The 57,671-nt window shown below is 61.2% G+C and carries 50 protein-coding genes (1 of these 50 cut by a window edge); 40 read left to right on the forward strand and 10 right to left on the reverse strand.

All coding sequences use genetic code 11. The features are described 5' to 3' along the window. From G9X64_RS19275 to G9X64_RS19305, 7 genes are all read left to right on the forward strand, one after another. Nucleotides 1–435 carry the 3' portion of an ABC transporter permease gene (locus G9X64_RS19275; protein WP_171377214.1) on the forward strand. The gene continues 546 nt to the left of window position 1, outside the view, so 435 of the gene's 981 nt are visible here — the last part of the coding sequence; the start codon falls outside the window, past its left edge; the stop codon is at nt 433–435. Continuing rightward, nucleotides 435–1,358 (forward strand): ABC transporter permease, encoded by a 924-nt coding sequence (locus G9X64_RS19280; RefSeq protein WP_168311976.1) that lies wholly within the window; start codon nt 435–437, stop codon nt 1,356–1,358. The genes G9X64_RS19275 and G9X64_RS19280 overlap by 1 nt, the downstream gene beginning before the upstream one ends. Next, a complete protein-coding gene (locus G9X64_RS19285; protein ID WP_171377215.1) occupies nt 1,355–3,178 on the forward strand; it encodes an ABC transporter ATP-binding protein in 1,824 nt (607 codons plus the stop codon). The genes G9X64_RS19280 and G9X64_RS19285 overlap by 4 nt, the downstream gene beginning before the upstream one ends. 114 nt (nt 3,179–3,292) lie before the next feature. Next, nucleotides 3,293–4,057 carry a DeoR/GlpR family DNA-binding transcription regulator gene (locus tag G9X64_RS19290; RefSeq protein ID WP_171377216.1) on the forward strand — a complete coding sequence of 255 codons (765 nt, stop codon included), beginning with the start codon at nt 3,293–3,295 and terminating at the stop codon, nt 4,055–4,057. Beyond that, a complete protein-coding gene (locus G9X64_RS19295; RefSeq protein ID WP_168311978.1) occupies nt 4,050–5,336 on the forward strand; it encodes a Zn-dependent hydrolase in 1,287 nt (428 codons plus the stop codon). Before G9X64_RS19290 ends, G9X64_RS19295 begins: the two co-directional genes overlap by 8 nt. Before the next feature lie 12 nt (nt 5,337–5,348). Continuing rightward, nucleotides 5,349–6,317, forward strand: a complete 969-nt coding sequence (locus tag G9X64_RS19300; RefSeq protein WP_168311979.1) for a phosphotransferase — start codon at nt 5,349–5,351, stop codon at nt 6,315–6,317. An 11-nt stretch (nt 6,318–6,328) separates the two neighbouring features. Continuing rightward, entirely contained in the window at nt 6,329–7,267 is a 939-nt protein-coding gene (locus G9X64_RS19305) for a choline/ethanolamine kinase family protein (protein ID WP_171377217.1), read from the forward strand. A gap of 481 nt (nt 7,268–7,748) precedes the next feature. On the opposite strand, the gene G9X64_RS19310 is transcribed toward G9X64_RS19305, so the two are convergent. Continuing rightward, a complete protein-coding gene (locus G9X64_RS19310) occupies nt 7,749–8,657 on the reverse strand; it encodes a LysR family transcriptional regulator (RefSeq protein ID WP_171377218.1) in 909 nt (302 codons plus the stop codon). A 250-nt stretch (nt 8,658–8,907) separates the two neighbouring features. On the opposite strand from G9X64_RS19310, the gene G9X64_RS19315 reads away from it, so the two are divergent. From G9X64_RS19315 to G9X64_RS19335, 5 genes are read left to right on the forward strand one after another with little or no spacing between them, the layout of a single operon-like run. Continuing rightward, nucleotides 8,908–9,684, forward strand: coding sequence for a 5-oxoprolinase subunit PxpA (locus G9X64_RS19315; protein ID WP_168311981.1), 777 nt, complete (start codon nt 8,908–8,910; stop codon nt 9,682–9,684). Between the two features lie 19 nt (nt 9,685–9,703). Further along, nucleotides 9,704–9,946: an acetyl-CoA carboxylase gene (locus G9X64_RS19320; protein WP_168311982.1), complete on the forward strand. Its 243-nt coding sequence runs from the start codon at nt 9,704–9,706 to the stop codon at nt 9,944–9,946. Continuing rightward, nucleotides 9,943–11,328, forward strand: a complete 1,386-nt coding sequence (locus tag G9X64_RS19325) for an acetyl-CoA carboxylase biotin carboxylase subunit (RefSeq protein WP_168311983.1) — start codon at nt 9,943–9,945, stop codon at nt 11,326–11,328. Before G9X64_RS19320 ends, G9X64_RS19325 begins: the two co-directional genes overlap by 4 nt. Then, nucleotides 11,328–12,203 (forward strand): 5-oxoprolinase subunit B family protein, encoded by an 876-nt coding sequence (locus G9X64_RS19330; RefSeq protein ID WP_168311984.1) that lies wholly within the window; start codon nt 11,328–11,330, stop codon nt 12,201–12,203. The genes G9X64_RS19325 and G9X64_RS19330 overlap by 1 nt, the downstream gene beginning before the upstream one ends. Continuing rightward, on the forward strand, nt 12,193–13,164 hold the full coding sequence (locus tag G9X64_RS19335) for a 5-oxoprolinase subunit C family protein (RefSeq protein ID WP_171377219.1): 972 nt from the start codon (nt 12,193–12,195) through the stop codon (nt 13,162–13,164). Before G9X64_RS19330 ends, G9X64_RS19335 begins: the two co-directional genes overlap by 11 nt. 21 nt (nt 13,165–13,185) lie before the next feature. Here the strand turns inward: G9X64_RS19335 and G9X64_RS19340 are convergent, their stop codons facing one another. Beyond that, a complete protein-coding gene (locus G9X64_RS19340) occupies nt 13,186–14,205 on the reverse strand; it encodes a GntR family transcriptional regulator (RefSeq protein WP_003550283.1) in 1,020 nt (339 codons plus the stop codon). 571 nt (nt 14,206–14,776) lie between these two features. Here G9X64_RS19340 and G9X64_RS19345 point away from each other — a divergent pair. From G9X64_RS19345 to G9X64_RS19475, 27 genes are all read left to right on the forward strand, one after another. Beyond that, nucleotides 14,777–15,853, forward strand: a complete 1,077-nt coding sequence (locus G9X64_RS19345) for an ABC transporter ATP-binding protein (protein WP_246270990.1) — start codon at nt 14,777–14,779, stop codon at nt 15,851–15,853. Between the two features lie 37 nt (nt 15,854–15,890). After that, nucleotides 15,891–16,790, forward strand: a complete 900-nt coding sequence (locus G9X64_RS19350; RefSeq protein ID WP_168311987.1) for an ABC transporter permease — start codon at nt 15,891–15,893, stop codon at nt 16,788–16,790. A gap of 1 nt (nt 16,791) precedes the next feature. Further along, entirely contained in the window at nt 16,792–17,637 is an 846-nt protein-coding gene (locus G9X64_RS19355) for an ABC transporter permease (RefSeq protein ID WP_011648937.1), read from the forward strand. Then, complete coding sequence (locus G9X64_RS19360; RefSeq protein ID WP_171377221.1) at nt 17,637–18,374, forward strand: SDR family NAD(P)-dependent oxidoreductase; 738 nt, start codon at nt 17,637–17,639, stop codon at nt 18,372–18,374. Before G9X64_RS19355 ends, G9X64_RS19360 begins: the two co-directional genes overlap by 1 nt. 13 nt (nt 18,375–18,387) lie before the next feature. Beyond that, the gene (locus G9X64_RS19365) at nt 18,388–19,161 is read left to right on the forward strand and encodes an SDR family NAD(P)-dependent oxidoreductase (protein ID WP_171377222.1); all 774 of its coding nucleotides are present in this window, start codon (nt 18,388–18,390) and stop codon (nt 19,159–19,161) included. A gap of 103 nt (nt 19,162–19,264) precedes the next feature. Then, the gene (locus G9X64_RS19370; protein WP_168311990.1) at nt 19,265–20,500 is read left to right on the forward strand and encodes an ABC transporter substrate-binding protein; all 1,236 of its coding nucleotides are present in this window, start codon (nt 19,265–19,267) and stop codon (nt 20,498–20,500) included. A 107-nt stretch (nt 20,501–20,607) separates the two neighbouring features. Beyond that, a complete protein-coding gene (locus G9X64_RS19375; protein ID WP_171377239.1) occupies nt 20,608–21,717 on the forward strand; it encodes an ABC transporter ATP-binding protein in 1,110 nt (369 codons plus the stop codon). A 53-nt stretch (nt 21,718–21,770) separates the two neighbouring features. Next, nucleotides 21,771–22,652 (forward strand): polysaccharide deacetylase family protein, encoded by an 882-nt coding sequence (locus G9X64_RS19380; RefSeq protein WP_029875724.1) that lies wholly within the window; start codon nt 21,771–21,773, stop codon nt 22,650–22,652. Nucleotides 22,653–22,664: 12 nt separating this feature from the next. After that, nucleotides 22,665–22,997 (forward strand): hypothetical protein, encoded by a 333-nt coding sequence (locus G9X64_RS19385; protein WP_171377223.1) that lies wholly within the window; start codon nt 22,665–22,667, stop codon nt 22,995–22,997. Further along, on the forward strand, nt 22,990–24,039 hold the full coding sequence (locus G9X64_RS19390) for a CobW family GTP-binding protein (RefSeq protein WP_168311992.1): 1,050 nt from the start codon (nt 22,990–22,992) through the stop codon (nt 24,037–24,039). Before G9X64_RS19385 ends, G9X64_RS19390 begins: the two co-directional genes overlap by 8 nt. Continuing rightward, nucleotides 24,036–25,250, forward strand: a complete 1,215-nt coding sequence (locus tag G9X64_RS19395) for an ABC transporter substrate-binding protein (protein WP_171377224.1) — start codon at nt 24,036–24,038, stop codon at nt 25,248–25,250. Before G9X64_RS19390 ends, G9X64_RS19395 begins: the two co-directional genes overlap by 4 nt. A 19-nt stretch (nt 25,251–25,269) precedes the next feature. After that, on the forward strand, nt 25,270–26,643 hold the full coding sequence (locus G9X64_RS19400; RefSeq protein WP_171377225.1) for an amidase: 1,374 nt from the start codon (nt 25,270–25,272) through the stop codon (nt 26,641–26,643). A gap of 39 nt (nt 26,644–26,682) precedes the next feature. After that, nucleotides 26,683–27,651 (forward strand): cyclase family protein, encoded by a 969-nt coding sequence (locus G9X64_RS19405; protein ID WP_168311995.1) that lies wholly within the window; start codon nt 26,683–26,685, stop codon nt 27,649–27,651. Between the two features lie 569 nt (nt 27,652–28,220). Beyond that, entirely contained in the window at nt 28,221–29,231 is a 1,011-nt protein-coding gene (locus G9X64_RS19410; RefSeq protein WP_168311996.1) for a GlxA family transcriptional regulator, read from the forward strand. A 185-nt stretch (nt 29,232–29,416) separates the two neighbouring features. Continuing rightward, nucleotides 29,417–31,096 (forward strand): ABC transporter substrate-binding protein, encoded by a 1,680-nt coding sequence (locus G9X64_RS19415; protein WP_205917558.1) that lies wholly within the window; start codon nt 29,417–29,419, stop codon nt 31,094–31,096. A 70-nt stretch (nt 31,097–31,166) separates the two neighbouring features. Then, complete coding sequence (locus G9X64_RS19420) at nt 31,167–32,180, forward strand: ABC transporter permease (RefSeq protein WP_168311998.1); 1,014 nt, start codon at nt 31,167–31,169, stop codon at nt 32,178–32,180. A 3-nt stretch (nt 32,181–32,183) separates the two neighbouring features. Further along, nucleotides 32,184–33,059, forward strand: a complete 876-nt coding sequence (locus G9X64_RS19425) for an ABC transporter permease (RefSeq protein WP_168311999.1) — start codon at nt 32,184–32,186, stop codon at nt 33,057–33,059. A 32-nt stretch (nt 33,060–33,091) separates the two neighbouring features. Beyond that, nucleotides 33,092–35,146, forward strand: coding sequence for a dipeptide ABC transporter ATP-binding protein (locus G9X64_RS19430; RefSeq protein ID WP_246270991.1), 2,055 nt, complete (start codon nt 33,092–33,094; stop codon nt 35,144–35,146). Beyond that, entirely contained in the window at nt 35,146–36,405 is a 1,260-nt protein-coding gene (locus G9X64_RS19435) for an MFS transporter (protein ID WP_171377226.1), read from the forward strand. Before G9X64_RS19430 ends, G9X64_RS19435 begins: the two co-directional genes overlap by 1 nt. Further along, nucleotides 36,402–37,835: a dihydropyrimidinase gene (hydA, locus tag G9X64_RS19440; RefSeq protein WP_171377227.1), complete on the forward strand. Its 1,434-nt coding sequence runs from the start codon at nt 36,402–36,404 to the stop codon at nt 37,833–37,835. Before G9X64_RS19435 ends, hydA begins: the two co-directional genes overlap by 4 nt. Continuing rightward, complete coding sequence (locus tag G9X64_RS19445) at nt 37,832–38,593, forward strand: SDR family NAD(P)-dependent oxidoreductase (protein ID WP_168312003.1); 762 nt, start codon at nt 37,832–37,834, stop codon at nt 38,591–38,593. Before hydA ends, G9X64_RS19445 begins: the two co-directional genes overlap by 4 nt. Before the next feature lie 33 nt (nt 38,594–38,626). After that, nucleotides 38,627–39,664, forward strand: a complete 1,038-nt coding sequence (locus tag G9X64_RS19450; protein WP_168312004.1) for an NAD-dependent epimerase/dehydratase family protein — start codon at nt 38,627–38,629, stop codon at nt 39,662–39,664. Beyond that, nucleotides 39,664–40,572: an allantoinase PuuE gene (locus tag G9X64_RS19455; protein WP_168316416.1), complete on the forward strand. Its 909-nt coding sequence runs from the start codon at nt 39,664–39,666 to the stop codon at nt 40,570–40,572. The genes G9X64_RS19450 and G9X64_RS19455 overlap by 1 nt, the downstream gene beginning before the upstream one ends. Next, on the forward strand, nt 40,565–42,250 hold the full coding sequence (locus tag G9X64_RS19460; RefSeq protein WP_171377228.1) for a thiamine pyrophosphate-requiring protein: 1,686 nt from the start codon (nt 40,565–40,567) through the stop codon (nt 42,248–42,250). Before G9X64_RS19455 ends, G9X64_RS19460 begins: the two co-directional genes overlap by 8 nt. Nucleotides 42,251–42,266: 16 nt before the next feature. Further along, nucleotides 42,267–43,601 (forward strand): dihydroorotase, encoded by a 1,335-nt coding sequence (locus G9X64_RS19465; RefSeq protein ID WP_171377229.1) that lies wholly within the window; start codon nt 42,267–42,269, stop codon nt 43,599–43,601. Nucleotides 43,602–43,611: 10 nt separating this feature from the next. Continuing rightward, nucleotides 43,612–44,385 carry an SDR family NAD(P)-dependent oxidoreductase gene (locus G9X64_RS19470; protein ID WP_171377230.1) on the forward strand — a complete coding sequence of 258 codons (774 nt, stop codon included), beginning with the start codon at nt 43,612–43,614 and terminating at the stop codon, nt 44,383–44,385. A gap of 45 nt (nt 44,386–44,430) precedes the next feature. Beyond that, nucleotides 44,431–45,216: an SDR family oxidoreductase gene (locus G9X64_RS19475; RefSeq protein WP_168312009.1), complete on the forward strand. Its 786-nt coding sequence runs from the start codon at nt 44,431–44,433 to the stop codon at nt 45,214–45,216. 324 nt (nt 45,217–45,540) lie between these two features. On the opposite strand, the gene G9X64_RS19480 is transcribed toward G9X64_RS19475, so the two are convergent. From G9X64_RS19480 to G9X64_RS19515, 8 genes are all read right to left on the reverse strand, one after another. Next, the gene (locus G9X64_RS19480; protein ID WP_168312010.1) at nt 45,541–46,470 is read right to left on the reverse strand and encodes an aldo/keto reductase; all 930 of its coding nucleotides are present in this window, start codon (nt 46,468–46,470) and stop codon (nt 45,541–45,543) included. Between the two features lie 412 nt (nt 46,471–46,882). Continuing rightward, nucleotides 46,883–49,126: a glycoside hydrolase family 95 protein gene (locus tag G9X64_RS19485; protein ID WP_171377231.1), complete on the reverse strand. Its 2,244-nt coding sequence runs from the start codon at nt 49,124–49,126 to the stop codon at nt 46,883–46,885. A 2-nt stretch (nt 49,127–49,128) separates the two neighbouring features. Then, nucleotides 49,129–50,226, reverse strand: coding sequence for an ABC transporter ATP-binding protein (locus G9X64_RS19490; RefSeq protein ID WP_168312012.1), 1,098 nt, complete (start codon nt 50,224–50,226; stop codon nt 49,129–49,131). Between the two features lie 37 nt (nt 50,227–50,263). Further along, a complete protein-coding gene (locus tag G9X64_RS19495) occupies nt 50,264–51,298 on the reverse strand; it encodes a LacI family DNA-binding transcriptional regulator (RefSeq protein WP_171377240.1) in 1,035 nt (344 codons plus the stop codon). Between the two features lie 140 nt (nt 51,299–51,438). Further along, a complete protein-coding gene (locus tag G9X64_RS19500; RefSeq protein WP_171377232.1) occupies nt 51,439–53,490 on the reverse strand; it encodes an alpha-amylase family protein in 2,052 nt (683 codons plus the stop codon). A 4-nt stretch (nt 53,491–53,494) separates the two neighbouring features. Further along, on the reverse strand, nt 53,495–54,316 hold the full coding sequence (locus tag G9X64_RS19505; RefSeq protein WP_168312014.1) for a carbohydrate ABC transporter permease: 822 nt from the start codon (nt 54,314–54,316) through the stop codon (nt 53,495–53,497). Beyond that, nucleotides 54,313–55,272, reverse strand: coding sequence for a carbohydrate ABC transporter permease (locus tag G9X64_RS19510; RefSeq protein ID WP_168312015.1), 960 nt, complete (start codon nt 55,270–55,272; stop codon nt 54,313–54,315). Before G9X64_RS19510 ends, G9X64_RS19505 begins: the two co-directional genes overlap by 4 nt. Continuing rightward, nucleotides 55,272–56,579 carry an ABC transporter substrate-binding protein gene (locus G9X64_RS19515; protein ID WP_168316409.1) on the reverse strand — a complete coding sequence of 436 codons (1,308 nt, stop codon included), beginning with the start codon at nt 56,577–56,579 and terminating at the stop codon, nt 55,272–55,274. Before G9X64_RS19515 ends, G9X64_RS19510 begins: the two co-directional genes overlap by 1 nt. A 154-nt stretch (nt 56,580–56,733) precedes the next feature. Here G9X64_RS19515 and G9X64_RS19520 point away from each other — a divergent pair, with 154 nt between their 5' ends. Next, entirely contained in the window at nt 56,734–57,573 is an 840-nt protein-coding gene (locus G9X64_RS19520; protein ID WP_171377233.1) for an SDR family NAD(P)-dependent oxidoreductase, read from the forward strand. Nucleotides 57,574–57,671: the final 98 nt, after the last annotated feature.

The raw sequence follows: 57,671 nt of genomic DNA on the forward strand, positions 1-57,671 counted from the left end.
CTGCCCGCGATCGGCTACTCCGGCTTTGCCTATACCATCCTGCCGGCGATCGTTCTGGCCGTCGAACTGGCGCCGGTGCTGATCCGGACGCTGACCGGATCGGTGGCCACCGTGATGATGGAGCCTTTCATCGCGGTCGGCAATGTCCGCGGCCTTAGCCGCAGCCGCATCATCGTCGCCCATGCGCTGCGTAATGCCTCCGTTCCGCTGCTCAACCTGATCGGCATCCAGATCAGCGGCCTGCTGGGCGGCGTCCTCGCCGTCGAATTCATCTTCGACTATCCGGGCCTCGGACTTTTGACCATCAACGCCGTGCTGCAGCGAGATTTCCCGCTGATCCAGGGGATCGCCATCGTCACCAGCGCGATCTTCGTCTTCATCAACATCGCAGTCGACCTGATTGCCACCATGATCGATCCAAGGTTGGAATATTGATGAGCGTGACCGAGACAGACATCCCGGCAAACCCGGTTCCGGCAAGGCAACGCGGCGCTTCGGTGGCGCGGCGTATCTGGCGGATTGCCCTTGCCTCCAACGAATTCCGTGTCGGCGCTGTCATTTTCATCGTGCTGGTTCTGGCGGCCCTGCTTTATCCGCAACTGAGCGGCATCGACCCCACCAAGATGAGCGTCACCACGCGCCTGCATGCGCCGCCGTTCATGGGCGAAAAGTGGAGCTGGACGGCGCCGCTCGGCACTGACCAGATCGGCCGCGACATGCTGGTGCGCAGCCTCGTCGGCCTGCGTTACTCGTTGCTGATCGGGCTTTCCACCGTTCTCGTCATGCTGATTATCGGCTGTTCGCTCGGCACGATCGCCGGCTACTATGGCGGCCGCGTCGACATGGCGATCATGCGCCTGACCGATGCCCAGCTGTCGATCCCGATGATCATCCTGGCGATCACCGTGCTTGGCGTCTCGCGTCCGACGATCCCGGCGATCATCCTCGTCCTCGGCCTGTCGAGCTGGCCAGTCTATGCCCGCGTCACCCGCAGCGTCGTGATGACCGAGCGCAAGCGGGAATATGTGCGCGCCGCCGAAATCTACGGCGCGTCCGATTTCCGCATCATGGTGCGCCTGCTGGCGCCGCTGGTGCTGCCGCCGATCATCTTCGTCTCGGTGCTCGATGTCGCCCGGATGATGATCTTCGAATCCATCCTCGGCTTCATCGGGCTGGGTGTTCAGCCGCCGACGCCGACCTTCGGCAACATCATCGCCGATGGCCGCAAGTATCTGCTCAATGCCTGGTGGATCGCCACCATGCCGGGCGTGTTCCTGTGCCTGTGCCTGACCAGCATCAACCTGATGGGCGCATCGCTCGAACGGGCTCGCAATCGTATCTATGGAGGCAAATCGTGACTGGCACACCGCTTCTGAAGGTTCGCGATCTGAGCGTTGGCCTGGAAACGGGCGGCGGCATGCGTCCGATCATTTCCGACATCGGCTTCGATCTGGCCCCACGCGAAATTCTCGGCATCATCGGGGCGAGCGGCGCCGGCAAGACCGTGCTCTCGCGGGCGCTCGTCAACTGGATCGATCCGCCACTGAAGGTTACGTCTGGATCGGTGGTCTACAAATCCCAAAACATCCTCGATTTGCCGGCACAAAAGCTGCGCATGCTGCGCCGCGAGATCGCCTATGTCGGCGCCAATCCGGCCGGGGCTCTCGATCCGACCCTGCCGGTCGGCCAGCAGATCGTCGAGAAACTGCGCGCGGTCGCACCGGAGATTGCGCATGAGGAAGCCAGGAAGCGAGTCATCGATCTGCTTGGCGCTGTTCGCATCCCCTCGCCGCAGATGCGCTACCACGAATATCCATCGCAATTCAGCGGCGGCATGATGCAGCGCGCCCTGATCGTCGATGCGCTGGTCAGCAATCCGGCTTTCCTCGTCGCCGATAATGTCACCCAGCCGCTTGATGTTACGGTCGCTGCCCAGGTGCTGCGCCTGATGCGGGAGTTGACGACGCGTTTCGACACGGCGATCGTCTTCATATCCTCGTCGTTACCGCTGGTGAGTGACGCTGCCGATCAGATTCTGGTTCTGGCCGAAGGCTGGGTCGTGGAGCGGCAGGCAACGAAGGCACTCGTCGACAGGCCGGAGCATCCCTATACCCGAGAGCTGATCAGCCAGATCCCGAAGATCTGGACAGGCGAAGCGGTCGCAATCGACCTGCCGGCCGAGTCTCGCGAGCCGATCATCAGCATTCGTGATGCCACCCGTTCCTACCGGGTGCGCAAGCGCGGCACCTTTGCCAGCTACAGCACCGTGCGCGCCGTGCGCAACGTCACCTTCGACGTCTTTCCGGGCGAGAACTTTGGCATCGTCGGCGAATCCGGCTGCGGCAAGTCCACGCTCATGCGCCTGCTCAGCCGGCTGGAACGGCCAGATAGCGGCCAGGTCCTCTGCGACCGGCAGGATATCACCAGGCTTTCCGGCAAGGGACTTTTGAAGTTCCGGCGCGATTTTCAGCTGGTGCTGCAGGATCCCTTCAATTCGCTGCCGCCACGCACCGCCATCGGCGCCATCATCGAGGAGCCGCTGAAGACGCACGGCATCGCCAGGGGCGCGGAGCTGCGTGACCGCGTGCTCTCGGTGATGCGCGAGGTCGGTTTGCCCGCCACGCTCTACGATGAGCTTCCGCTGGGTTTGAGTGCCGGCCAGCGCCAGCGCGTCAACGTCGCCCGCGCCATGGTGCTGGAGCCGAAGGTGCTGATCATGGACGAGACGCTGTCGTCGCTCGACCAGACCGAGCAGTTCAAATTGCTGAAGCTGTTCGAGCAGTTGCAGGCCCAGCACGGCCTGACCTATGTCTACATTTCTCACGATCTGGCGATGGTACGGCGTGTCTGCAATCGCGTTGCGGTCATGTATCTCGGCGAAGTCGTCGAGATCGCCGACAACAGCCGGCTGTTCTTCGATCCAGGCCATCCTTACACCAAGGCCTTGCTCAGCGCCGTGCCGACGCTGGAGGAGCGCCGCTACAAGCCGGAAGACTGTCTGCTGGAAGGAGAGCCGCCAAGCCCGATCGACCTGCCGCCCGGTTGCAGTTTCGCCAGCCGCTGCCCGAACGCATTCGGCCGCTGTCACAAACAAAGCCCGGTCCTGACCGCTCGCGGCAACAAGGACCTGGCTGCTTGCTTTTTGGTGGAAAACACGCTTTCCCATGCCGCAGCTTGAAACCCCAAATTGCATCGAAACCCGGGAGGATCGGATGATAAAAAAAACAAAAACCGCGGCGGGACACGCTGGTTCGGCAGACTTGCCGACGGGCAACTAACCGGGAAAAACCGCATGACCGATCATCCTCAGGCTCGTCTGCAACACATTCTCGAAGAGCTGGCCAAGCATGGCCGGGTTACGGTCAAGGAACTGGCGACGGAATTCTCCGTCAGCCCGGAAACCGTGCGCCGGGACCTGAAGCAGCTGGAAATGGAAGGGCACCTGCGCTGCATCTATGGCGGCGGCGTGACGCCGCGTCGGGATGCCGACCAGCCGATCTCGCAACGTATGCGCGTCAATGCCCGTGAAAAGGCAAAAATCGCAACCCTCGCTGCCAGGGAGCTGCGCGACCGTACCAAGATCTTCCTCGATAGCGGCACGACGATGCTGGCGCTGTCGCGTTATCTTGTCGATCGGCCGCTGATCAATATCTACACCAACTCGCTGGATATCATCCAGACCTTGTCGGGGGTGGAATCCAATAACGTGGTCGCGGTCGGCGGCGTTCTACGGCCGAGCTACCGGGCGTTTCTCGGCACCGATACGCTCAACGTGATCCGCGAACATCTCTTCGATATCGCCTTCGTCAGCGCGGTGACGGTCGATGTCAATCTCGGTTTCATGGATCTCGGCGAGGACGAGGCGCTGGTGCGCCGGGCGTTGCGCCGCCATGCCAAGCAGGTCGTGATGCTCGCCGACAGCAGCAAGTTCGGCCGCCAGGGCAATTTCTGCACCTATAATTTTCGTGACGTTGATCTGCTCATCACTGATGCGCCTCCGCGAGCAGATTTTCTTGAAAAGTTGGAAGAGGCGCAAGTGAAGGTGATTTATGCTTGAAACCCGTAGTGAGCCGGCATCCCTGCCTGAGGTCGATGCCGAAGCCCTGCACCGGATGATGGAGGAAGTCTCCGTCTTCGGCGGCGGGCCGGGTGGTGCGATGACGCGGCTGACCTTGTCACGGGAAGACAAGGCGGCACGTGACTGGCTGGCGAACTGGCTGAAGAATTCGGGCCTGCGCCTGGAGATCGACCCGATGGGCAACATGTACGGCTTTCTCGATTGGGCCGGGCCGGATGCACCTCTGGTCATGAGCGGGTCGCACCTCGACAGTCAGCCGAACGGCGGCCGTTTCGATGGCGCCTACGGCGTGATTGCCGCCTGCGCGGCCATCGATGCCATCCGAAAGCACGTTGCGAGGACCGGCATCGCCCCAAAGGTCAATTTCTGCATCGTCAACTGGACCAACGAGGAGGGCGCCCGCTTCCAGCCGAGCCTTCTCGGCAGCGGCGTCAATGCCGGCGAACTGACGCTTGATTTCGCGCTCGCCCGCAAGGATGGTGACGGCATTTCCGTCAATCAGGCTCTTGATGACATCGGTTATGCTGGTACCTTCGGCCCCGTTATTCCCGATGCCCTGATCGAGCTTCATATCGAGGGTTCCGCCGAGCTGGAAAAGAAAGGGATGCGCTTTGCCGTCTTCAACCGTTTCTGGGGCAACGTCAAATACCGTCTCGCCTTCATCGGCCGCCAAGCGCATACCGGCCCGACGCCGATGGCCGAGCGCCATGACGCGCTCCTGGCCGCGGCTTACCTGATCGCCGAGCTGAAGGGCTTTGCCGATCAGGCCGGGATCGACCTGCACACGTCCTGCGGCCGTCTCGAGGTCTATCCGAACTCCCCCAACGTTGTGCCCGGCGAGGCGGTGATGTTCATCGAACTGCGCTCCGCCAAGCCAGCTGTGCTTGCCCGAGCGGAAGCACAGCTTAACGAGAAGGCTGACCTCTGCGCCAAGAAAGCGGATGTCGGCTACGAGGTCCGCTCGATCGACCGCCGCCGCGCCGGGAACATGGATGAAGGGCTGGTTGCCCTGGCCCAGGATACTGCTGCCGGCTTCGGCCTTGAAACCTTGTTGCTCGACACCATTGGCGGACATGACGCGGTCAGCATGACGGCTATCTCCCCGGCCGTTGTCATCGCCGTGCCGAGCGTCGGCGGCGTCATCCACCACCCGACGGAGTTCACCACGCCGGAAGACCGGTTGCTGGGCGCAGAAATCCTCAGCGCCATGCTGTGGAAATTCTGCCTCAACGGCAACATCCTGAAAACCATGGACTGAAGGATTGTGAGCATGAAGGCACTCGGGCAAGCAACCACAGTGGATGAGAAGGCGGCTGAAGCCGCCATCCGCGCCGTTCCGGACTGGGCAAACGCTGATATGCGTTATGCTCCGGGCGTCGCAGGCGTCGCCTCGCCGACGCACCGCGCCGTCGATAGCCAGAACTGGTTCGTTGCCAAAGCAGATGCACCCGCCACCTATTTCCTGAAAATTCTCCATACGGACCAGTCGGATTTCATCGATCTGGAGAGGTCCGTTAGCGCCGCGCGTCAGGCTTCAACCCTGGGCCTGACGCCGGCGCCCCTTTGGCACAGCCCGAAAATGTCAGCGGTCGTTTTCGACCGCCTGCCGGAAGCCTGGCATACCGCCAGAATGGACGACCTGCGCAAGCGCGATGTTCTGGAAAGTGTCATCGCCGCCAAGAGCGCCCTGCATGGCAGCAGGCCGCTTGGCGAAACGTGGACAGTGTTCGACCGCATCCGCGTCGTCGAAAAGGCGCTTGCCGATGCAGGCATCGCAGAGGTCGCCGCAGACGGATGGTGGATGCGCGAATGCGTCGGCGATATCGAAGTGGCGATCATCGCCAGCGGCTTCGATGAAAAACCAGCCCATGCCGACGGCCTTGCCTCCAACATCATGATCGCGCCGGATGGTAGAGTGCAACTGGTCGATTTCGACGAGGCCCGCAATGTCGATCCGTTCTACGACATCGGCATCCTGCTCAACGAGGCCTTCCAGTTCGACAGCGAAATGCAGCCGGCGCTCGAAATCTTCGAGGGACAATTTCGCCAGACGTCGCTTAGCCGCTGCCGCCTTTACGCCATTGCTGACGATCTCTTCTGGGGCATGTGGGGCATGCTGATGGACAGGGTTTCGCCGCGCGGCGGTATCGAATTCCTGAAATATGCGCAATGGCGCCTGTTGCGCTGCCGGATGGCGCTTCGCAACCCGCGTTTCGAATTCATGCTCCGCACACTCTGAGAGATCAAGCCATGGAAAAACGATTGGGAGAAGCGGCAAACGAGGCGGAAGCGGAGATCGAATCCCTGCTGCGTGAGATTGAGCCGTGGTCGGGACGCGAACTCCACTACGGTCCGGTGCACGGCGGTATCAGCAATTCGAACTGGCGAGTCAGGGTCGCAGGCGAACCGGGCGGTTTCTTCGTAAAGGTTCCTGGCCGCGGGACCGAGATGTTCATTGACCGCAAGGCGGCGCTCGACGCCAGCCGCCGGGCACAGGACCTCGGCATCGGCCCGAAAATTTACGAGTATCTCGCTGACAGGGGTGTCGAGATCGCCGATTACATCGAAGGTCGGCGTGCGTGCACGAACCGCGATTTCCAGGATCCGGCCGTGCGCAAAGCCGTCGTCGGGCTCTACCGCACCTTCAACGATTCAGGCAGACTGCCGCTGACCAAGACGGTCTTCGACATGATCGACGAGCATATCGAGCAGGTGCGCGAACTGGGCGGCGCCTTTCCGATCGATTTTGCCTGGATTTACAATCAATACCGGCTGGCGCGCGCAGCTCTCGAAGCCTCCGGCATCGATCTCGTTGCTTGCTTCAACGATCCCATGGCGGGTAATTTCATGGTCGCCGACGACAAGTCGCTGATGCTCATCGACTACGAATATGCCTCCAATAACGACCGTTGCTACGATATCGGCATCTGGTGCGGCGAGATGTTCTTCTCCGATGCCGTGGAAGCAGAAGTGATCGAGGAATATTTCGGCCATTTCGATCCGCGAATGAAGGCCCGTCTTGCGGTGCACCGAGCGCTTGCCGATATAAAATGGTCGACTTGGGCCATGGTCCAGAATGTCGTCTCGGCGCTCGATTTTGATTTCTACAAATATGGCGCCTGGAAACATATGCGCGCTCGCGCGGCTATGCAGGATCCGCGCTGGGTGGAGTATCTCAAGGCCGTCTGATCCGGTGGATTTTTCAGATGATCTGCGGAAAGCCTGACTCGAATACCGAGTGCATTTCCCAGGTGCGCGATAATCGCATGAGCATGCCACTCTGGCACCCCTATGGAACAGGCGAGCGAACTTGAGCCATGGTCGGAGCAGGATTTTGCAGACGCCCCTGTGACTCTTACTATCGCCGGCACAACACAACTCGAGAGGCGGGGTGGAAACCCAGCACCTCTTTTAGTGTGGCTCGTCAATCACGGCATCACGTCACGCGGCGGAATCTTAGCTGGCAGCTCCATTACCACGGGCTCCTATAGCCGTCAGTGAAGGCGATCGACGAACCGAAACGGGATAGCGAGCAGTCTCGGCGACCGACAGTCAGCCTGCAAGTCGTCGTTGCCGCAAATCTCGGACGCCTTGGTGGTCTGGAGGATCATCGCGGATCGTGCGCGCGTATCGGCAGCCATTCCTGACCTGCCGAAGCTCGAAGACGACTTCATGCATTGGTGCCCGGCAGGCCGAACGCCTGCTGAAAATATCGCCGAAAGGCATGCATGGCGGGAGTGAAGTCAGTGTTTGCGCGCCAGGCGAGGCCGACATCCATCGGTGGCACCGGATCCTTGATGTTGATCGTCTCGATCCGTCGGCCTTCCAGCGACCAGGGGCGGTGCACCATATCGGACAGGATCGCGACGCCGAGGTTGTTGGCGACCATGGAGCGTACTGCTTCGATCGACGAGGTGCGCAGCATCACGCGGGGTTGATAGGGTGTCGTGCTCCAGTACTTCAGCGAGGAATACGCCGCCTCGTCCACCGTCAGCATGATGTAGGGCTCCTCGGCGATGTCCTGCAGGCCGACGTCTGCATGCTTCAGCAGCGGATGCTGCGCCGCCACCCAGAGCCTGCGGATGGAACGCAAAAGCGTCTCGGTGGTGAGCGCGTTATTCAGGATATTCGAGGTCAGCAGCACCGAAATGTCGTAACGATTGACCAGCAGGCCTTCCTCGATCGACTCGCGGTTCACCTCGTAAAGCTGGATGCGCAGCTTCGGATAAAGCCGCCGCATGCGCTCGATGTGGAGCGGCAGAAAGTAGCCGATAACGGTGTAAGTCGCCGCAACAGTCAGATCGCCCTCGATGTCGCTGCTGACATAGTTCAGATGCGTTGCCTCATCGACCTTGGCGAGGATCTCGTAGGCGTAGGAAAGAAACTGCCGGCCGGCGGCGGTCAGTTCCATGCCCTGCGGCATGCGGGTAAACAGTGCGACGCCGATTGATTTTTCCAGTTCCTTGATTGCGGTCGTCACTGCCGATTGAGAGATCGACAGTTGTGCAGCCGCATAGGAAATCTGACCCTGCTCCGCAGTTGCGACGAAATAGCGGAGCTGCCGGAAGCTAAGGCTCATGATTCTGTAATCCCATCGAATTATCTGAATTCAGCGTCAATAAATTCGATTGGCTGCTTTTGATTTATGCGCGAGGCTCGCGTATTCGAAGCGGAATCGAATTAAGTCATTGTCAATAAACGTGTATTTTTTGCCTTCGATTTGAGCGCAGATATCTCTTTTCTCGATAATGATGCCGCAAAAAATGAATTTTTCAAATCCTGTTTTGTCGCGTAGCGTTTTTGTCAGATGACAACGGCGGGAAGACAGTTTGAAAGATATCGTCGACATCAACTGCGATATGGGAGAGGCCTTCGGTCGCTGGCGGATCGGAGATACGCAGGATTCGTTGCTGATATCGCACATCAGCTCGGCCAATATTGCCACAGGCTTCCATGCCGGCGACCCGAACCTCATGGACGAGACCGTGGCACTTGCCGCGGCTCATGGGGTCGGGGTCGGCGCGCATCCTGGCTATAATGACCTTCAGGGCTTCGGCCGCCGCAAGATTCTCGGCAACAGCAAAGAGCTGGTCAACGACATCATCTATCAGGTGGGCGCGCTGCGCGAGTTCGCCCGCCGTCACAGCGTGCCGGTGCAGCACGTGAAGCCGCATGGCGCGCTCTATATGGAGATGGCGGTCAATTCGGATTTCGCACAGATCTTCGTCCAGTATCTGCGCACCGTCTCGCCCAACGCCTTCGTCTTCTGCATGGGCGGCTCGGCGACGCACCGGGCAGCGCTTGATGCCGGGCAGCCTGTCGTGCGCGAGTTCTACGCAGACCGAGACTACGACGACAGCGGCTCGATCGTCTTTACCCGCGAGGCCGGCCGCCCGGATCCGATGGTGCTGGCGCAGAAAGTGCTGCGCGCCTGCCAGGAAGGCAAGGTCCGCACGGTCACGGGCAACGATATCGACATCGAATTTGAATCCATCTGCTTTCATTCAGATACGCTCGGCGCGCTCGATATCGTTCTCAGCATGCGCGAGCTTCTGATCGGTGCGGGAATCCGGATCGCGCCGGTGTCGCAGATCCTTGGCCAATAGATTTAGCGGAGACCGACCAATGAGGAAGATTGAAATCCGTTCGCCCCTGCCAGGCACCTTCTACCGGGCTTCGGCGCCCGATGCTCCGCCCTTCAAGGCGGACGGTGATGATGTCACCGAGGCCGAGACGATCGGCGTGATCGAGGTGATGAAGACATTCCAGGAAGTTCCGGCCGGTGTTACCGGCAAGACGATCACCTTCCTCGTCGACAATGAGGAGCCTGTCATGGCCGGGCAGGTCATCGCGGAGGTCGAGGCATGACGATCGGCGCGGTGCTCGTCGCCAATCGCGGGGAAATCGCCGTTCGCGTCATCAAGGCGGCGAAGGCGCTCGGCATCCGCACCGTGCAAGTGCACAGTGCAGCAGACGCGGACATGCTGGCGGTGCGACTTGCCGACGAGGCAGTGAACATCGGCCCGCCGGCGCCGAAGAAATCCTATCTCAACATCGAGGCGGTGATCGCCGCCGCCAAGGCGGCCGGTGTCGATGCCGTGCATCCGGGCTACGGCTTTCTGTCCGAGAACGGCGATTTCGCCGATGCGGTGCGCGACGCCGGCATGATCTTCATCGGTCCCTCCGGCGATGCGATCCGCACGCTCGGCGACAAGGTGGCGGCGCGGCAGATGGCAAAACGCGCAGGCGTGCCGACGGTGCCCGGCAGCGACGGGCGTGTCGCCGGGCTCGACGCCGCGCGCTTGTTCGCAGGCGAGATCGGTTTTCCCGTGATGCTCAAGGCGGCGGCCGGCGGCGGCGGACGCGGCATCCGGATCGTCGACAGCATCGCCCAGCTCGAACAGCAGTTTCCGCTGGCTTCGGCCGAGGCGCTGGCCGCTTTCGGCGACGGCGGACTTTATCTGGAAAAGGTCATCGCCCGCGCCCGGCACGTCGAGGTGCAGATCTTCGGCGACGGACAGAATTTCGTGCACTTCTTTGAACGCGAATGCTCCTTGCAGCGGCGGCGCCAGAAGGTGTGGGAAGAGGCGCCCGCCTTCATGCTGCCTGCCGACATGCGCGAACGGCTTTGCATGAGTGCTGTGGCGCTTGCGCGCGAGGTCGGCTATCGCGGTGCCGGCACGGTCGAATATCTCTACGACGACGAGACGGGCGACTTCTACTTCATCGAAGTCAACACCCGCATCCAGGTCGAACATCCTGTGACCGAGATGATCACCGGGTTCGACCTGGTGCAGGAGATGTTCAAGGTCGCAGGCGGTGCAGCCCTTTCGGTCACTCAGCGCGACATCGCGGCCACCGGTCATGCGATCGAGTGCCGCATCAATGCCGAGGATCCGTTCAAGGCCTTCCAGCCATCGCCGGGTACGATCACCTCGCTGTCCGTCCCCGAAGGCGAGGGCATTCGGTTCGATACGATGCTGTACGAGGGCTACACGATCCCGCCCTTTTATGATTCCCTGCTCGGCAAGCTGATCGTGCACGCCGAAACACGCGAGACCTGCCTCGAAAAGCTTGCCGCGGCGCTGACGGCTCTCGCGATCGAAGGCGTGCCGACGACGGTGCCGCTGCATCTGGCACTCGCCCGCGATGCAAGTGTCGGTAAGGGCGCCTTCCATACACGCTTTCTCGAACAATGGCTGGTGCACGATTTTCCCGCTTTGGCCGGCCGGACCCAGGAGGTTGCCTGATGCCTGCGCGATATACGTTCGGAGGTGATGAACACCTCTTCGTCGAATGCAGCAGCGAGATGTCGCTCGAAGCCTTCTTCAAGAGCCTCTCCATGGCGACAGCGGTCCGCGAAAGCCAGATCAGGGGCGTCACCGAGATCTGCCCGGCCAATGCCTCATTCCAGGTGAAGTTCAATCCCGATCTCATCAAGCCGGACGAGATCCTGCGAGAGGTACAGGCGATTGAGGGCGTGGCGGAAAAATCCGAGCCGGTCCTGAAGACCCGCATCATCGAGATCCCGGTCTTCTATAATGATCCATGGACGCATGAGACGCTGATGCGCTTTCGCGAACGGCATCAGGAACCGGGCGGAACGGATCTCGATTATGCCGCCCGGATCAACGGCTACGGCGGCGTCGAGGATTTCGTCGCCGCACATGCGGGTTCACCCTGGTTCGTGTCGATGGTCGGTTTCGTGGCGGGGCTGCCGTTCATGTACCAGATGGTCGAGCGACAGCGGCAGATCGAAGTGCCGAAATATCTGAGACCGCGCACCGATACGCCCAAACTGACGGTCGGCCATGGCGGCTGCTTCGGCTGCATCTATTCGGTGCGCGGCGCCGGCGGCTACCAGATGTTCGGCGTCACGCCGATGCCGATCTTCGACCCGACGCAGCAGACGAGTTACCTGCGCGACTTCATGGTGTTCTTCCGTCCCGGTGATATCGTCAAGTTCAAGCCGGTCGATCGCGACGGCTACGACATGGCGGTCGAGGAAGTCGACAAGAGGCTCTTCAGCCCGCCGATCCGCGAGATCCGGTTCGATCTTCGCGAATTCAGCAAGGATATCGACGGTTACAACGCCGCGCTGGAGGGCGTTCTCCATGGCCATTAAGGTGCTGCACCCGGGACCATCGACCAGCGTCCAGGATCTCGGCCGTCCGGGCTATTTCCACCTCGGCATCCCGATCGGCGGAGCCATGGACCGCTACGCGATGCGCGCCGCCAATCTGCTCGTCGGCAACGACGAAGGGGCGGCGGGTCTCGAGGCGGTCTTCATGGGACCGAAGCTCGAATTCACCGAGGATGCTCTGGTGGCCGTCACCGGTGCCGACATGCCCGCCAAGGTCGACGGCGTGGCGCAGCCCGGCTGGACGGCTTTCAAGATCAAGGCCGGCCAGGTGCTGAGCTTCGACTTCCTGAGATCCGGCGCCCGCATCCTGATCGCGGTCTCGGGCGGCATCGATGTGCCGGAAGCACTCGGCAGTCGCTCCACCTATCCGATCGGCGCGCTCGGCGGCTACAGGGGCAGGGCGCTGGCAGCCGGCGACGAACTGCCTATCGGGAAGGCCAACCTTGCCGAAGAAGGAAAAAACGTCGCCGAAGAGCTGCGGCGCAAGCCTGGAACGCCGGCAGAGCTGCGCGTGCTGCCGGGGCTCTACTGGGACCGGCTGACGGATGCCGCCAAGGCGAGCTTCTTCGCCGACGAGTGGAAGGTGGCGCCTGAAGCCGACCGCATGGGCTACCGCTTCCGCGGCGGGCGCAGGCTCGAATTCCTGGACCGCAAGCAGCCCTTTGGCGCCGGTTCCGATCCGTCGAACATCGTCGACAGCTGCTATCCCTACGGTTCGATCCAGGTACCGGGCGGGACGGAGCCGATCATCCTCCATCGCGACGCGGTCTCCGGCGGCGGCTATTTCATGGTGGGCACAGTGATCTCGGCCGACATGGACCTCATCGGCCAGTTGCAGCCGCATACGCCGGCGCGATTCATCGAAGTGACGATGGAGGAGGCGCTGAAGGCGAGGGCCGATCGGGCAGCACTGCTCGACCGCCTCCGCCAAAGCCTGTCGTGAGTGACGACGATGGCCGGCCGATCATTCGACGTGCGTCAGGTAATCGGCGGTCACGCTCGGGCCGGGGATGATGGCAACGATCTTCATCTGGGCGATCATGCGCTTCATCGAGGCGTCGAGATGGGTCTCCAGCATCGCGGCGGCCGCATCGACGGCGCCGCGCATCAAAAGCTCGACGATCAGCCGCATCTCGGTAATCGCGGTCGGATCGTCCGGCAAGCCGAGATGACGCAGCAGCCGCTCGGCGGCGTTGACGGGCAAAAGGTTGTTGCGGATCAGTTCCCGCGTCTTCTCGTTTGCCGTCGTCAGCACGCAGATGTCGATCATCTGCTCCTGGAGTTCCTCGAGCTTTTCGAGGTGGTCGACCGGCTGCGAAGCTTCAAGACCGGCCAGGCGGGTGAAGAGTTCGGTCAGGCGTTCGCGATCGACGGCGGCAGCGCCGGCCTTGAGCGCCGCGGGCTCCAGCATGCGTCTGAGCGTGAAGTGATCCTTGATCGTCTGGGCCGTCAGCGGACCGGCGATCCAGTGGGAACTCTGGTTCTTCCGGACAAGGCCGCGTTCCTGCAACCGGCTGAGGACGTCACGCACGACCGTGCGGCTGACCTTGAAATGATTGGCGAGTTCGATCTCGATGATGCGGTACTGGCCAAAGACGACACAGCCGGCCACGTCGCGCTCGACCGTGTTGTAGATGCGCGCCCAGGACGAACGGCTCTGCAACGCCTCGTCGGCATGCTGGGCGATAACGAGGCCAAAGGACTTGATGTCTGTGCGGTTCGGCGTCAGACCCGCATCCTGAGGGCCGACCAGAAAGCCACGGCCCTGGAAGCGGTGGACGAGGCCATCGGCCTCCAAACGAAGCAGCGCGCGCTGCACTGGCGCACGCGATGTTTGGAGAATATCGGCGATCGGCCCCTCGAGCAGGACCAGACCCAGCGGCAACTGCCCGCCGACGATATTATCGCGCAGAATATGCTCGGCAATCTCGTACCGACGCTGGGCCGTCTGTGCTGGGAGATTGCGTATCATCGGGCGGGGCATCCTCCATCCAACCGCGGATGGCAACAAAGTCGGAATTCTCTTTAGTGTATTTTGTCATTTCGGACTATGTCAAAATAAATGTCTTTTGCATACCAAAATTGCATTTCTTCGCGTGGCGTCGCGTGAATTGGCCTCTCATGTTCGTCCAGGTCATTGGCTTTACAAATGGTCCGGTAGCGGGGGGCAGCTGCGCGCGGAAAGCGCATTTGATGCAGAAATACGCGATTTTTGGCGGAAATGTGCCGAAAAACTGCCCATAATCGACCCGGGTCTCAGGATCCTGTGTTCCGGCCCCTCTTCCATTCAATTGCCACTGTTTGGCGACTTCGGGTTGCCGTGCACAAAATGTCGACCGTTTCCAAAAAAGCCTATTGAATACAAAAATCATTTATGTCATCAATTCAGCATGGGGATGCCGCTAGAAGCATTCCGAGGGTGAACGACAAAAAACGTCAGACTGCCGATCGATTTTCCGCCGTGTGCTTCGCTGCCCACGAACGGTTCCGGCTGCCGTTCGCAAGGCGCTCGGCGGCAGAGGGGCGATCCGTGGCTGGTGCAAATGGAGAGGCTCTTGTCTTCGGTTCTTAAGCTCGCAGGTGTCACCAAGGCTTATGGTGCGCTGAACGCGCTCGACGGCATCGACCTGTCGCTGCCGAACGACAGCTATGTTTCGCTTCTCGGGCCGAGCGGATCGGGAAAGACGACGCTGCTGCGCGTCATCGCCGGCTTCGAGCGGCCGGACCTCGGCACGGTGATTTTCAAGGGCCAGCGTATCGAGACCATTCCGCCGCACCGGCGCGACATCGGTTTCGTCTTCCAGAATTTTGCCCTCTTTCCGCATCTGTCGGTTTCCAGGAACATCGCCTTCGGGCTGGAAAACCGTGTCGAGAACCCCGTGACCGATCCTGATATCGTGCAAGCCAGGGTCAAGGACATCATAGCGCTCGTTGGCCTCTCGGGACTTGAGGATCGCGGCGTCGCGCAGATCTCCGGCGGTCAGCGGCAGCGCGTGGCGCTGGCCCGCACACTGGTGACCGAGCCGTCGCTGGTGTTGCTCGACGAGCCGCTCGGCGCACTTGACGCCAATCTTCGCGCTCGCATGCGCAGTGAACTCAGGCTGATCCGCGAGCGCTGCGGCGTCACCTTCTTGCACGTGACCGGCAGCGAGAGCGAGGCGCTTGCCATGGGTGACATGGTGCTGGTGCTCGACAGCGGCCGGATCGCGCAGGCGGCAGACGCCGATACGATCTACAACCGACCGAAATCGCTGTCGGTAGCAGGCTTCCTCAACTGCTATAATCTCTTTGAAGGCCGGCTCGCGGGCGAGAGCTTCCTCGGCTCTTACGGCGCTTTCCCGCTTGGCGGCCAGGCGCAGTTCCGCGACGACCGCACCGGCTACGCGATCCGCTACGACCGTGTCGCGATCCGCCCGGCCGAAGCGCCTGTCGCCGATGACGAGGTGAAGCTCGAGGCGACCTTCGTCGCCGACGAATATTCAGGCGCCGCGATCAATTCCTTCTTCTCGCTCGATGACGGCCGCGTCTTCGAAGTGGAATCTCATCTGAGCCAGAGCATGCCGCCCGCCTGCACGCCGCAGTCGCGCTATGCGCTCGTCTGGAAGCGCCGGGATGCCCTCGTCTATGCCTGACACTCTTACCGCGCAGCGCGGGACGGGAGACTGATTGATGTCGATAAGTGCCACAACAGCCGAGACCGAAACCGTCGTGGAACCGGTCAGGAAGGCATCCAGCAAGACGTTCTGGCTGTTGGCGCCGGGCGTTATCTGGATGCTGCTTTTCCTGGTGACGCCGATCCTGATGATGATCTACGTGTCCTTCTGGACGCAGACGACCTTCAAGATCACGCCTGATCTCACCATCAAGAGCTGGGTGACCTTCTTCACCACGGACACTTATCTCAGCGCGCTCTGGACGACGGTCAGGATCTGGTTGATCGTGCTCGTCTCGACGCTGGTCGTCGGCTACCCGGCAGCGCTCTATGTCGGCCTTTTCGTCAAGAACAAGACAATCCAGACGGCGCTTCTCGTCCTCTGCGTCATCCCCTTCTGGACTTCCTTCCTGATCCGCGTCCTCGCTTGGCGGCCCATGCTGGGCAAGGAGGGGGCGATCAATCTCATCCTGCAGGGTCTCGGCATCATCAACCAGCCGATCGAGGTGCTGCTCTTCTCCGAACTCTCGGTCATCATCGGCATGACGCAGATCTATTGCGTGTTCATGGTCGGGCCGATCGCCTTCATGATGGGCCGCATCGACCAGAGCGTCATCGAGGCGGCGCAGGATCTCGGCGCCGGCTTCTGGCGTATCTTCCGCACCATTATCCTGCCGCTCACCATGCCGGGCGTGGTGGTCGGCGCGATCTTCGTCTCCGTCATGGTACTCGGCGAGTTCGCGACGGCCGCCGCCCTTTCCGGCCGCAAGGTGAACCTTCTCGGCAATATCATCGTCACCCAGGTCGGATCGCTGAAATGGGCCTTCGCCGCCGTCGTCGGCGTCGTGCTCACCGTGCTCATGGGCATTGTCGTCGCCGCACTCCTGCGCGTGGTCGATCTCAGGAAGGAGCTCTGACATGCAGGCAGGCGGCATCAAGCTTTCACTCGGCGTCTACACCGCGCTTTTCCTGATCTTCCTTTACGCCCCGATGGTGGTGCTCGCCATTCTGTCTTTCCAGACAGGGCCGGAAGGCGGACCGCAGTTCCCGATCATCGAATGGTCGACCTACTGGTACAAACATCTCTTCGGTCTGACGCCGCCGTCGCGCATCGCGCCGCTGCCGATCAACGAAGCCCTGGTCCGCTCGCTGGTGCTCTCGGTGATGACGATGATCGTCTCCACCGTGCTCGGCGTCACTTCGGCGCAGGCCTTCCGTCGCCGGTTCCCCGGCTCGGGCGTCGTCTTCTACCTGATCGTTCTCGGCATGATGGTTCCCGGCGTTCTGGTCGGTCTCGGCATGGCGCTGGTCGCCAATGCGCTCGGCGTCGACCGGCACTGGTGGGGAACGGCCTTCGTGCTGCACGTGGTCTACACCTACCCCTTCGCCTTTCTCGTCATGCTGGCGATCCTCAACCGCTTCGACCAGAGCGTCGAAGAGGCGTCGTGGTCGCTCGGCGTGTCGCCGGCGCGCACCTTCCGCAAGGTGACGTTCCCGCTGATCTTCCCGGGCGTGCTCTCGGCCATGCTCTTTGCCTTCACGCTGTCCTATGACGAATTCTCACGCACCCTGTTTGCGTCCGGCCGCGACCTGACGCTGCCGCTCGCCATTTACGGCACCTTCTCGGTGGAGGTGCATCCAAACGTCTTCGCCTTTGGGGTGCTGACGACGATCTTCTCCTTCGCGCTGCTCGGCGTCTACGCCGTCCTGATGATGCTTTCCATACGCCGCGCCAAGCGAGTAGCGATCCAGGAGGAGGCGTGATGCCGACAGCTTCAGCCATCGTCACGGGCGCAGGATCCGGCATCGGCCGCGCGATCGCAGCCCGGCTGTCGGAGGACGGTTACGCCGTGCTCGTCAACGATCTCCATCCCCACCGTGCACAAGCGGTGGCCGACCAGATCGCAGTTGCCGGTGGCACGGCCGTGGCGGCTGCCGGCGACGTCTCTTCCGAGACAGATACGGCGCGCATCTACGATGTCGCACTCTCGGCCTTCGGCCATCCGCGGCTGCTCGTCAACTGTGCCGGCATCGTCCATCAGGCGCTGTTCGAAAACCTCGAGGTCGCGGATTTCGACCGGATGTTCGCGATCCATGTGCGCGGCACTTTTCTTATGACGAAGCTCGCTCTGCCATCGATGCTCGCTGCCGGGCACGGCGTCATCATCAACGTCGCTTCGCAGCTCGGTCAGATCGGCGGCATCGAACTCGTTCATTATGCCGGCGCCAAGGCGGCGATCATCGGCATGACGAAATCGCTCGCCCGCGAGGTCTCGAACCGCGGCGTGCGCGTCAATGCCGTCGCTCCCGGGCCGATCAACACGCCGCTGGTGCGCGAACTCTCGCAGGAGTGGCGCGTCCGCAAGGCTGCCGAACTGCCGCTCGGCCGCTTCGGCGAGCCGGAAGAGGTTGCCGCCACGGTTTCGTTTCTCGCATCGCCCGCCGCCAGCCTGTTCGTCGGCCAGACGCTTGGCCCGAACTCCGGCGACGTCATGCTCTAGTCAGGAAAACAAGATGACCCCGATTTCTTCGACACCCCGTATCGTGATGATCACCGGCGCCGGCATCGGTATCGGCAAGGCGACCGCCAAGGCATTCGCCGCGCTCGGCGACCACGTGATCGTCACCGATGTCCTGAAGGTCGAGGGGCGCGCTGCCGTGGCGGAGATTGAGGCTGCGGGCGGCTCGGCCGAATTCATCGCGCTCGACGTCCGCTCGACGTCGGCGGTCGACGCTGTGGTCGCCGACGTGGAGAAACGTCACGGCCGCCTCGACGTCATCATCGCCAACGCCGGCATCGCCCATAAGGCACCGCTCGACGTCCTCGACGACGACAAGTGGGAGCTGACCTTCGACATCGACCTCAAGGGGATCTTCCGCGTGGTCCGCGCCGCCGTACCGGGCATGAAGACACGCAAATCAGGCGCAGTGGTGGCTCTTTCCTCGATCATGGGTGTTGCCTACGGTTGGGACGAGCACGTGCATTACTCCGCCGCCAAGGCCGGTGTCGTCGGCCTCGTGCGCGGTCTGGCTGTCGAACTCGCCCGCGACGGCATCCGCGTCAACGGCATGGCGCCCGGCTACATCCGCACCGCACAGCTTCTGTCGGAAGAAAACTCGCTCGGACCGAAGGGCGCGGAAGCGGCAAGCGCCTTCATCCCGATGGGGCGGCTCGGCGAGCCGGAGGACATCGCCGACGTGATCGTCTTCCTGGCGTCGAACAGCGCAAGATACATGACCGGCCAGACACTGGTCGTGGATGGAGGGCTCCTCGTGGGCCGATACTGACGGCGGGCGCGTCAGGACCGATCCCGTCCTGACGCCGAGGCCGGACGAGAACGATGGGTGGTCATGAAGGCCATCCCGGGGAACAAAAAACCGGAGAACGACAATGACAATTTCGATGGACATGAATCGACGTTCACTGCTGAAGCGATCCGCAGGCGCGATGGCGCTTGCCATCGGCGGCAGCACGCACTTCCTCTCTTCGCGGGCAGCCTATGCGCAGGCCGCCAGCCTCGCCGGCGAGCAGCTGCGTACGATCGGCCTTTCGGTCACCGTGCAGGAACGCATCCTGGCCGACTTCAAGGCGGCAAGCGGCGTCGGCACGACATCAGGCACGGCGGCGACCTTCCCGGACGCGCAGACCCGGATCCTCTCCGGTTCGAAGGACTATGACGTCTGGGAAACGATCGGCGAGCGCCTTCCCTCCGTTGTCATGACCGACAATGCCGACCCGATCGAGACCGCGGGCCTGAAGAGCTGGTCGAATATCCGCGAGATCTTCACCAAGCCTGATCCGAAGTTCGACCCCAAGGCGCAGATCGTCGGTCAGATCTGGACGGACGAGACGCAGACGGCGCTCTGGATGGTGCCTTCAGTCTTCAACTTCGATTCGGTCGGCTACAATCCGGAGGTGCTCTCCGACGAGGAAGCCAACAGCTGGACGGCGATCTTCGACAGCAAGTACAAGGGCAAGTCCGGCCTCAACACCGACCCGCTGACGGCCTTCGGCCAGGCGGTCATGGCGATGAACACGCTTGGCCTCTCCAATGTCAAGAACCCCGGCAATCCGACCGCCGCGGAAATCGACGAAGCCGCGAAGTTCCTGATCTCGAAAAAGAAGGAAGGCCAGTTCCGTGCGCTCTGGGGCGATTTCGGCGAACTCGTCAATTTCCTGGCATCCGGCGAAATCGTCGTCTGCGACGCCTGGCAGCCGGCGGTCATGGCCGTCAAGGCACAGGGAAAGCCCTGCAAATATGCCATCCCGAAGGAAGGCTATCGCGCCTGGTCCATCGGCAACACCATGCTGAAGGGCACGCCGAACAAGGAGGCCGTCGTCGCCTATGCGGATTACTGGCTGTCGGGCGAGCCAGGCATCACAGTCTCCGAGCAGGGCTATTATTCGCCGACCACCAACATCAAGGAGAAGATGGCGCCGGAGAAATATGCCTTCTGGTACGAAGGCAAGCCGTGGGTCGGTGCGGCGGAGCGCGGCATCAAGGAGGGCGATCTCCGCGACGGCGGCTCGCTCGAGACCCGCGCGGCAAACGTCGCCTACTGGCACCAGTGGCCGGACGAATACGATCACCTCATCCAGAAGTGGGACGAATTCCTCAACGCCTGATGCGTCACTCCCAGCGCCCCTTCATCTCATCTGCGATGCGGTGAAGGCGCCACCTGACAGGCGGCTCCGGTCGCCTGTCCTTCCACCCAGAACCCGGAATGACAGACATGATACATGACCTCGAACTCTACCAGATCGGCAAGGTCTACGATAACGGAACGCCGGCCGTGATCGATTTCAACCTCGCCGTCGACAAGGGCGAGTTCATCGCGTTTCTCGGTCCGTCCGGCTGCGGCAAGACGACGACGCTGCGGATGATCGCCGGCTTCGAAAGCATCTCTTCCGGCAATCTGATGATCAGGGGCGAGCGGATCAACGATATCGGCCCGGCTCAGCGGCCGACCTCGATGATCTTCCAGAATTATGCGCTCTTCCCGCACATGACGGTGCGCAACAATATCGGCTACGGCCTCGACGTGAAAGGCATGCCGAAAGCCCAGCGCAATGCAAAGGTCGACCGCATCCTCGCCAAGCTCGGTCTCGAGGACGTCGCCGACAAGCGCTGCGACAAGCTCTCCGGCGGCCAGCGCCAGCGCATCGCGCTTGCGCGCGGCCTCGTGGTCGAGCCTGATATCCTGCTGCTCGACGAGCCGCTTGGCGCCCTGGACGCCAACCTTCGCAAGACAATCCAGAGCGAATTGAAACTGCTGCAGCGCGAGCTCGGCGTGACCTTCGTCTTCGTCACGCACGCCCAGTCCGAGGCGCTGGCACTGTCCGACCGGATCGTCGTGATGAACCAGGGCCGGATCGAACAGATCAGCCCGCCGCACCAGCTCTACACGCGGCCGAACACGCCTTTCGTTGCGCAGTTCATTGGCCGCAACACGATCTTCAAAGGTTCGGTCAAGGGTCACGAGAAGGGACATGTCATGGTCGACACGCCTCTCGGCCTTCTCGCCGGCGATGCCAATGGCGCGGTCGCCGACGGGGATGCGGTGAGCGTCGTGATCCCGGCGGAAGCGATCGAAGTGCATGCGCTTGACACGGGCCGCCGCGGCGCGATCGCTGAGGCCTCCGGCGGCAATGTCATCGACGCCAGGATTTGCCGCTTCGACGTGGTCGGGCATATCTCGCATCTTTCGGTTGCCCTGCCGGACGGACGCATGCTGGCGCTCGAAGCCCATGTCGACAAGTATCCGCCCGGCGCCTTTCCGATCGATGCGCCGGTTGCGCTCGCCTGGAAGCCGCAAAATGCCACCGTCATTCCTGCCCACTAAAAATCCGGTCGATCAAGTCAGGACCAACGAGAACATCACAAGGAGACCCCGCAATGGCAAAAGAAATCTTCTGCAGCTTCGGCATCGACGTGGACGCCGTTGCCGGCTGGCTCGGCTCGTATGGCGGCGAGGATTCGCCGGACGATATCTCGCGCGGCCTGTTTTCCGGCGAAGTCGGCAGCCCACGGCTGTTGAAGCTCTTCGAGCGCTTCGGCATCAAGACCACCTGGTTCATCCCGGGCCACTCGATCGAGACATTTCCGGAGCAGATGCAGGCCGTCGCCGATGCCGGCCACGAAATCGGCATCCATGGCTACACCCATGAGAATCCGATCGCCATGACGCGCGAGCAGGAGACGGAGGTGCTCGACAAGTGCATCGAGCTCGTCGCCAAGCTTTCCGGCAAGCGGCCGACCGGCTATGTGGCGCCCTGGTGGGAATTCTCCAACGTCACCAATGAGCTGCTGCTGGAGCGCGGCATCAAGTACGATCACTCGCTGATGCACAACGACTTCACGCCTTACTATGTCCGCGTCGGCGACAGCTGGACCAAGATCGACTATTCGAAGAAGCCGTCGGACTGGATGGTGCCACTGAAGCGCGGTCACGAGACCGACCTTATCGAGATCCCGGCGTCCTGGTACCTCGACGACCTGCCGCCGATGATGTTCATCAAGAAGGCGCCGAACAGCCACGGCTTCGTCAACCCGCACGACATCGAGCAGATGTGGCGCGACCAGTTCGACTGGGTCTATCGCGAGATGGATTATGCCGTCTTCCCGATCACGATCCACCCTGATGTCGCCGGCCGGCCGCAGGTGCTGATGATGCTGGAGCGTCTCTACGCCCACATGATCAAGCATCCCGGCGTCAAGTTCGTGACGATGAACGAGATCGCCGACGACTTCGCCAAACGCTTCCCGCGCAAGAAGTAAGAGGCAAAACCGATGTGTTCGCTCTGCGGCATTCTGGGTGGCAACGAGCACTGGGCCGACGCGGTCGCGCGGCCCGGGGTCTACACCCGCTCCGCCGAGCGGATCGACCGCCGGCGCGAGCGTGCCCGCCGCGTAGCGATCGCCAACCGCATCCTCGATGCCTTCGGGCTTGGTATCTCCGACTGGCAGGGATCCTCCTTCTTGCTGACGACCCGGACCGGAAAGACCGAGATCATCGAGGATCTCGGACACCTCTGGCCGGCGGCTGAGCGGCTTGCGGGCCGGCCGCTCGATCCGTTGGCCGAGCCGCTTCTCGATCGGCTGGAGGCGAACGGCCATGGCTGACGCCTTTCCGGCCTTCACGCCCGTCACGTTGCTGACCGGTTTTCTCGGATCCGGCAAGACGACGCTGCTGCGCCAGCTGCTGACCGATCCGGGGCTTTCGAATGCCGCTGTGCTGATCAACGAATTCGGCGAGGTCGGCCTCGACCATCACCTGCTCGAGCGCATCGACGAGAACATGGTGCTCCTACAATCCGGTTGCCTCTGCTGCACGGTGCGGGGCGAACTGGCAGACGCGATCCGCGATCTGCATTCGAAGCGCGAACGCGGCATCGTCCCGCCCTTCGACCGGATCATCATCGAGAGTACCGGGCTTGCCGATCCCTTTCCGGTTCTTTCGACCCTGAAGGCCGATCCGGTTCTGCGGCATCATTTCAAGCCATCGGGTGTGATTGCCACCGTCGATGCCGTCAATGCGGGGATGCAGCTTACGGCCTATCGGGAGCCGATGCGGCAGGTGGCGGTGGCCGACCTGCTGGTGCTGACCAAGACCGATATCGCCGAACCCGCCCAGGTCGCATGGATCACGGCGATGATCCGGCAGATCAATCCGGATGCGCCGATTGTGCTTTCGTCGGACGATGCCTTCGATGTCGCCAGGCTGCTGGACGACACGACAACGGTCCGCGCCGAGGCGATGCAGTCGCCGGGGGGGTTCTATTGCGACGATCCGGGGCCTGTTCTTGCCGGCCAACATTCCGGTGGGATCCGGTCCTTCGCGCTGGTGAGCGAAGGCACGGTCGACTGGACAGCCTTCGGCATCTGGCTGACGATGCTGCTCAACCGGCACGGCGATCGTATCCTTCGGGTCAAGGGCGTTCTCAACATCGAGGGCGAGGATTTTCCCGTGGCGATCCACGGAGTGCAGCATCTGGTCCATACGCCCGTTCATATGCAATCCTGGCCCGGCGGGGACAGGCGTTCCCGCATCGTCTTCATTGTCGACGGCATCGTGCCCGCGGCGATCGAGCGATCGTTCAACGCCTTCAACGGGCTCGGTGCCGCACAGGTTGCGCCGCGGCGGGTCGAGGAAATGCAGCCATGAGAAAAATGCCGACGCCGAAGAGTTTCCCGATGCCTGCCGTGCATACCGAAGGCCGGATCAAGCTGCGCATCCTCGGCACGGCGATTTCGCTGCTGGAAGAACTCCGGCTCGGCGCCGAGCGTGACCTTGGCATGGAAATCGAATTCGACAATCAGGACTTCATGACCGCCCAACACAAGGCAGCGCTGGAGCCGATGACCTACGACATCTACGACCAGTGTTTCCACAACCTCGATATCGTCTGGTACTGGCGCGCCGTACAGCCGATCGACATCGAGCGGATCACCCTCTGGGACGAGATCACCGACCTGACCAAGACGGGCCGCATCGGGCCGAATGCGCGGATAGGGCAGGGCGATGCGCCAGTGACCAAGCTCTTCGTGCAACCGAATTTGGCGCTTTCCGAAACGCCCTCTCAGCGCATTTCGATGCTGCCGACGACGCATAATTTCGACAGCTTCGCCTACCGCACTGATGCGGCCAATTCCAACCAGATGACCTCCTGGGCAGCACTGCTCGACCTGCGCTGGCACGGACGCGCAGCCCTCGTCAACGAGCCGGCGATCGGCATCTTCGACGCAGCACTTGCGGCGCAGTCGGCCGGACTGATGACCTTTAACAATCTCGGCAACATGAGCATCGAGGAAATCGATCGGTTGCTGGACATCCTGGAAGAGCGCAAGAAGGCCGGCTTTTTCCGCGGCTTCTGGCGTTCGGCCGAGGACGCGGCGAACCTGATGACGAAGAGCGACACGCAGATCCAGTCGATGTGGTCGCTCGGGATCAGTAAGCTGAACCTGCGCGGCTTTCCCGTCGAACTCGCCAATCCCGCCGAGGGTTACCGCGCCTGGCATGGCGGTCTCTGCCTGTCGAAACGGCTCTCCGGCCGGGCGCTCGACGCGGCCTACGACTATCTCAACTGGTGGATCTCCGGCTGGCCCGGCGCGGTGGTGGCCCGGCAGGGTTATTACATGTCGACACCGACACGCTCGCGGCCGCATATGACGCCGGCCGAATGGGACTATTGGTACGAGGGCCTGCCGGCTGCGACGGACTTGCCAGGGCCTGACGGGCTCCTCCGCGTCAAGGCGGGTGCGGTGCGTAGCGGCGGCTCCTACTGGCAGCGCGCCAACTCGATCGCCGTTTGGAACACGACTATGGACGAACACAACTACCTGGTGCGCCGCTGGATGCAGTTCGTGGCGGCGTGAGCAGAACTGGAACGACAGAATGACCCTTTCTTACGGCTCCCTCTCGATCGCCCAGCTCTCCACCCTCATCCAGGGTGGCAGCGTCGATCCGGTCGCTGTGGCGGAACAGGTCTTTGCCGCGATAGAAAGCCATGACGACAAAGCGATCTTCATTTCGCTGACGCGTGAGCGAGCAATGGCTGAGGCGCAAGCTTCATCGAAGCGGCTGAAAGATGGTCGTTCGCGCGGCTTGCTCGAGGGTATTCCGGTCGCCTGGAAGGATCTCTTCGATGTTGCCGGCAGTGTCACGGCGGCGGGGTCGAGGCTGCTTCTACGGGATCAGGCACCGGCCGCAGTCGACGCCGCCGTCGTCTCCGCGCTGGCTGCCGCCGGCATGGTCGCAGCCGGCCGGGTGAACATGAGTGAGTTCGCCTTTTCCGGCCTTGGCATCAATCCGCATTTCGGCACGCCGAAAAACCCCCGCAGCACCGATGTCGCCCGCATTCCGGGCGGCTCGTCTTCCGGTTCGGGCGTGGCGGTGGCATCAGGTCTCGTGCCGGTCTCGATCGGCTCCGACACGGGTGGTTCGGTCCGGATCCCGGCGGCGCTGAACGGCATCGTCGGCTACAAGGCGACGCGCGGACGATACCCGATGACAGGCGTGTTCCCCCTTTCCGGCAGCCTCGATTCGCTCGGGCCGCTCTGCCGTTCTGTGCAGGATGCCGTCTGGATCGATGCCGCGATGCGCGGAGCCATGGCACCCACGGCCAGTCGCCGTCCGCTCGCCGGGCTGGAGGTCGTCATTCCCACCAACGTCGTCTTCGACGATGCCGAGCCGGGTGTCGTTGCGGCCTTAGAAGCGGCGGTTGAGCGTCTGTCCGCCGCCGGCGTCGTGTTCACACGACTGGAGATCCCGGCTTTTGCGGAAATTCTGCAGCTGATGGCAAGCCACGGTGCCCTGGTGACGGCGGAGGCCTACTGGCTGCATAGGGCGCGGATCACCGGGCCGGATGCCGAACTGATCGACCCGCGTGTGGTCTCGCGCACCCGCTTCGGTGAGGAGATCACCCTTTCGCACTACCTCGACATTCTCTCTGCCCGCGCGCGGCTGATCGAAGCGGTGGACCGGCTGGTCGGCGACCGCCTGATCGCCTTCCCGACGGTCGCGCACGTGGCACCGTTGCTCGAGCCGCTGAAGACCGATGACCAGCTCTTCGTCGCCACCAACGGCAAGACACTGCGCAACACGCTGCTCGGCAATTTTCTCGACTGGTGCGGGGTGTCGATCCCTTGCGGGGCAGGCGACGCCGGCATGCCGGTCGGCTTCCTGCTGTCTGGCCTGGCGCGCGCCGACGAGCGGCTGCTGTCGGTGGCGCTCGTCGCCGAACCGGTCATTCGCGGTGAGACAATTTGAAGGCGGTCGCTCCGGCTGCGAACATGAAGGAGACTTGCAATGTGCATGGCGTGTTATGTCGACGAAGCGACCAAGAGCAAGATCATCGCTTACAATGCCGAATTCCATAAGGTGACGAAGAGCCCCTATGGTAGCGACGACGAGATTGGCATGCTGAACTTGATTGACGCCAAGTCGCGTTCGGCGATAATCGGCCGCACCGATGCCTCGAAGGTCTTCGACCTCTCGGTCGACCACTTCGTCGGCATGCCAGGCTGGTTCGGTGCCGGCGACCAGCCCTACCAGATCTGGATGACCCACACGCCGCAGGGCGAGATCGTCGCCAACACCATGGGCGTCAAGCGCCAACAGAACGAGCTCGTCGCCTATTCCGGCGACAGTATCTCGATGTACACCCATTGCGGCACGCATATCGATACGTTCAACCACTTTGGCTACAATGGCGAGATCTTTAATGGCTTTACGGCACGGGATCACCTCGGCAGCCGAGCCTGGGATATTTGCGGCCCGGAAAAATATCCGCCGATCTTTGCGCGCGGCATTCTCCTCGATATCGCGGCGATGCACGGCGTCGATACGCTGCCGCCGACTCATCCAATCGGCAAGGCCGACATCGAGGATTCCCTGAAGAGGCAAGGGCTGAAGATCCTGCCCGGCGACGTGGTGCTGCTGCGCACCGGCCAAATGCTGCTTTGGCCGGATATGGCTTTCACCAAGAATACGCCCGGGCTCAACCGCGAGGGCGCGGAATATATCGCCAAGCACGGCGCGATCATGATCGGCGCCGACAACCTGACACTGGAGCAGACGCCGTCGGCGCACGAGCTCAACTTCTTCCCCGTCCATACCTACCTGTTGGCGGAAGCAGGCGTGCCAATACTCGAGATGGCCTATCTTGAAGAGTTGGCCGCCGAAAAGCTCTACGAGTTCGCGTTTTTCGGAGCCTGCATTAAGTTGCGCGGCGCTACGGGAACACCGATGCGGCCAATTGCGATGCCGCTGCGCTGATCGCGAGCCGCGAGACTATGCCAACTTAACTCAAACGATCGCGCATAGCCGCGCAAACACTCGATCTCTGTCAGCCGGGTGGCAGCCGGCCTCGCTCACGGGATGCTGAAGGGGACCTGCGGCTCCTGGCCTTCCTGTATCCAGTCGCGCTTGACGCCGCCGATCGGCGACCATGCATGCGTACGATGCCGAGCTTGCGGTGCACCTCGGTCAGAGCGTTCTGGACGAATACAGTTCGACCTGGTTGAGCCGACGGCCAGTCGTTCCGGCCGCTTGCCGAACTCTTATCTCGCGATGACCTTTGAATCCACGCTGGGGCCGGCATTATAGTCGGGCTCAATACTGTTGTAGCAAGTCGTGATGGGATGTGTCACACAGCCATCCATCCACCATCGACCAGCATATGTGCGTTGCTTCATCGCTGGCGAGGAACAAAGCGGCATTTGCGACATCCGGCTGACCATGCGGTGACGCTTAGTCGTCGATGTTTGTGTTTAGTTGCCTGCCCAAGTCCGCCGCTGCTGCGGACCGGCAAGAGCAGGGCAACCGGGATGTTTGGAGTTCGCCCCATGACGGATCACACCTATACGCTTAAGCAATTGGCACAGGGGCATCGACCGATCCGGATTGGCTTTTTCCTGGTGCCGGACTTCCCTCTGATGACCTTTGCGGCAGCGCTCGACTCGCTGCGGCAGGGCAATCGTTTGGCCAAGCGAAAGGCCTTTGAGTGGCTCATCCTGTCGGCGGATGGCGGCCATGTGAAGTCCAGCAGCGGATTGGGCTTCGATGCAGATGCGGCAATCAGCAGGGCGCCGCGCTGCGATATCGTAATCCTCTGCGCAGGCATCAATTATGCCGATGCCTATGATGCCAATGTCTTTGCATGGTTGAGGCGCATCCATTCGGAGGGGTGCGTGCTTGGAGCAGTCAGCACTGCCGTCTTCTTCCTGGCAAAGGCGCGATTGTTGGAAGGGCGACGATGTGCCGTTCATTGGGAGTCGCTTGCAAGCTTTCGCAGCGAGTTTCCGAACTGTCTCGCCACGGACGACATTTTCGCGATCGACGGACGTTTTCTGACCTCCTCGGGCGGAACCGTCACATTGGACATGATGCTTTACCTCATCTCGGCCGTGGAGGGTCGGGAGTTGGCAGCACTCATTTCGGACCAGTTCAACCACGCGCGGATACGGCGCCAGGACGACGTTCAGAGGATGTCGCCCGAAGATCGTTTCGGCATCCGGAATGCCAAGCTCGCCTTCGTGGTTCGTCGGATGGAAGCCAGCCTCGGCGATCCGGTCGAAATTTCCGATCTCGCCAATAGCGTGGCGCTTTCGCTTCGCCAGCTCGAGCGGCTGTTTCACACCAATCTCGGCAAGAGTCCTACCCATTTCTACATAGAGCTTCGCATGACACGCGCGAGAGAACTGCTGGTCTACACGGAACTGGCGATCGGTGAGATCGCCGAAATCTGCGGTTATCAGTCAGCTTCGCATTTCGGCCGCTCATACCGCACGCGATTTCGCGAGAACCCTGCCGCGACTCGAAAGGCAGAGAAGCTGCGAGAGGAGCCAATGTCATGAACAATGTCGATCCACGCAGAGAAGATGTCGGATCACCGCATATCACGGAGGTCCATCCCGTTTTAACGTAAATCAAAACGGATGGGTGACGGACAAAAAGTCCGCTGCGACCGAGCCTGGGACGAGTATCTTGCCGGCCGGTCCGACCAACAAAAATTCGGAACAGTTAAAGCGCTAACTAGGAGATGACTACCGTGGACAAGTCTCAGCATTCCTATATCCCGACTCTGGTCGAACAGATGTCGAGCGGCTCGATCGGCCGCCGAGAATTTCTGCGTAAAGCGACGCTTCTTGGTGTTTCGGCCGCAGCCGCATATTCTCTTGCCGGCGTTCCAATGCCGGGCGACGGCGCCCGGGCCGACGATATGCCGAAGGGCGGAAACCTGCGCATCGGCATGCGTTGCATGGAAATCAAGGATCCGCATCTGGCCGACTTTGCCGAAAAGTCGAACGTCATCCGCCAAACCTGCGAATATCTGACCCTCACGGATCGCAACAACATTACCCATCCTTATCTGCTGGAAAAATGGGAAGTCAGCAACGATCTGAAGACGTGGACGCTTCATGTGCGCAAGGACGTCAAATGGCGCAAGGGAAAGCCGCTGACGGCCGACGATGTGATCTGGAACCTGAAGCGCGTTTGCGATCCAGCAATCGGTTCGTCGATGCTCGGGCTTTTCACCGGTTATCTCGTGCAGGAATACGAAACCGGTGAAAAGGACGACAAGGGCAATCCCAAGAAGTCGAGCAAGCTCTGGGCTGACAATGCCATCGAGAAGGTCGACGATCACACAGTTCGTCTCAACTGCTCCTCGCCGCAGATTGCCGTGCCCGAGCACCTCTACCACTACCCGATGTTCATCCTTGATCCGGAAGAAAACGGTGCTTTCGGCGCTGACGCGAACGGCACGGGTCCCTTCGTTATCACCGAATACGTCGTCGGCAAGGGTGCCAAGTACAAAGCCCGCACCGACTATTGGGGCACCGGGCCATATCTCGATACGTTCGAATATGTCGACCTCGGCGACAATCCGGGGGCCGGTATCGCGGCCATGGCTTCCAAGCAGGTCGATGGCCTGTCGGAAGCTGACGCAGTCCAGATCAATGCAATGAAAAATTTCCCGCATGTGGCAGTCTATCAGGTCGATACGACCCAGACGGTCGTTGCTCGCATGCATCCAAATATCGACCAGTTCAAGGACAAGCGCGTGCGCCAGGCGATGCGCTATGCGATTGACCGCGACAAGGTTATCCAGACCGCGCTTCTCGGTGCCGGTGTTCCTGCCGAAGATCATCACGTCGCGCCGTCACATCCCGAATATGCGGCCTTGCCGAAATATCCCCGAGATATCGAGAAGGCCAAGAAGCTCCTGGCCGACGCAGGCTATCCTGACGGTTTTGAATTCGACATGACGACGCGCCCCGACCCGATCTGGGAGCTCAACACGGCGCAGGTCCTGGCCGAACAATTCAAGGACATCGGTGTGAAGGTCAACATCAAGTCGCTGCCGAGTGCGCAATATTGGGAAGTCTGGACGACGTCGCCGTTCAGCCTGACGGCCTGGGGCCATCGGCCGCTGGCAATCATGACGCTGTCGCTCGCCTACCGTTCGAATGCCGCCTGGAACGAGTCCAACTATTCCAATGCGGAATTTGACAGGCTGCTGACGGAAGCCGAAGGCATCCTCGATCCGAAGGAGCGCAGCAAGGTCATGGCGAAGATCGAGGCGATCATGCAGGACGACGGACCAATCGTTCAGCCCTTCTGGCGTGTTTTCTCGACCGTCATGGACAAGAAGGTCAAGGGCTTCGATCTCCATCCTTCGCAATACATCTTCGCGCATCAATACGCGATCTCGGTATAACCTCCCGGCTGGTGCCTGGCCGCGTTCGCGCGGTCGGGTGCCGGGCGCAGATATTCGGGCTTGTCCGGCTATGGCGAATTTCCTCCTCAAGCGCTTGGCGATGATGGTCGTGACGATGCTCTGTGCCTCGTTTCTCGTCTTCGCCGTCTGCGAGTTCACTCCCGGCAGCGTGGCGCGCAAGTCGCTCGGTCCTTTCGCTACCCAGCAGCAGGTGGACCTGCTGTCGCAGAAACTGAAGGCCAATGATCCACTGCTGGTGCGCTACGGTCGCTGGCTGGGTGTGCTCGTCGGCGCAATCCCCGATCCGCTTCAGGATCCGGCCACCGGGCTGAACTTCAAGGACCCGCGTGGCGCCCAGTATTTCGGCAACTTCGGATATTCCACCCTGAACAAGCTACCCGTCAACGACGTCATCTGGGATCGTCTCGGCAATACCTCCATCCTCGCCGGGCTGGCGTTCCTGCTGATCGTGCCGCTGTCGATCATTTTCGGCATCCTGTCGGGGCTGAAAGAGGGCGGGGTGCTGGACCGGACGCTTTCGATCATCTGTATCACTTTTACCTCCATTCCGGAGTTCGCGTCAGGCGTCTTCCTGGTGACGCTCTTCGTGATCCTCTGGCCGATCCTGCCAGGCACGAGCCCGCTCAACAGCGATGGCGGCTGGGCAGTGCCCTATCAGTTCGTCCTGCCCGTCGCGGTGCTGGTCATCTATGACTTCGGCTATGTCGCCCGCATGATCCGCGTCTCGATGATCGGAGTCATGGAGCGGCCCTATATCCGCACCGCAATCCTCAAGGGCATGAGCACGCGCCGCATGGTCCTAGGGCACGCGTTGCGGAATGCGATGATCGCACCGTTCACCGTGCTCCTGCTGCAAATCAACTTCCTGATCAGCGGCGTCGTCGTCACCGAGCTCGTCTTTGCCTATCCGGGCTTCGGCCGCCTGATCCTCGATGCAAGCCTGTTCGGCGATATCGCAACGCTCGAGGCCGCAACATTGATCACGGTTGCCATCGCCGTTGTCACGCAGTTGCTTGGCGACCTCGGCTACATGCTGCTCGATCCACGCATCCGGGTGAGGTAAATCATGGCTGTTCATGACAATATCACCGGAGTGGTCACCGCACCGCCAAAGCGTGCTGCAAGGCCCAACTGGATGCGCATCTTTCATTCGCGCACGGCCGTCGTCGGGTTTTGCCTTGTTCTCTTCTGGGTACTTGCAGCCCTTCTTGCGCCCGTCCTGCCGCTACCGTCGCCGACGGATTCCGATGTCATGGCGATGAGCAACCCCTATCCTTCCGCTGCCCACTGGCTGGGGACCGATATTCTCGGTCGTGATATGCTGTCACGGTTGATCTTCGGCGCCCGCACAGTGCTCTCCGTTGCGCCGCTGTCGGTGGCGGTCGCAATGATCGTCGGCATCACGATGGGGATGATTGCAGGCTACTATGGGGGCTGGATCGACGTGCTGATCAGCCGCGTCTCGGACATCATACTGGCATTTCCGGTTCTCGTTATCTACGTCATCCTGATCGCCAATATCGGACCGTCGGTCCTCAACATCGTCATTGCGACGATGATCGCCTCGGCGCCGGGTATCGGTCGCATAACGCGCGGCCTGGTGCTGGGTCTGAAGCAGCAGGAGTATGTCGCGGCAGCAAAGCTGCGTGCTGAAAGCACGCTCTACATCATGATCGTTGAACTGCTGCCGAACTGCCGCAGCCTGCTGATCGTCGATGCCTGCCTGCGCATCGGCTACACGATCATCACCATCGGCATCCTCGGTTTCCTCGGCCTCGGTCTGCCGCCACCGAACCCGGACTGGGGTGGCATGGTCAAGGAAAGTGTCACTGTACTGAATGTCTGGCCACACATGTCGCTGATCCCGTCTGCCGCGCTCGTCAGCCTGGTCCTCGGCTTCAACCTGCTCGCCGACGGCATTCGGGAGGCATGGAAATCATGAACATCATCGCGTCCAGTCTTCAAGGAGCGGCCATGTCCATCACGCCGTCGATCGATTGTGAACCCGTTATCGACATCGCCAGCCTTCGCGTCGAGTTTCGTGGCAAAAGCGAAACGGTCGTCGCGATCCCCGACCTCTCGTTTAAGGTCATGCCGGGCGAAAGCTACGGCCTTGTAGGGGAATCGGGCTGTGGCAAGAGCACGACGGCCATGGCGATCATGGGCTATCTCGGAAATACCGGGGTGATTGCCGGCGGCAGCATCCGCTTCAACGGCAAGCAACTGGTCGGTGCTTCGGCCAAGGATCTGCGCTCCATCCGCGGGCGGCAGATCGCGATGGTCTACCAGGATCCGATGAGTGCGCTCAATCCGGTGAAGACGATCGGTGCGCAGCTTGCCGAAGTCCCCCTGCTTCACATGGGCGCAAGCAAAAAAGATGCCATTGCCATGGCGGAAGCGATGCTTGCCGACGTCCGCCTGCCGGACCCCGGCGACATGATGAAGCGGTATCCGCATCAGCTTTCCGGTGGCCAGCAGCAGCGCGTGGTCATCGCCATGGCACTGCTTGCCAAACCGTCGCTGTTGCTGCTCGATGAACCGACAACCGGCCTCGATGTGACGGTCGAAGCTGCCGTCATCGATCTGATCGCCGAATTGCGCCAACGCTATTCGACCAGCCTGCTGTTCATCTCGCATAATCTCGGCCTGATCGCAGAGAGCTGCGATCGTCTCGGCATCATGTATTCCGGCGAGATGGTAGAAGAGGGAGCGACATCAGAAGTATTCCGCCGGCCGAAACATCCGTATACGCGCGGCCTTATCGATTGCATTCCCGACATTACCGGCGATAAGCGCAGCCGCACGCTCGCTGCCATTCCGGGCTCGATCCCGCTGCCGCAGGAAAGGCCGCAGGGCTGTCTTTTCGGGCCGCGCTGTTCGAGTTTTGTCTCCGGCCTCTGCGACCGTCCGGACCTTGCTCTGGAGCCGGCGGCGGAAGAGCATCTGGTGCGCTGCGTCCGCTGGCCCGAAATTTCGGCAGTAGAAGCGACGGTTGCTCCGGTCGAGACAAAGATGACTGCAAGATCGACGGCGATAACGCTGTCCGATGTGAACCGTCTCTATCCCGTCGGCCGCCAGAAGACCGTCAAGGCAAACGAAGCGATCAGTTTCGAAGCGGCAACAGCCGAGATCGTGGCGCTGGTCGGCGAGTCCGGCTGCGGAAAATCCACGCTGGCGCGCATCGTGACGGGTCTCGACAAGGCGACCTCGGGCGAAATACGCATGGCTGGTGAAAATATTGCCGAATTGCAGGCGAGCGAGCGTCCGCGGGAACTGTTGCAGCAGGTTCAGATGATCTTTCAGAACCCTGACAGCACGCTCAACCCTTCGCATTCCGCCGCTTTCTCCATCCGCCGTTCGATCAAGAAGTTCGGCATCCGCAAGGGAAAGGCGGAGATCGAACAGCGTGTTCGCGAGCTTCTGGAAATGGTGCGATTGTCTCCGGCCGTTGCAGACCGAAAACCAAACCAGCTCTCCGGGGGCCAGAAACAACGCATTGCCATCGCACGCGCCTTTGCGGCGGAACCGTCGCTCATCGTCGCCGACGAACCGGTCTCCGCCCTCGACGTCTCGGTGCAGGCCGCGGTCGTGACGCTGCTTCTCGATATTCAACGGGAAAAGCATGCCACGATGCTGTTCATCAGCCATGACCTGGCGTTGGTTCGCCACGTGGCAGACAAGGTTGTGGTCATGTATCTCGGTAAGGTCATGGAGCAGGGGACCGTCGAGGAAGTCTTCGGCGAGGGCGCACATCCCTATACCGAAGCACTTCTCTCAGCGATCCGCAGCCCGCATCCGGATGAAGCGCCGCGCGAGCGTATTCGCCTGTCCGGCGAAACACCGAGCGCGGTCAACGTACCCGCCGGCTGCCGTTTTGCGACGCGGTGCCACCGCAAGCTCGGCAGCATCTGCGACACCGCTCCGCCCCCACTGCGCAAGATGTCCGATACGCACGAGATTCTCTGCCACATTGATCAGGCAGATCTGGCCGCCCGGCCTTCCGTCCTTGCTTTTGCCGAAAAGGCATAATGATGCGCGATCCCGATCGGATTGGTGACTTCTGGCGGAAAGCCGCAGGCCTTCGTGCAATCCTGCATGTCATGGCGAGCATCTGCATCGTCGCGACTGGCAATTCTCTTCTGACGACCACAGTTTCTCTGCACCTCAGTGACCCTGCAATCGATCCCCACATTGTCCAGTTATTGCTGACGGCGTTTCCCATAGGCTTCCTTGCCGGATGCCTGTCAGCCCGCTTCATGGTCGTCCGCTTGGGACATGAGCGCGCTTTCCTGGCCGTCGCATTGTTCGCCGGTGTTGGCGCCTGCGGCTACATGCTGACGCAAGCCGCGCCGGTCTGGTTCTGCCTGCGCCTGATAAACGGCTTTTCCATCGCGACGCTGTTCGTCGTGTCCGAAAGCTGGATCAATCTTTACGCTGGCCAGAAGAACCGCGGAGCTTATTTCTCGCTCTATATGCTGATGACGTCGCTGGCGACGCTGTTTGCGCAATTGCTTGTCGAAGCGGCCGGAGCGGACTCTCCCCATCTCTTTCAGATCGTGCTCGGTGTCGTCCTGCTTGGACTAATCTACGCCCGCTTTGTCGGTGGACCCTGGCCCACCTTGCGCCTGCCGCTGGCAGTGGCGGTCGAGGCCGGTAACGCTCACTCCGGGCATCGGTATGGCATCTGGCGGCTCGTCGCTCTCGCACCGGTGGCTGTCGTCTGCGTCTTTCAAGCGGGCATGACGAATATGAATGTCTATACGATGACGCCGATCTATGCGGAGCGGGTGCACCTTGACGCGGCGGTGGCCGTGACACTGGTAACCGCCTTCAGCCTGGGCGGCATGCTCGCTCAGGCGCCGGTCGGATGGTTGTCGGATCGTATGGACCGGCGCGTTCTACTTCTCGTTCAGGGATTGGCGGGAGCAGGACTGTGCGCAACAATCGCCTGGCCCGGAAGCTATCCGCAGATGCTTCTCCACGGTCTGTTTTTCGCCTATGGCGCGATTGCGCTGACAATTTACCCGGTCGGCATCGCTTACGCCAACTCACAGCTCGACAGCCGCCATATGGTCTCGGCATCGGGTAGCCTCCTGCTCCTCTATTCGATCGGCAACATCATGACACCTGGGCTCGCCGCCCAGCTGATGGAGCTGTTTGCACCGCAGGCACTCTTTCTTCTGCTCGGGAGCGGAGCGTTCCTGGTTGCTGCTACTGCCTGCTTCAATCTGCTGCGCCGTCCGATCGGCGCCACCAAACATTGCCTCGTCTCGGGAGGAAGCGAATGATGCCCGCCAAGCCTTATGACCTCGTGATCCGTCGTGGCCGTGTGGTGCTGCCGGATGCGACCAGGCAGATCGATATCGGCGTTCGCGACGGCGTGATTGCGGCGCTCGGGCCGGATCTCCCCGAGGGCAAACATGAAGTCGCGGCCGAGGGGCGTATCGTTCTGCCCGGCGGCGTCGACAGCCATTGCCACATGGATCAGCAGCCATGGGAAGGGAAGGCGACAGCTGACGATTTCAACACTGGCACGCTGTCGGCGATGTGCGGTGGCACGACAACTGTGGTGCCTTTCGCCATGCAGATGCGTGGCCAGTCGCTACGCGACATCGTCGAGGATTACCACGAGCGCGCCCGTCCGAAGGCGCATATCGACTACGGTTTTCACCTGATCGTCGGCGATCCCTCAGCCGAAGTGTTGGGCAACGAAATTCCCCAGCTGATCGCGGAAGGCTGCACCTCGATCAAGATCTACCTCACCTATGACGGTTTGAAGCTCGATGACTATGAGGTGCTGAATGTGCTCGACCTTGCCCGCGCGCACGGCGCAATGGTCATGGTTCATGCGGAAAACGACGCCTGCATTCGCTGGTTGACCGAAAAATTCATTGCCGCGCGCAAGACCGAATTGCGCTACCATGAAAAAGCGCATTCAGCGATCGGCGACCGTGAAGCGACCTTCCGGGCGATCAGCCTTTCAGAACTGATCGAGACGCCGATCCTCGTCAGCCACGTCGCTGCGGACGGCGCCGTCGAGGAGATCCGCCGCGCCAAGGCGCGCGGGCTTCCGATCTACGCCGAAACCTGCCCGCAATATCTCTTTCTTTCGGCTGAGGACATCGACACCCATGATCTCTCTGGCTCCAAATGCGTCTGCACGCCGCCGCCGCGCGACAAGTCGAACCAGCCTGCAATCTGGGCCGGTATCCTGGACGGAACGCTGGAGGTTTTTTCTTCGGATCATTCGCCGTGGCACTATGCGGATAAGATAGCGGGCGGGCCGGGGACGCCCTTTCACCGTATTCCCAATGGCATTCCCGGCGTCGAGACGCGCCTTGCTTTGCTGTTTTCCGCTGGGGTGAATGGTGGCCTGATCTCGCTGCAGAAATTCGCCGACCTGACGTCCGGCGCGCCGGCACGCCTTTTCGGGCTTGCTCCGCGCAAGGGGCAGATTGCCGTCGGGGCAGACGCCGATATTGCGATCTGGGATCCGGATCGCAGCGTGACGATTAGCAATTCCCTGCTGCACCACGCCACCGACTACACGCCCTACGAGGGGCAGGTGGTCAAGGGCTGGCCCGTCATGACGATCTCGCGCGGCGATATCGTCTGGGACGACGGTAAGATCCTGGCGGAACCGGGCCGTGGCCAGTTCATCGCCAGAGAGCGGCCTTTCCCGCCGCAGCAGGGACTTTCGAAGGTCCTCGCATCATGACAACGCCGATATCCCGCCTTGAAGGCAAGGTGATCTTTCTGACGGGCGCAGCAAGCGGCATCGGCGCGGCGATCGCGCGCCGCTGCATCGACGAGAAAGCCTTCGTCATCTGCGCAGACCAATCGCTCGATGGAGCCAACGCGCTTGCAAAATCTCTCGGTCGGCAGGCGCTGGGCATACAATGCGAGGTTACCGAGAGCGGCTCGGTCAAGCGTGCGGTGGAGACCGGCGTTGAACATTTCGGGCGCCTCGATGGCCTCGTGCACAATGCGGCTGCACCCTCGATGGATGGGAGTGTCGTCGACCTTGCCGAGCCGCAATGGCGGCTGGAAATCGATGTCATCCTGACCGGCGCCTTCCTTGCCAGCAAACATGCGCTTCCGGCCATGATCGAAGGTGGCGGCGGCTCGGTCGTCTTCATTGCATCGCAATTCGCTCATGTGGCAACCGGCAAGGCCGTCGCCTACTGCGCCGCAAAGGCCGGTCTCGTGCATCTCGCCAAGGCCATGGCGGTTGACCATGCGGCTGATGGCATCCGCGTCAACAGCCTTTCGCCCGGGGCCGTCGCCACTCCACGGCTGCTGCAACGGTGGCCGGATCTCGAGGCGGCCAATGCCGGGTTGGGGCCCGCGCATTTGCTCGGACGCATCGGGCAGCCGGAGGAAATAGCCGCCGCCACCGCCTTTCTATTGTCGTCGGATGCATCCTTCGTCACCGGAACCGATCTCCTGGCCGACGGTGGCTACGCGACGCGCTGATACCTGTGTTGAAAATCTTTGGATGGATTTGAGATGACCCTTCTCGTTACCGGTGGAACCGGCTTCGTCATGAGCGTCCTTGCACGGGCATGGCTAGAACGTGATGCCAATGCGCGCGTCGTCATTCTCGATCGCGCCGGCCTGGATGCGGTGGCGGAGCGCTATTTTGAGCCGGTCCGTGATCGGCTGACGGTGGTCACCGCCGACATCTGCGAGCCCACTCAATGGGAAGCGAGACTCGACAGCCACGATGTCCGCTACGTGGTGCATGGCGCCACCGTCACCCCCATCTCACGTGGCAGCGCGGCTGAAGCAAAGCGTCAGCCAGAGGCCGAAGACCCGGCCAGGATCGTCGATGTCAATTTCATGGGCACGGTGCATATTCTCGAATGGCTGAGAAAGCGTCCCAGCATCCAACGCCTCGTCTTCGTCAGTTCGGGATCGGTCTACCGTCATCACGGGCCGGACTGGACGGGCGAACCGCTTCCGGAAGACGGCTATGTTGCACCGCTGACGCTGTACGGCATTTCCAAGTTTGCAGCTGAGATGGTCGTCAACCGCTACGCCGATCTTTTCGGTCTGTCGGCAGCCTCCGTCCGGCTTGCGTCGGTCTATGGACCGATGGATCGGGTCACCGGCAGCCGCAATTTTCGGCATGTGCCAAACCGCGTCGCCCATATGGCGCTTGCCGGGGAAACCGTCCGGCCGAACAGCCTGGAACCTGTCGGCGATTATGTCACCTCGACGGATGTGGCGGATGCGATCATCGCGCTGCTTCTCGCAGAGCGCCTCCGTTACCGGCACTACAATATCGGCAGTGGCGAGACCTCGACCATCGGCGACATTATCGGCTGGGCGAAGGAGCGCGCACCTTCTCTGCAGGTCGAAGTGAGCCCGGCGCAAACCGCCAACATCATCCAGGACATTTCACTGAAAGACGGCATGTGGGGAGCCTACGACATTGCCCGTATCGCGCGGGACACGGGCTGGCAGCCACGCAGCGCCAGGCAGTCGTTCCACGACTACATGGACTGGATCGTCGAAAACGAAAATCAGAGCGAGGGAAAGTGATGAGCGCTGCTGCAAAAGATCAATCGCGTGATTTTGTCGGCTATGGCCCGAACCCACCGGTCATCACCTGGCCAGGTGGCGTGAAGCTGGCGATCAACCTTGTGCTGAACTATGAGGAGGGCGCCGAATATTCCTGGCTTGAAGACGGGCGAAACGACAACTGGGGCGAATACAATATCCCCAACAGTCCGCCGTTGCGCGACCTCGGCACCGAAACACATTTCGAATATGGCAGCCGCGCCGGCGTCTGGCGCTTAGCACGACTGCTCGACCGCTGCGACATCCCCGTAACGGTCTCGGCCTGCGCCGTTGCGCTGGAGAAAAACCCTGCCGTCATCGAGTGGATGAATGCCCGTGGCCACGACCTGCTCGGCCACGGCCTGCGCTGGAGCGAATATTCCGGCATGCCGCGCGATGAAGAGGAGCAGCAACTCCACGAAGCCGTCGCCCTCTATCAGAAGTTGACTGGCAAAAGGCCGCTCGGCTGGAATTGCCGCTCCTTTCCAAGCGTCAACACCCGCGATCTGATCGTCAGGGAAGGCGGCTTCCTTTATTATTCGGACCCCTGCAACGACGATCTTCCGTATTTCCTCGATCACGAGGGTACGAAGCTTCTCGTCGTACCCTATTCGAAAACGCTGAACGACAGCCGCTATCTGATCGCGCCGGGCTATAGCAATCCGCGCGACTTTGTCGAGGATTGCCGATCGGCGATCGACTACATGATCGGCGAAGCGGACGAAACCGGCGGGCGAATGCTGACGATCGGCGTACATGCCCGCTGGATGGGCCAGCCCAATCGCGCCTCCGGCCTGCGTGACGTTATCGAACACGTCAAGTTGACCCCCGGCGCCGCCTTCATGCGGCGCGAGGACATCGCCCGTTATTGGATCGCTCATCATGGCTGACGGCACGCATGCACTGACGGACGGCCATTTGCGTGCAGAGACGATGAGTGGCGCCGAATATATTGCCGGGGTCCTGAAGGAGGAAGGTGTCAAGCAGATCATCGGCTTTCCGGCGAGCGAGCTTTTTGATGCTTCAGCCGCGCTCGACATTCCGCCGCTGATTGCGCGCACGCAACGCGTCGCCGTCAACATCGCAGAAGGCTATGCCCGAGCGACAGCCGGCAAGGAGCTTGCCGTTGTCACCGTGCAATATGGTCCGGGTGCCGAAAGTGCATTTGCCGGCATTGCGCAGGCTTTCAACGACCGTGTGCCGATGCTGTTCCTGCCGACCGGCTACCCCCGCGGATCGGAAGCAGTCGCCCCGAATTTCGAATCCCGCCGCAACTTCCGGCACATTACCAAATGGTGCGAGGCGGCAACGCAGGTCGATGATCTGCCGAAGCTGATGCATGCGGCGATTTCGCGTGTCAGAAACGGGCCGCCCGCGCCGGTCCTGCTCGAATTGCCGGTCGATCTGCTTGCCGAAAGGCTTGATGCTCTGCCGACCGATCATCGTCGACCACGCCGTAGCGTACCGCAGGCCGGCGACCGTGAGGTGGTCGATCTGGTCGAAAGCCTGCTCGCCGCCAAAAATCCAGTCATTCTCGCGGGGCAGGGGGTGCTGTCAGCATCGGCGACGCCGGAGTTGGTCGAGCTTGCCGAACTCTTGAACATTCCGGTCATGACGACGCCGAACGGCAAGAGTGCCTTTCCGGAAGATCATCCGCTTGCTCTCGGAACGGCCGGACGCGCTCGGCCCGCGACCGTCGACCATTTTCTCGAGGGGGCGGATGTGGTGTTCGCGCTCGGCAGCAGCCTAACGCGCTCCTACTACATCCTGCCGGTCCCGGACGATAAAACCATTCTGCAGGTCACGCTCGACGAGGCGGATCTCGGCAAGGACTATGCGGTTGCCCAGGGCGTGGTCGCAGACGCCGCCTCGGTCGTGAAACAGATGATCGCGCTCATCCGCAGCAATTATCTCCCTCTCGGCGAACGTCAGCAGCCGGCAGCAGAAATCGCCGCTATCCGCGCCGTCTTCATGGAGAAGTGGATGCCGCTGCTGACGTCGGACAGCACGCCGATCTCGCCTTATCGCGTCGTCTGGGAGATCATGCAGGCGATGGATCCGAAGACTTCGATCGTCACGCATGATGCCGGCAATCCGCGCGACCAGTTCTGCCCGTTCTACGTGGCAACTACACCCGGCAGCTATATCGGCTGGGGCAAGACGACCCAGCTCGGCAGTGGCCTTGGGTTTGCGATCGGGGCCAAGCTTGCGCGCCCCGATGCGACGGTCGTCAATCTGATGGGCGAGTCCGCCTTCGGGATGGTCGGCATCGATTTCGAGACCGCCGTGCGCTGCAATCTGCCTGTCTTGACCATCGTGCTACGCAACAACGTGCTCGGCGGCTATGCGAAAAGTATGCCGATTGCCAGCACGAAGTATGGCGCAAATCAGGTGACAGGCAATTACGCGCCGATCGCCGAGGCGCTCGGCGGCCACGGGGAGTGCGTGCGCGACCCGGCACAATTACGCCCCGCATTGCTGCGCGCCCTCGCCAAGGTCAAGGCTGGGCAGGCAGCCCTCGTCGAGGTCGTCACGCACGAAGAGCCGCGGCTCGCGGGTCTGTGGTAGGGAGGCGGAGGTTGAAATGTTCGACACGCTGATTACCGGCGGCATGGTCGTTACTGCAACCGGTCAAAGCCCGGCGGATATCGGCATTCTCGACGGACGCGTCGCGGCCCTGCGAGCGCCGGGTGAGCCCGCGATGGCGCGCAGCTTCATTGATGCGAGCGGCAAACTCCTGCTGCCCGGCCTGGTCGACGCCCACGTTCATCTGCGCGAACCGGGGCTGACGCAGAAGGAAGACTTCGAAAGCGGCACGCATGCCGCAGCGCTTGGCGGCGTCACGACCATCCTCGACATGCCGACGGACGATCCGTGGACGGCAACCGCGCAGCAATTGTCGGATAAGATGGAAAGCGCTGCGGGGCGGATCAGTGTTGATGTCGGTTTTCAAGCAGTAGTTTCGAAGCGCTGTGACAGCCTGGAGGACCTGCTTGCCTTGTCGCCTGTTTCTCTTGAACTGTTCACTGCCGACGTACCCGTCGACTACTGTTTCGACAGTCTGGATGCTGTCACTGAGATGCTGCGCCGGTTGGCAGGCGTCGGGCCGGTGATCGGCGTTTCCCCTGGCGACCAATCGATCATCGAGGGCAGCGCCGGACGTGACCGTGGTGGCGATATCCAGGCATTTCTGGCAAGCAGACCGCCGCTCGCCGAAGCCGGGGGTATCGCTCGCGCGGTGTTGGCGGCGGCCGAGACTGGGGCACACGTGCATGTGCGCCAGGTCAATTCGAAGCTTGGAATCGAGACCTGGCGCCGCCTTCATGGCATGGCGGATGTCACCGTCGAAACGACGCCGCAGAACCTGTTCTTCACCTCCGGCGAATACGAGATCTCCGGCGCCAGACTCAAGGGATCGCCTCCGTTCCGCAGCCACGACGATGTCGCAGCCCTGCGCAATGCGGTCGCGGAAGGACTGATCACAATCATGGCCACGGATCACGCGCCGCATAGCCGAGCCGAGAAGTCGGCGACCTATGGATCATTTGCCGACATTCCCGGTGGGATGCCGGGCCTCCAGACGCTGCTTGCGGTGATGTTGGATCTTGTCGCTGAAAAGCTCATCGCACTTCCGGATCTGGTGCGCATGTGCTCCTATAACCCTGCTCGCCGCTTTGGGCTCGGGCTCTCGAAAGGATCGATCGCCGTCGGTTGCGATGCAGACATCCTTATTGTCGACATGACCCGTTCCACCGCGATCACGGACGCCGGTCAGCTTTCGCGTGCAGGCTACACGCCGTTTCACGGCAGACGCACCGCTGGCAAGCTGACGGATGTCCTCCTGCGCGGCGAGTGCATCGTCAAAGACGGAACGCTCATTGCTCCCTGCCGCGGTCAAGTTGTCCGCAGCGTTGCCTGAAGGAACTCCCATGCCTCTGCTTGACAGAAAAGTTGCAATTGTTACTGGCGCCAGTTCAGGTCTCGGCCGTGCGATTGCGCTGCGCTACGCGGAAGAAGGCGCGACCGTTGTGATTGCCGATGTCTCGGAGGCGCCGATCGAGGGAGGCGATACCACGCTTGCCCGCATTATGGCTGCAGGGGGAACGGGCCTGTTCATCAAGACCGACATCTCCAACTGGGCGGATGTCGATTCACTCGTCACGCAAACGGTGAAAGAGTTCGGTCGGCTCGACATCATGGTCAACAATGCTGCGATCTACACCTCGACCAATCTTCTCGAAACCTCTCCGCAACAATGGGACCGGGTGATGTCGGTCAACGTCACCGGTTTCTTCTATTGCTGCAAGCGCGCGGCTGAGCAGTTCCTGACGCAGGAGCCTGAGGGCGAGGCACGAGGGCGGATCATCAATATTTCCTCCCAGCACGGCATGCTGGCTTGCCCAGGTGATTTTCCCTATGGCGTCAGCAAGGGGGCGATCGTGCAGATGACCCGACAGATCGCCGTCGACCACGCCGCCAATATGATCCTCTGCAACGCGATCGCGCCGGGGAAGATCATCACCGGCAAGCCAGGTGTTGCCAATGATCCCGACGCGCTCGACTATTCGCGTCGGCGCACGCCGTGGCCGCGCCTCGGCGAACCGCGCGACGTCGCGGGGGCCGCCCTTTTCCTCGCCAGCGAGATGGCGAGCTACATCACCGGCGTCAACCTGATGGTCGACGGTGGCTGGATGGCCGGCTGATCGGGTGCTGAACAAAAATCGACAACAACGGAAAGGAAGCAGACGATGGATCTGGGATTGAAAGGCAAGATAGCCCTCGTGCTGGGGGCCGGCGGGGGGCTTGGCGGGGCGATCGCAAAAACGCTTGCCGCTGAAGGCGCGCAGATCGCGGTTGCCGACATCAACAAGGAAGCGGCCGAAAAGACGGTTGCCGACATTCGCACGGCCGGTGGCTCGGCGATGGCACTGGAATGGGACCTTGCCGAGCTCGGGGTGATCGAGCCCAATCTCGCTGCCATCGAAAAGCAGCTCGGTTCGGTTGATGTGCTCGTCAACATCACCGGCGGCCCGCCGCCGACACTGGTGTCCGGTCAGAGCGCCGATAGCTGGCGTAAATATTTCGACAGCATGGTGCTGTCGGTCATCGCCATCAGCGATGCCGTTCTTCCCAAGATGCGCGAAAAGAAGTGGGGCCGCATCATCACCTCGACGTCGTCTGGTGTCGTGGCGCCCATTCCCAACCTCGGACTTTCGAATTCGCTGCGCATGTCGCTTCTCGGCTGGTCGAAAACGTTGGCGGGCGAGGTCGGTCGTGATGGCGTGACCGTCAATATCGTCTTGCCAGGCCGTGTCGCCACGCAGCGTATCACTTTCCTCGACGAACAGAAGGCGAAGCGCGAAGGAAAGGCCGTCGAAGAGGTTTCAGCGGCAAGCACTGCATCGATCCCCGTCGGGCGCTACGGCCAACCGCAGGAATATGCCGACGTTGTCGCGTTCATGGCAAGCAGCCGCGCCTCCTATCTGACCGGATCGGTGATCCGCGTGGACGGGGGTCTAATCTCGAGCGTGTGATTGCGCCCTGCCTTCAATTTCTTTTGGAAAACAGGACTTTCACTGAAATTTCGACTGCCTTAACTGCGAGAAGAAGCCATCGGTTGGCCAGCGATGTTTGCTATGGCTTTAACTCGCAGTCATGGGGCGGAGCCATCGAATTTCCAATGGACAGGCGCGGCATGGGAACAGCGTCAGGTAGGAGAGTCTTTTCCGGCCCCGAGGTCTCGGTTCGGTCTAAACGACATTCCTCGGAAATCTTCGCGATGGTTTCTATGTCCTTTAAAACCGTAATAAGACGCGGCTTGATGGCGACATTCGCGAACGCCACCACCCGCATGCGGGTTAGGGTAGAGTATGTCCCGCAGCTCGGAAGAGGCGATACCATTCCTCGCGGGTCATCGAGATAGAAGAACCGGCCGCGGCTTCGACGACACGTTCCGGCTTCGTAGTGCCGAGCACGACTTGAATTTTTGCCGGATGACGGATGATCCACGCAACCGCGATGCCCGTCGGCGTTACACCGTAGGCCTTGGCGAGTTCGTCGATTGCGCCGTTCAGATCTGCGAAATTCTCGCTATCGCCGAGGAAGACGCCATCGAAGAAGCCCTTCTGGAAAGGCGACCAGGCCTGTAGCATCATCCCGTTGATACGAGAATAATCGAGGAGACCGTTGTCGCGGTCGATCGACTGGTCGAGCCCGGCCATATTGGCCGCAATGCCCGATGCAATCAGCGGCGCATGCGTGATGCTAAGCTGTACCTGATTGACGATGAGCGGTTGCTTGACCGCGGTTTTCAGCAGTTCGACCTGGCCAGGTGTATGGTTTGAAACACCGAAATGGCGGACCTTGCCGGCAGATGTGAGCGTGTCGAAGGCCGCAGCAACCTCTTCGGGTTCGACAAGCGTATCAGGACGATGCAGCAGAAGCACGTCCAGATAGTCGGTCTTCAGCGCTGCGAGCGACTGATCCACCGAGGCCAAAATGTGCTCGGCAGAGAAATCGAAAAATCCCTTGCGGATGCCGACTTTGCTCTGGATGACAAGCATCTCGCGTTCGGCGGCGGTGAGGAAAATCGCCTCGCCGAAACGAGCCTCGCAGCGATGCGGAGCACCGCCATAAATGTCCGCATGGTCGATATAGGTGACGCCGGCATCGCGTGCGCTGCCAACCAACTGCTGGATTTCGCCATTGCTCATATTGGCGATCCGCATCATTCCGAGAATGATACTCGACACTTTGAGGTCGGTCTGTGGAAGCGTGTATGTTTTCATTTCAGTAAAACCTCATGCAGGTTGCAAACTGGCTGACTTCACTTCTGGTAACAAATTTGATTGGCCGCATGCTCGCCGGGCGAGAGGCCGCTCCTCCGATTGCCTATTGTCGCGAACGATGCGCCGCGCAAGCTATGACCTCATCATCGGCGCGATTTGCTCTGATCACTCTTCAAGCAAGCGTGTTTCTGACGCTAAACGATGGTCTCGGCCGTCTTTCTTAAAAGCCTGTCGCGTGCCTGCGTGACGCGATCATAGCGTCGCCTGCAGGCTTCGGGTCCTTGCGCTCGAGTGCAAGCACCGTCTTCGACAATCTCGGCGACGTCCGGCGTGTAGCCGCAAACCCGTCTCCGACCAGATCGGACAAACCGTGTGCCGTACGAGCTCAGCCCAGCACGTCATCCGCGCGGATTTAGCGCAACTCGCTTCCGCCCTCGAAAAAACTTTCGCCAGCGGCGAGATCGACTTTGCGTCGCGTTTGGCCGAAGCGAAGGATCGAACTGACATTGCGCGAGGCCGTGAGCCTAATCGTCAGCGGTTCGCCATCCTCCCAGTCAAGATCGAGCAGCATGCCGCCGCGGAGGCGCAAGCCACGGATCCTGCCGCCAGGCCATGCCGTCGGCAACGCAGGGAGTAAATGGATTTCCCCAGGGCGGGACTGCACTAGCATCTCTACGATGCCTGCTGCACCGCCGAAATTTCCGTCGATCTGAAAGGGCGGATGAGCGTCGAACAGGTTTTTATAGCTTCGTTCCGGCGTGAGAAGCAGTTTCAGTACGTTGTGGGCATGGTTGCCATCGCGCAGCCGCGCCCAAAGGTTGATGCGCCAGCCAATGCCCCACCCCGTCGCGTCGTCCCCGCGGATCTCCAGTGAACGGCGGGCGGCGGCGGCGAGGTCGGGGGTTCTGTCCATGTCGATCTGCCAGCTCGGATAGAGGCCGTAGAGATGCGAGACATGGCGGTGATGCATCTCCGGCGCCTGCATGTCCCAGTCTTCGAGCCATTCCTGCAACTGGCCATTCGCACCGATCCTGTCGGGCGCAAGGCGCGGCAGCACACGATCGATGTCGGCGACAAGATCGGGCTCTTCACCGATCGAGACTGCGAGAGGGCGCAGGAGACCCAAAAAATCGCGGATGAGCTGGCTATCCATCGCCGGACCGGCGCAAATCGAAGCTCCGTACGGGTGGACGTTTTCGGGTGAAAGCGACGGGTTCGTCACCAGATAATCCGTGCCGGGAAGCGGGACGAGCACGTCGAAGAGGAAGTGTGCCGCCTCCCGGGCGATCGGAAACAGTCGACGTCGCATCGCGTCGGCGTCATCAAGGTAGTCGCAAGCGTCCAGCAACTGCGCCATCAACCAGATACCGCCCGTTGGCCAGAGTCCCCATTTGGCGCCGTCGATCGGTCCCGTTGCGCGCCAGAGATCGGTATTGTGATGCATGACCCAGCCGCGGGCGCGATAGTGTACATGTGCCATCGCCTTGCCGGTCTGGGCAAGCTCTTCGGCCATTGCGACGAGCGGCTCGAGGCACTCGCGCAGATTGGCCGGTGCCGGTAGCCAATAGTTCATCTGGAGATTGATGTTGGCTGTGTACTTGCTGCCCCAGGGCGGCTCCGTTTCCGCATTCCAGATGCCCTGCAGATTGGCCGGTTGCGTCCCGGGACGCGACGAGGCAATCATCAGGTAGCGACCGAACTGCACATACAGCGCCGCCAGCGCCGGATCATCGCCACCAGCGAATCCAGCGATACGTTGGTCGGTAGGAAGCGACGCTGCAGGCGTCGATCCGAGATCGATGGCGAATGCGCCAAACAGCCGCCGATGCTCTTCGATATGGTCGTCGCGCAACGATACGAAGTCGCGCGAAGCGGCTCTTTCGAGCCTATCGACGATATCGCGCTCGGGATGTCCCAACACGTCGTCGTAGCGCCTGAAGCTCGTCGCCGCATCGAGAAGGACCAGAACCTCGTCAGCGCCTTCTACCGACAGGGCTCCCCCCGAAGCGTTCACCGTTCCACCGCTGTTGATAAGCCGGATGCCAAAGGCGAACCGGAGAGCGGCGGCAATGCCGGATTCTGCTTTGCCCTTTCCCGAAAAGCTCAGCTGAGATCCCTCTCCTATGCGCATCTCCCCCTGCTGTGGACTGTCGATGGAGATCCGGCAGCTTATCGCGCGTTTCCGGTCAGCGGAGAGGCGCAGGACGAGCACACCATCGACTGGCGACACGAAGGTTTCGCGCAGGTAGGTGGTGCCGTCGGCAGTGTAGGACGAGGTAGCGATGGCGGTATCGAGATCGAGCGCGCGCCGATACCCGGAGACGCGCTCGGCGCGCTTGAATTCGAGGCGGAGATCGCCGATCGGCTGGTAGGACATCTCCTTGATCGGCCGTGCCATCAGATGTTTCTCGGCCAGCGCCTCGGCGTCCGCATAGTTGCCGTCGAAAATCAGCTGCCGCACGGTTCCCAGATGACCAAAAGCGTCTGGATTGACGGGCTGATAGGGACCGCCAGCCCAGAAGGTGGATTCGTTTATCTGCAGGTGTTCGCGCAGGGGATCGCCGAAGACCATGGCTCCGAGCCGGCCGTTGCCGAGCGGCAGCGCGTCCGTCCATAGCTGTGCGGGCGTATCGTACCACAGAAGATGAGCGGTCATGGCTACTCCGCCGGAAGAGTGTTTGCCGGGCGCGTCCCGCGGATGCGCTCACCGTCCCCACCGAAGAGCAGGGCCCTTCGTGCGGGGAAGCCGGCAGTGACGATTTCCCCCGGGCGGCGGATGGTCTCGGAGCGGTCCTCGATGATGACGGCCTGCCCGGAACTCAGCGTGCCATAGATGAAACGGGTGCCGCCGAGATTTTCCACCACGTCGACCTTGAGGTCGATTGCGCCGCCAGCATCGTCACGTCCGGTGAAGTGCTCGGGCCGAATGCCGGCCTTGATCGGGATGTCGCCTTCGCCCTGCAAAAGACCCGTCTTGAAGACAGCGCCGCAATCGAGCCTGACAACGCCATTGGGGTCCAGCGTGCCATCCAGGAAATTCATGCGGGGGGAGCCGATGAAACCGGCGACGAAGAGGTTGTCGGGGTCGGCATAGAGCGTATCCGGTGTCCCTGTCTGCTCGATCTTGCCTGCTCGCATGACGACGATCTTGTCGGCCAGCGTCATCGCTTCCGTCTGGTCATGTGTGACATAGATCATCGTTGCGCCGATGCGCCGGTGCAGTTTCGCGATCTCGACACGCATGGACACTCTGAGTTCAGCGTCGAGGTTTGACAGCGGCTCGTCGAACAGGAACACGGCGGGATTGCGCACGATCGCCCGGCCGATGGCGACACGCTGACGCTGACCACCGGAGAGTTGCGCCGGCTTGCGCTTCATCAGCGGTTCAATCTGCAGCGTTGCCGCCGCAACAGCAACGCTGCGCTGGATTTCGGCCTTGCCAAGGCCCGCCATGCGCAGCGAGAAGCCGATATTCTGCTCGACGGTCATATGCGGATAGAGCGCGTAGTTCTGGAAAACCATGGCCACGCCGCGCTCGATCGGATCGGCTTCGTTCATGCGCCGCCCGTCGATCTTGAGGTCGCCTGCCGTGATCTTTTCGAGGCCGGCGATCATCCGCAGCAGCGTCGATTTTCCACAGCCGGAAGGGCCGACGAACACGGTGAACGAGCCATCGTCAACGCTCAGATTGAGATTGCCGATCGCCTCAAAGCTCCCATAGGTTTTGTCGATATTCTGCAATTCTACGCTGGCCAAAATTTCCTCCCTTTGACCGCTTGGCAAGCAGAGCGCGTCAGGTGATCCGTCGCGTCGAGCCTCGCAGGATGATGTCGCATTCGAGAACGACGCTGCGCGTCGCGCCGCTCGAGGATTCCGTCAGGCGTTCCACAAGAATGTCCGTGATCTTTTCCGCAATGCCGGCGACCGGCTGCGCGACTGCGGTAATGCCAGCTTCGTAGAGCCGGAAGACCGCTACATCGTCGAAGCTCGCCAGCGAGATATCGTCGGGCACGTGACGACCGTTCTCCTTCAGCCAGCTGAGTGCCCCGACCGCCATGCCGTAATTGGCGGAGAAGATAGCTGTGGGTGGGTTTTCCAGCGACATCAGTCGCTTGGTCGCCTCGTAGCCGCCATCCATGCGCCAGTTGCCGCGCACTGCCATTGAAGGATCCACCACGATGCCCCGGTCGCGCAGCGCCTGCTCGTATCCGGCCAGGCGTTCGATACCCGACGAATTGCGCGGGTCACCCGTCAGCATGCCGATGCGCGTATGGCCGAGATCGATGAGGTGGCTGATTAGGCGGTAGCTCGCCCGGTGGTTTTCGACCATCACCCGGTCCGCCGCGAGCCCACGCACGTCGTTATTGTAGAAGATGATCGGCACGTCATGTTCGATCAGGTCGTCCACCCGGTCATAGACTTCGGCCGTCCCATCCATGACCAGCGCATCGACGCGCTGCGCGGCGAAAAAGTCCAGCGCTTCGGCAACCACGCGCGGATCGCCGCCATGGCAATAGGTCAGGAGCGCGCGACCAGTCGAGCGGACCGAAGTGGCTAGGTGCTCCAGCATGCGGGCATGAAACTCATCGAAGGTCGGGACCAGAAAGCCGATCATATGGGTCAGATCGGTACGGATAGACGCTGCCGCTGCATTTCGCCGGTAGCCGAGCTCCTGGATCGCCCGCTCGATCTGCTCACGGTTCGAGCGACGGACCGTCTCGCCGTTGAGATAACGCGACACGGTGCCGACAGCGACGTCCGCCACCCTGGCAACGTCGATGATCGTGGCTCCCCGCCGCCTTCCGGCCGTCCGATCCGTTTCATGCATTTCAAGCGGGCTCCTGCAGGTATTCATGGGATTGTGACACGTTTTCGCGCCCATCTCCGTCGTATAGCCCAGCGCCCGGCCGCTCACCAGCATTGCGAGCGGCGGTGCGAAGTCTGAAACATAGAAGGCGTCGATCTTCATCAGGCGCCTTCGAAGACCACGGCACTATGGATGCGCAGTCGTGGTACCGTGATGCTGATGGCGCCGTCTGCGCCGGCTTCCCACGCCAGATCCTCTCCGGTCATGGCATCGAAAACCCGCTTCGGCTTTGCCGGCAACCGCACGCGGGCGTTAACCGGGCCGATCGACGGGATGTCCTCGATCATCTCCATCACCCGTGTCGAGCCGTCATCGCCACGAACATCCTTGCCGCGGATCTGCGGCGGTCCGTAGAGAAGATGCAGGATGTGGCGATTGTGCCCAATCTGCCGGGTCAGTGTTGCCCGGCCGGATGAGGGAAGATCGGTAACCATCGCCGGATCGGGAACGAGACGATCGAGAAGCCCGCGAACAACATATTTATAGAGCGGCTGCCCAATAGCCCGGTAAAGTCGAAAGATCGGGTAGGCGATATAAGCGATGCCCCCATGCTCGGTCACGGCAGCGCCAAGCATATCAGCCGCCGTATCGTCCGGAGCATGCTGGTGCGAGCAGAAATGTTTGTAAGACCGGTTGAAGTAGGAGGGGTAGATACCGGCCAGCACCGTTGCGCCGATCGGGCGGACGGTTTCGGCATCATCGTAGAAAACGAAAGCCGTTTCCGGCATGGACGGATCAAGGTCCTTGCCTGCCTTCACATAGCTCGGTCTGAACGCGATCGGCGTTGGCTGCCGCTCGATGCCGAAATCGATAGCAAAGGCCCCATCATCCCCGATGCCCGAATGCCAGGAGGCGATGATCTTGCCGCCACTGGCGAGATAGGCTTTCAGCCGCGACGCAAGGGCAGCATCGACCGGGATTTCGTCCGGCAGGATCAGCAGTCGGTATTCCTCGAAACGAGCGGAACTGTCGAGCACGTCGAAGGGCCGCTTCAGTTCCTGCAGCATCTGTGCCGCGCCATCGTCGCTCGGATGATTGCGCGCGCCCTTAGGGCTCATATGCTCGGCCGACAATATGGCGATCTCGGAGACCTGCTTGGCGCCATGCAGAAATGGCTCCAGCATTTCGACGCGTCGATAGGCCGGCGCGATCGAGGCATAGGTATCAGGATTGATAGCGCCGTTCGGATGCAGTTGGTCTCCTACCAGGCACTTCGAGCCGAGCGCGATCATTTGCGCACATTCATATTCCAGTGCATCAGGGTGCTTGAAACCGCCGAACTCGCCCCACGAGGTGTGGAACTTGCCTGTATGAGCCAGGAAATCCATGCCGAGCGTTGCCGCGTAGCGCGCGCTGGACGGAAAGTGGTCGTAACCCCAACCGCCGGTCGGCAGGCTTTCAAGCTCGAGATGAGAATAGGTGGAAAAGCGCTTCGGGCCCTGCTTGTGGATATGTCCGCAATTGTAGAAGACGCGGAGATTCGGGAACTCCCTGAACAACGCCTCGCTCGTTTCGCGACGGAACTGTTCGTTGACGGCCTCGTCGTTTTTCAGCCGGTCCGCCGGATTTTCTGGATCGAGACCCTCGCACTGCATGCGCTCGATGCAAGCTGGGCAAACACAATCCGGCGTGAGGATGATATCGAAGAACAGACCCTGCGTCGGGTAGCTTTGCGCGACTTCGCGCGCCTGGTCGAGAATGTATTTCCGAAGGCCGGCATGGTTGAGGCAGAGCGTATGCCACGCCGGGCTGAGCTGCTTGCCCGCCGAAGAGTCGTGGGGACGGTCGTGATGGTATTGGTTCGACGCGGTCATGGCGCGCCATTCGGGATGTTCGCGCGCCGTCAGTTCGTCCCACTGTACCGAAATATAGATCGGGCTTTCGATATCGGCCGCTGACAGGGCCTTCACCATGTCGCCGAGGAGGTCCGGGCGGGCGAGCTGCGGATGTGGCTTGCCGACCTTGGTCGGATAGTAGGACCAGCCGTGATGGCACTTGGCGAAGATCGTGATCGAGTCGACATGCGCCGCCTTCAGCGTTGAAACGAAGGTATCCGGATCGAAGTCGGCGCCGATGCCGGGAATATGTTCCGACGTATGGAAGTCGAGATGGATCTGGCGGTAGCGCAGCGGCTTGTTTGTGGTGTTAGGCATGGTCCTATTCCTTTGCGCCGGTGCGGGTTTGAGAGCCGGCGGCGAACTGACGTTGGAAGACAAGAAAGACAAGGAGGGGAACGATTGTCGTGATGATCGCCGCCACCGAGCGCAGGTCCCAGTTGATCTCGTAGCTGCCGGAGATGCGGGCGAGCAGCACGGGTAGGGGTACGTCGTTGCGCAGGAAAAGCATCGGCAGCAGCAGGGCGTTCCAGGTCCAGAGGAACTGCAGGATGCCGACGGCGAAGATCGGCGACAGGCTGTTCGGCAGTACCACATGACGGAAGGTCGCAATCGGTCCGCAGCCATCAATCTTGGCTGCTTCCACTAGTTCGCGCGGGAAATCCTCGAAGAAATTTTTGACGAGGAAGATCGACCAAGCGAAGGACATCCCGACATAGGGAATGAGAACGGAGAGAATGTTATCGATCAGCCCGAGATCGCGCCACAGAGTGAAGAGCGGAATGATGACGACCTGCTGCGGCAGTACGAATGCGTTGATGATGATAATCAGCAAGATGCGGCGGAACGGAAAATTGAGGAAATGAAAGGCGTAGGCCGCTGCCGGCGTCAAAAGCATCGTCAACGCCGTCGCAATCCCCGCTGTTTTCATCGTCACCCACATGGATTGGGAGAGCGGATATTTCTCCCAGACGCGGTGCCACGCATTGAAGGTCAGATCGAAGCGCTCGAAGTGCCACCAGCCAAGCGAGACGCCCTCGGGAGGACGCAGGGAGGTAACAACAATGCCGGCGATTGGGATGACCCAGATGCAGGCGATGATGCCGACGAAGATGACAATCCAGCGGGGAGCCTTGCCGATCATTTCGCACCTGCCGTTCGCTGGATAATGGCGGGGATCGAGACGATGAGCACGGCCAGCAGCAGGATGACGGTCGCAGCGGCCCCATAGCCCAGTTTGAACTGGGTCATGGATTCTCGGTACATGAAATAGCCAACCGTCTCGGTTGAGCGCACCGGTCCGCCGCCCGTAAGGATGTAGATGATGTCGAAGGCGCGCAGCGCACCCAGAAGATTGATGAAAACCGCAACACGCACGCCGGGCATCGACAGCGGCATCATGATGTGGCGCATGGTCGAGAGCGGCTTGGCGCCGTCCATATAGGCTGCTTCGAGCACGGATTTCGGGATTGCCTGGATGGCGGCGAAGATCAGCATCAGGGGCAAGCCTACGCCGCTCCACGATGCGGCTATGATGAGTGCCCACAGCGCCGTATTGGCATCGCCGAGCCAAGCATGCGAGAAGCTGGAAAACCCGAAAAGCTGGATCAGCGAATTGAGCAGGCCGCCGGCATCGGCCCTATAGATGCCAATCCACATGTAGCCCGAAACTGCCTCCGAAATACCGAAGGCGGCAAAGATCATCACGCGGAACGGCAGCGTCTGTCGTGGCGCGAACGCGCACGTCATTGCCAGAGCCCAGCCAATCGACACCGAAATCACCGTCGTCCCGATCGTGAAGATCAGGGTCGTTAGCATCGTGCTGCGAAAGGTGGCGTCCGAAAACAGCCGCACATAATTGCCAAAGCCGATGAAGGAAGGCTTCCGCAGGCCCTGTATGTCCCAGAAGCTCAAACGGATAGTCTCCACCAGCGGATAGACCACGGCGACGGCAAAAAGCACGATGACAGGTGCGATCAGAATAAAAGCGGCGGGCGTGTCCCTGAGCAGACGTCGGCGGCCTTCAATGCTAACCGCCAGCGGAGAAACCTGCATCACGCCCGCCGCTTCCCGCACCGGGGAAGCGGAGGTTCCAGCCATCAGTAGGAACCCTGGGCCTTGGTTTCGATTGCCGCAAGGACGGCATCGATATTAGCAGCCGAGGGATCCTGCAGAAATTTCTGCAGCTGCACGCGATATTCATCGACGAGATCGCCGGGCAAGAGATCTCCGAGCACGAATTGCAACTTCGAGCTTGCGACCGCTGATGTCGCCACCTTCTGCGTCTCGCCATAGAGCGACGTGTCGGTATTACTGCTTGGTGACGCATAGCCGTTCTTGGCAAGAATGTTGGCGGCCTCGGCGCTCGTCCAGAAATCGAGGAAGGCGTCTGCTGCCTTCGGATTGGGGCCGTTTGCCGTGACGAGCAGTTCCTTGGTATCGACGCTCGACGTGTCGTCATGACCCATGCCGAGGGCCGGGAACTGGAAGAGACCGTAATCCTTACCCTCGGTGAGTTTGTAGTCGTTCTTGGCGCGATTATTCATCCACATGCCGATCAGCAGGTAATTTTTGGCGTTCGCCTGGAAGATTTGGTCGGCTTCCCCGTCCCAGTCGTTGGCGAGCATGGTGTTCGGCGCGCCGCAGCAGCCCGCGGTCAACATTTCGGCATACTTTGTAAGCGCCGTCTTCACCGCGGGGTCGGTCCACGGAATTTCGTGCGCTCCGAGCTTTGCTGCCGTCTCGACGCCGGCCGTCCTCAAGAGGAGCGTTTCGAACCATTCAGCATGCGCCCAGTATTTGCCGGGAATGGCAACTGGAGCCGCGAAGCCCGCGTTGGTGAGCTTCGCAAAGCTGGCCACGAAATCTTCCCACGTCTTCGGCGGCTCGGTGAGATCCGCCTTGGCAAGGTGCTCCTTTTTATACCAGATGCCGGAGCGGTCGCCGAAGGTGTAGGTCAAGCCATAGGTCTTGCCGGCTATAGCGCCGAGTTCCTTCCATGATTGGCTGATGAGCCTGTCCCAGCCGAAGGACTTCCATTGGTCGTCGATCGGCCGCAGCATGCCGGCATCGAGCAGTTCCTTCCGGAAGGCCGGCCAGGTGTTGTAGAGAACATCGACCACTTCGCCGCCCATGAGTGCCGTGCGGATGCCGCCGCGCATGTCTCCTTGGCCGGTAATGGCAACTTCCCTGATCGTTACTTTTGGATATTTCGCCGTAAATGCATTCTGGATCTGATGCATCATGTCGAGCTCGGAACCACCTAGCCAATTCAGCACCACAAGTTCGCCGCTCACGCTATCCTGCGCGTTTGCGCTGCCCGTCAACGCCATCAATGCGGCGCTTCCCGCACCGGCAAGCAGGGTGCGGCGACGTATCTCATGCGTGGATCTACTGCTGTTGGTCATGTCACATCCTCCCAAACGTTGACTTTGCCCTAGGCGCTCAATTTAATTGAAACGTTATCATCTATCTTGAAACTAGCAAGCGTTTTGTCTGATAGTGCTCGCGAGCAAAACCGTTGCGTTGCGGCGGCGGCGCTGCACAACATAGGAGCATAAAATGACCCGACTTAAGGACAGCGTAGCGGTCGTCACTGGTGGCGGTAGAGGAATTGGCCGGGAGATCGCCCTCCAACAGGCGCGCGAAGGTGCGACGGTCGCTGTGCTTGCGCGGACGGCCAACGAAATCGAGCAGACTGTCTCGCTGATCCAGAGCGAGGGCGGGCGAGCAATCGCTGTGACGACCGACGTAACCGAATACAGCGCTGTCGAAAGCGCTTTTGCCCGGATCGTATCCGAGTTAGGTCCAGCTGACATGTTGGTCAACAATCACGGCTCTTTCCAGGCTTTCGGACCGATATGGGAGTGTGATCCTGTTACTTGGTGGCGAGATGTAGAAATCAACTTGCAGGGAACGTTTCACACCTGCCGCGCGGCCTGTCCGGCGATGTTGGCGCGTGGCAGCGGCCGGATCGTCAACCTCGTCGGCGGGGGGACGGGCAATAGTTTCCCCCATGGCTCGGGATACGCATCGAGTAAAGCAGCGATCATGCGCCTGACGGAGTGTCTCAACGATACAACGATCGCTCATGGCGTACGCGCCTTTGCAGTCGACCCGGGGCTCGTTCGAACCGAAATGACCGAAAAGCAGTTGTTCTCGGAGGCGGGGAAAACGTACCTGCCTGGCATTCAGCAGCTCTTCGATGATGGCGTCAACATCGCCCCCTCACGCGCTGCACTTCTGATCGCGGATATCGCTGCTGGCCGTTTCGATGTGCTTGCTGGTCGCCTCTTGCGCGGGGTCGACGATCGAGATGTACTCGAAAAGGAAATGGACGCTTTGGCTAAAGCCGATGGAAGGGCGTTGCGCTTCAGCGCGATAGGGCAACAGAAGCTCTGAGCCGATTGGATGAACGGGGCATCTTAAGGCGGAGCGGCGGAAGGACAGGGCCGTCCATGTCATTCTCGAAAACTACTCCACCATAAAACGGAAGACAG

Origin of the sequence: Rhizobium sophorae (genome assembly GCF_013087515.1) — a bacterium.
GTDB lineage: Bacteria > Pseudomonadota > Alphaproteobacteria > Rhizobiales > Rhizobiaceae > Rhizobium > Rhizobium sophorae.

Bases quoted from the DNA above. Each gene is read 5' to 3' on its own strand.
- G9X64_RS19470 (WP_171377230.1), top strand. From the start codon at position 43,612: ATGCCTCTGCTTGACAGAAAAGTTGCAATTGTTACTGGCGCCAGTTCA.
- G9X64_RS19415 (WP_205917558.1), top strand. From the start codon at position 29,417: ATGACTACCGTGGACAAGTCTCAGCATTCCTATATCCCGACTCTGGTC.
- G9X64_RS19465 (WP_171377229.1), top strand. From the start codon at position 42,267: ATGTTCGACACGCTGATTACCGGCGGCATGGTCGTTACTGCAACCGGT.
- G9X64_RS19445 (WP_168312003.1), top strand. From the start codon at position 37,832: ATGACAACGCCGATATCCCGCCTTGAAGGCAAGGTGATCTTTCTGACG.
- G9X64_RS19325 (WP_168311983.1), top strand. From the start codon at position 9,943: ATGACGATCGGCGCGGTGCTCGTCGCCAATCGCGGGGAAATCGCCGTT.
- G9X64_RS19495 (WP_171377240.1), bottom strand. From the start codon at position 51,298: ATGCATGAAACGGATCGGACGGCCGGAAGGCGGCGGGGAGCCACGATC.
- G9X64_RS19305 (WP_171377217.1), top strand. From the start codon at position 6,329: ATGGAAAAACGATTGGGAGAAGCGGCAAACGAGGCGGAAGCGGAGATC.
- G9X64_RS19365 (WP_171377222.1), top strand. From the start codon at position 18,388: ATGACCCCGATTTCTTCGACACCCCGTATCGTGATGATCACCGGCGCC.
- G9X64_RS19295 (WP_168311978.1), top strand. From the start codon at position 4,050: ATGCTTGAAACCCGTAGTGAGCCGGCATCCCTGCCTGAGGTCGATGCC.
- hydA (WP_171377227.1), top strand. From the start codon at position 36,402: ATGATGCCCGCCAAGCCTTATGACCTCGTGATCCGTCGTGGCCGTGTG.
- G9X64_RS19300 (WP_168311979.1), top strand. From the start codon at position 5,349: ATGAAGGCACTCGGGCAAGCAACCACAGTGGATGAGAAGGCGGCTGAA.
- G9X64_RS19520 (WP_171377233.1), top strand. From the start codon at position 56,734: ATGACCCGACTTAAGGACAGCGTAGCGGTCGTCACTGGTGGCGGTAGA.
- G9X64_RS19330 (WP_168311984.1), top strand. From the start codon at position 11,328: ATGCCTGCGCGATATACGTTCGGAGGTGATGAACACCTCTTCGTCGAA.
- G9X64_RS19395 (WP_171377224.1), top strand. From the start codon at position 24,036: ATGAGAAAAATGCCGACGCCGAAGAGTTTCCCGATGCCTGCCGTGCAT.
- G9X64_RS19280 (WP_168311976.1), top strand. From the start codon at position 435: ATGAGCGTGACCGAGACAGACATCCCGGCAAACCCGGTTCCGGCAAGG.
- G9X64_RS19405 (WP_168311995.1), top strand. From the start codon at position 26,683: ATGTGCATGGCGTGTTATGTCGACGAAGCGACCAAGAGCAAGATCATC.
- G9X64_RS19420 (WP_168311998.1), top strand. From the start codon at position 31,167: ATGGCGAATTTCCTCCTCAAGCGCTTGGCGATGATGGTCGTGACGATG.
- G9X64_RS19290 (WP_171377216.1), top strand. From the start codon at position 3,293: ATGACCGATCATCCTCAGGCTCGTCTGCAACACATTCTCGAAGAGCTG.
- G9X64_RS19410 (WP_168311996.1), top strand. From the start codon at position 28,221: ATGACGGATCACACCTATACGCTTAAGCAATTGGCACAGGGGCATCGA.
- G9X64_RS19460 (WP_171377228.1), top strand. From the start codon at position 40,565: ATGGCTGACGGCACGCATGCACTGACGGACGGCCATTTGCGTGCAGAG.
- G9X64_RS19370 (WP_168311990.1), top strand. From the start codon at position 19,265: ATGACAATTTCGATGGACATGAATCGACGTTCACTGCTGAAGCGATCC.
- G9X64_RS19380 (WP_029875724.1), top strand. From the start codon at position 21,771: ATGGCAAAAGAAATCTTCTGCAGCTTCGGCATCGACGTGGACGCCGTT.
- G9X64_RS19360 (WP_171377221.1), top strand. From the start codon at position 17,637: ATGCCGACAGCTTCAGCCATCGTCACGGGCGCAGGATCCGGCATCGGC.
- G9X64_RS19500 (WP_171377232.1), bottom strand. From the start codon at position 53,490: ATGCCTAACACCACAAACAAGCCGCTGCGCTACCGCCAGATCCATCTC.
- G9X64_RS19450 (WP_168312004.1), top strand. From the start codon at position 38,627: ATGACCCTTCTCGTTACCGGTGGAACCGGCTTCGTCATGAGCGTCCTT.
- G9X64_RS19350 (WP_168311987.1), top strand. From the start codon at position 15,891: ATGTCGATAAGTGCCACAACAGCCGAGACCGAAACCGTCGTGGAACCG.
- G9X64_RS19425 (WP_168311999.1), top strand. From the start codon at position 32,184: ATGGCTGTTCATGACAATATCACCGGAGTGGTCACCGCACCGCCAAAG.
- G9X64_RS19430 (WP_246270991.1), top strand. From the start codon at position 33,092: ATGTCCATCACGCCGTCGATCGATTGTGAACCCGTTATCGACATCGCC.
- G9X64_RS19455 (WP_168316416.1), top strand. From the start codon at position 39,664: ATGAGCGCTGCTGCAAAAGATCAATCGCGTGATTTTGTCGGCTATGGC.
- G9X64_RS19375 (WP_171377239.1), top strand. From the start codon at position 20,608: ATGATACATGACCTCGAACTCTACCAGATCGGCAAGGTCTACGATAAC.
- G9X64_RS19340 (WP_003550283.1), bottom strand. From the start codon at position 14,205: ATGCCCCGCCCGATGATACGCAATCTCCCAGCACAGACGGCCCAGCGT.
- G9X64_RS19435 (WP_171377226.1), top strand. From the start codon at position 35,146: ATGATGCGCGATCCCGATCGGATTGGTGACTTCTGGCGGAAAGCCGCA.
- G9X64_RS19400 (WP_171377225.1), top strand. From the start codon at position 25,270: ATGACCCTTTCTTACGGCTCCCTCTCGATCGCCCAGCTCTCCACCCTC.
- G9X64_RS19515 (WP_168316409.1), bottom strand. From the start codon at position 56,579: ATGACCAACAGCAGTAGATCCACGCATGAGATACGTCGCCGCACCCTG.
- G9X64_RS19335 (WP_171377219.1), top strand. From the start codon at position 12,193: ATGGCCATTAAGGTGCTGCACCCGGGACCATCGACCAGCGTCCAGGAT.
- G9X64_RS19475 (WP_168312009.1), top strand. From the start codon at position 44,431: ATGGATCTGGGATTGAAAGGCAAGATAGCCCTCGTGCTGGGGGCCGGC.
- G9X64_RS19355 (WP_011648937.1), top strand. From the start codon at position 16,792: ATGCAGGCAGGCGGCATCAAGCTTTCACTCGGCGTCTACACCGCGCTT.
- G9X64_RS19485 (WP_171377231.1), bottom strand. From the start codon at position 49,126: ATGACCGCTCATCTTCTGTGGTACGATACGCCCGCACAGCTATGGACG.
- G9X64_RS19385 (WP_171377223.1), top strand. From the start codon at position 22,665: ATGTGTTCGCTCTGCGGCATTCTGGGTGGCAACGAGCACTGGGCCGAC.
- G9X64_RS19480 (WP_168312010.1), bottom strand. From the start codon at position 46,470: ATGAAAACATACACGCTTCCACAGACCGACCTCAAAGTGTCGAGTATC.
- G9X64_RS19390 (WP_168311992.1), top strand. From the start codon at position 22,990: ATGGCTGACGCCTTTCCGGCCTTCACGCCCGTCACGTTGCTGACCGGT.
- G9X64_RS19505 (WP_168312014.1), bottom strand. From the start codon at position 54,316: ATGATCGGCAAGGCTCCCCGCTGGATTGTCATCTTCGTCGGCATCATC.
- G9X64_RS19320 (WP_168311982.1), top strand. From the start codon at position 9,704: ATGAGGAAGATTGAAATCCGTTCGCCCCTGCCAGGCACCTTCTACCGG.
- G9X64_RS19510 (WP_168312015.1), bottom strand. From the start codon at position 55,272: ATGGCTGGAACCTCCGCTTCCCCGGTGCGGGAAGCGGCGGGCGTGATG.
- G9X64_RS19310 (WP_171377218.1), bottom strand. From the start codon at position 8,657: ATGAGCCTTAGCTTCCGGCAGCTCCGCTATTTCGTCGCAACTGCGGAG.